This window comes from Pseudoalteromonas sp. SWXJZ94C (genome assembly GCF_015864385.1).
Taxonomy (GTDB): domain Bacteria; phylum Pseudomonadota; class Gammaproteobacteria; order Enterobacterales; family Alteromonadaceae; genus Pseudoalteromonas.
In genome coordinates, this window is sequence record NZ_JADYXF010000024.1 from 1 (window position 1) to 57,671 (window position 57,671).

42 protein-coding genes and 1 pseudogene (1 of these 43 running past the window's edge) are annotated in these 57,671 nt (G+C 38.4%); 10 read left to right on the forward strand and 33 right to left on the reverse strand.

Annotated features, from left to right (window positions below; translation table 11 throughout):
• From I6F65_RS11670 to I6F65_RS11700, 7 genes and pseudogenes are all read left to right on the forward strand, one after another.
• Positions 1 to 111: pseudogene (locus tag I6F65_RS11670) on the forward strand (IS5/IS1182 family transposase); the annotation flags it as partial.
• A 329-nt stretch (positions 112 to 440) separates the two neighbouring features.
• Entirely contained in the window at positions 441 to 1,766 is a 1,326-nt protein-coding gene (locus I6F65_RS11675; protein ID WP_197112996.1) for an outer membrane beta-barrel protein, read from the forward strand.
• 12 nt (positions 1,767 to 1,778) lie between these two features.
• Positions 1,779 to 2,924 carry a FecR domain-containing protein gene (locus I6F65_RS11680; RefSeq protein ID WP_197112998.1) on the forward strand — a complete coding sequence of 382 codons (1,146 nt, stop codon included), beginning with the start codon at positions 1,779 to 1,781 and terminating at the stop codon, positions 2,922 to 2,924.
• Between the two features lie 39 nt (positions 2,925 to 2,963).
• A complete protein-coding gene (locus I6F65_RS11685; protein WP_197113000.1) occupies positions 2,964 to 9,113 on the forward strand; it encodes an Ig-like domain-containing protein in 6,150 nt (2,049 codons plus the stop codon).
• A gap of 3 nt (positions 9,114 to 9,116) precedes the next feature.
• The gene (locus I6F65_RS11690; RefSeq protein WP_197113002.1) at positions 9,117 to 9,950 is read left to right on the forward strand and encodes an MBL fold metallo-hydrolase; all 834 of its coding nucleotides are present in this window, start codon (positions 9,117 to 9,119) and stop codon (positions 9,948 to 9,950) included.
• A gap of 20 nt (positions 9,951 to 9,970) precedes the next feature.
• Positions 9,971 to 12,190: a CHASE2 domain-containing protein gene (locus I6F65_RS22055; RefSeq protein WP_197113034.1), complete on the forward strand. Its 2,220-nt coding sequence runs from the start codon at positions 9,971 to 9,973 to the stop codon at positions 12,188 to 12,190.
• Positions 12,162 to 13,823, forward strand: coding sequence for an HD-GYP domain-containing protein (locus I6F65_RS11700; protein WP_024609435.1), 1,662 nt, complete (start codon positions 12,162 to 12,164; stop codon positions 13,821 to 13,823). The genes I6F65_RS22055 and I6F65_RS11700 overlap by 29 nt, the downstream gene beginning before the upstream one ends.
• A gap of 350 nt (positions 13,824 to 14,173) precedes the next feature.
• Here I6F65_RS11700 and I6F65_RS11705 read toward each other — a convergent pair whose 3' ends face one another.
• The 9 genes from I6F65_RS11705 to trmJ form a co-directional block, all read right to left on the reverse strand.
• Positions 14,174 to 15,601 (reverse strand): NAD-dependent succinate-semialdehyde dehydrogenase, encoded by a 1,428-nt coding sequence (locus I6F65_RS11705; RefSeq protein ID WP_197113003.1) that lies wholly within the window; start codon positions 15,599 to 15,601, stop codon positions 14,174 to 14,176.
• 1,892 nt (positions 15,602 to 17,493) lie between these two features.
• Entirely contained in the window at positions 17,494 to 17,832 is a 339-nt protein-coding gene (fdx, locus tag I6F65_RS11710; protein ID WP_024610528.1) for an ISC system 2Fe-2S type ferredoxin, read from the reverse strand.
• Between the two features lie 11 nt (positions 17,833 to 17,843).
• Positions 17,844 to 19,706 (reverse strand): Fe-S protein assembly chaperone HscA, encoded by a 1,863-nt coding sequence (gene hscA, locus I6F65_RS11715; RefSeq protein WP_166111898.1) that lies wholly within the window; start codon positions 19,704 to 19,706, stop codon positions 17,844 to 17,846.
• Positions 19,707 to 19,747: 41 nt separating this feature from the next.
• Positions 19,748 to 20,275 (reverse strand): co-chaperone HscB, encoded by a 528-nt coding sequence (gene hscB / locus I6F65_RS11720; RefSeq protein WP_024612843.1) that lies wholly within the window; start codon positions 20,273 to 20,275, stop codon positions 19,748 to 19,750.
• A gap of 111 nt (positions 20,276 to 20,386) precedes the next feature.
• On the reverse strand, positions 20,387 to 20,710 hold the full coding sequence (gene iscA, locus I6F65_RS11725; RefSeq protein WP_007377674.1) for an iron-sulfur cluster assembly protein IscA: 324 nt from the start codon (positions 20,708 to 20,710) through the stop codon (positions 20,387 to 20,389).
• 9 nt (positions 20,711 to 20,719) lie between these two features.
• Entirely contained in the window at positions 20,720 to 21,103 is a 384-nt protein-coding gene (iscU, locus tag I6F65_RS11730) for a Fe-S cluster assembly scaffold IscU (protein WP_007377675.1), read from the reverse strand.
• Positions 21,104 to 21,144: 41 nt separating this feature from the next.
• Complete coding sequence (locus tag I6F65_RS11735; protein ID WP_024612844.1) at positions 21,145 to 22,362, reverse strand: IscS subfamily cysteine desulfurase; 1,218 nt, start codon at positions 22,360 to 22,362, stop codon at positions 21,145 to 21,147.
• A 23-nt stretch (positions 22,363 to 22,385) separates the two neighbouring features.
• The gene (gene iscR, locus I6F65_RS11740) at positions 22,386 to 22,877 is read right to left on the reverse strand and encodes a Fe-S cluster assembly transcriptional regulator IscR (protein WP_024612845.1); all 492 of its coding nucleotides are present in this window, start codon (positions 22,875 to 22,877) and stop codon (positions 22,386 to 22,388) included.
• Between the two features lie 249 nt (positions 22,878 to 23,126).
• Entirely contained in the window at positions 23,127 to 23,852 is a 726-nt protein-coding gene (gene trmJ / locus I6F65_RS11745) for a tRNA (cytosine(32)/uridine(32)-2'-O)-methyltransferase TrmJ (RefSeq protein ID WP_197113005.1), read from the reverse strand.
• 358 nt (positions 23,853 to 24,210) lie between these two features.
• On the opposite strand from trmJ, the gene I6F65_RS22060 reads away from it, so the two are divergent.
• Positions 24,211 to 24,873, forward strand: coding sequence for an ankyrin repeat domain-containing protein (locus I6F65_RS22060; protein ID WP_197113007.1), 663 nt, complete (start codon positions 24,211 to 24,213; stop codon positions 24,871 to 24,873).
• Positions 24,874 to 25,333: 460 nt separating this feature from the next.
• Here I6F65_RS22060 and I6F65_RS11755 read toward each other — a convergent pair whose 3' ends face one another.
• The 4 genes from I6F65_RS11755 to I6F65_RS11770 form a co-directional block, all read right to left on the reverse strand.
• Complete coding sequence (locus I6F65_RS11755) at positions 25,334 to 26,089, reverse strand: class I SAM-dependent methyltransferase (protein ID WP_024612848.1); 756 nt, start codon at positions 26,087 to 26,089, stop codon at positions 25,334 to 25,336.
• A gap of 57 nt (positions 26,090 to 26,146) precedes the next feature.
• Entirely contained in the window at positions 26,147 to 27,328 is a 1,182-nt protein-coding gene (locus I6F65_RS11760; protein ID WP_197113009.1) for a PleD family two-component system response regulator, read from the reverse strand.
• Positions 27,329 to 27,462: 134 nt separating this feature from the next.
• Complete coding sequence (gene prlC, locus I6F65_RS11765; RefSeq protein ID WP_197113011.1) at positions 27,463 to 29,505, reverse strand: oligopeptidase A; 2,043 nt, start codon at positions 29,503 to 29,505, stop codon at positions 27,463 to 27,465.
• A gap of 86 nt (positions 29,506 to 29,591) precedes the next feature.
• Entirely contained in the window at positions 29,592 to 30,266 is a 675-nt protein-coding gene (locus tag I6F65_RS11770; RefSeq protein WP_024612851.1) for a DUF2461 domain-containing protein, read from the reverse strand.
• A gap of 78 nt (positions 30,267 to 30,344) precedes the next feature.
• On the opposite strand from I6F65_RS11770, the gene gorA reads away from it, so the two are divergent.
• A complete protein-coding gene (gene gorA / locus I6F65_RS11775) occupies positions 30,345 to 31,706 on the forward strand; it encodes a glutathione-disulfide reductase (protein ID WP_024612852.1) in 1,362 nt (453 codons plus the stop codon).
• Positions 31,707 to 31,852: 146 nt separating this feature from the next.
• Entirely contained in the window at positions 31,853 to 32,689 is an 837-nt protein-coding gene (locus I6F65_RS11780) for a mechanosensitive ion channel family protein (RefSeq protein WP_166109397.1), read from the forward strand.
• 330 nt (positions 32,690 to 33,019) lie between these two features.
• On the opposite strand, the gene tldD is transcribed toward I6F65_RS11780, so the two are convergent.
• The 20 genes from tldD to I6F65_RS11880 all read right to left on the reverse strand — a co-directional run.
• A complete protein-coding gene (tldD, locus tag I6F65_RS11785; protein ID WP_166109398.1) occupies positions 33,020 to 34,459 on the reverse strand; it encodes a metalloprotease TldD in 1,440 nt (479 codons plus the stop codon).
• The gene (locus I6F65_RS11790) at positions 34,456 to 35,295 is read right to left on the reverse strand and encodes a carbon-nitrogen hydrolase family protein (protein WP_166109399.1); all 840 of its coding nucleotides are present in this window, start codon (positions 35,293 to 35,295) and stop codon (positions 34,456 to 34,458) included. The genes tldD and I6F65_RS11790 overlap by 4 nt, the downstream gene beginning before the upstream one ends.
• Positions 35,292 to 39,149 carry a YhdP family protein gene (locus I6F65_RS11795; RefSeq protein WP_197113013.1) on the reverse strand — a complete coding sequence of 1,286 codons (3,858 nt, stop codon included), beginning with the start codon at positions 39,147 to 39,149 and terminating at the stop codon, positions 35,292 to 35,294. Before I6F65_RS11795 ends, I6F65_RS11790 begins: the two co-directional genes overlap by 4 nt.
• Positions 39,149 to 40,621: a ribonuclease G gene (rng, locus tag I6F65_RS11800; RefSeq protein WP_024612854.1), complete on the reverse strand. Its 1,473-nt coding sequence runs from the start codon at positions 40,619 to 40,621 to the stop codon at positions 39,149 to 39,151. Before rng ends, I6F65_RS11795 begins: the two co-directional genes overlap by 1 nt.
• 1 nt (position 40,622) lies before the next feature.
• Positions 40,623 to 41,192, reverse strand: a complete 570-nt coding sequence (locus I6F65_RS11805) for a nucleoside triphosphate pyrophosphatase (protein ID WP_197113015.1) — start codon at positions 41,190 to 41,192, stop codon at positions 40,623 to 40,625.
• Positions 41,193 to 41,672 (reverse strand): rod shape-determining protein MreD, encoded by a 480-nt coding sequence (gene mreD, locus I6F65_RS11810; RefSeq protein WP_024612856.1) that lies wholly within the window; start codon positions 41,670 to 41,672, stop codon positions 41,193 to 41,195. It abuts the gene before it with no gap.
• On the reverse strand, positions 41,665 to 42,507 hold the full coding sequence (mreC, locus tag I6F65_RS11815; RefSeq protein ID WP_173399998.1) for a rod shape-determining protein MreC: 843 nt from the start codon (positions 42,505 to 42,507) through the stop codon (positions 41,665 to 41,667). Before mreC ends, mreD begins: the two co-directional genes overlap by 8 nt.
• Positions 42,507 to 43,550 (reverse strand): rod shape-determining protein, encoded by a 1,044-nt coding sequence (locus I6F65_RS11820; protein WP_024612858.1) that lies wholly within the window; start codon positions 43,548 to 43,550, stop codon positions 42,507 to 42,509. The genes mreC and I6F65_RS11820 overlap by 1 nt, the downstream gene beginning before the upstream one ends.
• A 135-nt stretch (positions 43,551 to 43,685) precedes the next feature.
• The gene (locus tag I6F65_RS11825; protein ID WP_197113018.1) at positions 43,686 to 45,734 is read right to left on the reverse strand and encodes a formylglycine-generating enzyme family protein; all 2,049 of its coding nucleotides are present in this window, start codon (positions 45,732 to 45,734) and stop codon (positions 43,686 to 43,688) included.
• Between the two features lie 120 nt (positions 45,735 to 45,854).
• Positions 45,855 to 49,595, reverse strand: a complete 3,741-nt coding sequence (locus I6F65_RS11830; RefSeq protein WP_166109403.1) for an H-type lectin domain-containing protein — start codon at positions 49,593 to 49,595, stop codon at positions 45,855 to 45,857.
• On the reverse strand, positions 49,592 to 50,050 hold the full coding sequence (locus tag I6F65_RS11835; RefSeq protein WP_231613160.1) for an agglutinin biogenesis protein MshP: 459 nt from the start codon (positions 50,048 to 50,050) through the stop codon (positions 49,592 to 49,594). The genes I6F65_RS11830 and I6F65_RS11835 overlap by 4 nt, the downstream gene beginning before the upstream one ends.
• Before the next feature lie 22 nt (positions 50,051 to 50,072).
• Complete coding sequence (locus I6F65_RS11840; RefSeq protein WP_024612862.1) at positions 50,073 to 50,915, reverse strand: type II secretion system protein; 843 nt, start codon at positions 50,913 to 50,915, stop codon at positions 50,073 to 50,075.
• Positions 50,915 to 51,454: a prepilin-type N-terminal cleavage/methylation domain-containing protein gene (locus I6F65_RS11845; protein WP_024612863.1), complete on the reverse strand. Its 540-nt coding sequence runs from the start codon at positions 51,452 to 51,454 to the stop codon at positions 50,915 to 50,917. The genes I6F65_RS11840 and I6F65_RS11845 overlap by 1 nt, the downstream gene beginning before the upstream one ends.
• Positions 51,441 to 51,935 carry a type II secretion system protein gene (locus I6F65_RS11850; RefSeq protein WP_024612864.1) on the reverse strand — a complete coding sequence of 165 codons (495 nt, stop codon included), beginning with the start codon at positions 51,933 to 51,935 and terminating at the stop codon, positions 51,441 to 51,443. The genes I6F65_RS11845 and I6F65_RS11850 overlap by 14 nt, the downstream gene beginning before the upstream one ends.
• 8 nt (positions 51,936 to 51,943) lie before the next feature.
• Positions 51,944 to 52,471: a prepilin-type N-terminal cleavage/methylation domain-containing protein gene (locus I6F65_RS11855; protein WP_024612865.1), complete on the reverse strand. Its 528-nt coding sequence runs from the start codon at positions 52,469 to 52,471 to the stop codon at positions 51,944 to 51,946.
• A gap of 25 nt (positions 52,472 to 52,496) precedes the next feature.
• Entirely contained in the window at positions 52,497 to 53,087 is a 591-nt protein-coding gene (locus tag I6F65_RS11860) for a type II secretion system protein (RefSeq protein ID WP_197113022.1), read from the reverse strand.
• A 1-nt stretch (position 53,088) separates the two neighbouring features.
• A complete protein-coding gene (locus tag I6F65_RS11865; protein ID WP_197113036.1) occupies positions 53,089 to 54,309 on the reverse strand; it encodes a type II secretion system F family protein in 1,221 nt (406 codons plus the stop codon).
• Entirely contained in the window at positions 54,296 to 56,023 is a 1,728-nt protein-coding gene (locus I6F65_RS11870; RefSeq protein ID WP_197113024.1) for a GspE/PulE family protein, read from the reverse strand. Before I6F65_RS11870 ends, I6F65_RS11865 begins: the two co-directional genes overlap by 14 nt.
• Positions 56,020 to 57,180, reverse strand: coding sequence for a lipopolysaccharide assembly protein LapB (locus tag I6F65_RS11875; protein ID WP_166109406.1), 1,161 nt, complete (start codon positions 57,178 to 57,180; stop codon positions 56,020 to 56,022). The genes I6F65_RS11870 and I6F65_RS11875 overlap by 4 nt, the downstream gene beginning before the upstream one ends.
• Positions 57,177 to 57,671, reverse strand: the 3' portion of a protein-coding gene (locus I6F65_RS11880) for an ExeA family protein (RefSeq protein WP_166109407.1). The gene runs 408 nt beyond the window's last position; 495 of the gene's 903 nt are visible here — the last part of the coding sequence; the start codon falls outside the window, past its right edge; the stop codon is at positions 57,177 to 57,179. Before I6F65_RS11880 ends, I6F65_RS11875 begins: the two co-directional genes overlap by 4 nt.

Below are 57,671 nucleotides of genomic sequence, written 5' to 3' on the forward strand. Positions count from 1 at the left end.
ATCAAACAATATAGAGGGATAGCTACAAGGTATGAAAAGCTTGAACGGAATTATCATTCCATGCTCGCTTTAGCATTTACTATGATGTGGCTACCAATGTGGGCTGATTAATATATATACTACAAAGATCAACAGCCCCTAATCAACACCTTAAATAATTAAAATCTCCCATTTAAATACAGCTATTAAATCAATGTTTAATATACTTTTAGAACTAAAATACTTAATCAGCGCGCTCTTTTTATGTGATTAGTTTGAAATAAATATTAAATGTGTAAAATTCAACCTATCATCTAATAACAATTAGTTAACTAATGTGTTTGTATTAATCATATATAAGTACACAAAGTGCTAGAAGTACACAAAGTGCTAGGTTTCTATTTTAAGCGCCATTTTTATTGATGATGCGTTCAAACTTTTTATGGGATATAAAATTAAGCATGATTAAACAGGTATTAGGATATTTTCTGTGCGGCTACTTGGTTGTACTCAGTTTTAGCTCGGTAGCTAAAGATGATAACGAATACAATAAATTACTGATTGAACTAAAAGAATTAGTTTCTGAAAAAAAATATTCACAGGCTTATCAAAAAAGTAGTGATCAATATCAGTACTTAGGTGAACCTGCTTATGATTTTTTACTTGGTGTTTCTGCACTTAACTCAGGTCACACATCGCCTGCGGTGTTTGCCTTTGAACGTGTAGTAGAAAACAGCCCTAGATGGTATGAAGCTCGGCTATATTTAGCTAGAACCTATTTAATGGTCGACAATTTACCAGCAGCTAATACTCAAGCTTTAATTCTTATTAACTCATCTCAAACATCTGATAACGTAAAAAAATCAGCGCAATCGCTATTAAGTTCTACAACCTTTAAGCAACAACAAACTGGACGTTTTTATACCCAAAATGTTGAATTTGCTCTTGGCGTGGACGGTAACGTTAATGCAGGTACAGCAGAAGATACAATTATTATTCCTGACATAGGTGAGTTTTTATTATCTCCAGAGAGTAAAAATACACAAGATAACTATGCGCGATTAAATTATAGAGGTAAATACTCACACCCTATCAATCAAAAAAGCTTAGTAACTTTAAACATTAATGCTGGATGGTATAAATTTGCTGAGTTGAGTCAATACGACCGTATTAATGCCCAGATAAATGCTGCTTATCAATATAATCAAAACGATATAAGTTGGTACGTGCAAGCCGGTGCAGCTCCATTAATGCTTGATGGTGAACTTTATCGTACTGAATCAGCTTTAACCGCAGGCACTAACTTTAAGCTAAATAAGCAAGTTAATTTATTTGGATCTGTAACCGCTGGGATAATGAACAATAGGTTTGATGAAAAGCTAGATAACTCATTTTATGCAATAAATGCAGGCGCTAGCTATGCAACTAGCCGTTGGTTTCAAAGCTTGAGTGTTAATGCAAAAAATGAAGAAGCGGATATAACAGAAGGTGAATTTAATAGCCGCAATATTACTAGCTTGTATTACCAAGCTAACACTCAATTAGCTAAGCAATGGCAATTACTGTCAATTGCTGGATACCAATGGATTAATTATCAAGATGATCACCCTTTATTTTTACAAGAACGTGCCGATAACCTCTTTATGCTCTCAACAACTGTTCGTTATTTAGTTAATCGCGATTTAGCAATACAGCTAGCTGCCAATTACCAAGATAAAACCAGCAATATTTCTTTATTCGAATATGACCGTTTAGATATTAATTTAAGCGCATCTTACTCATTTTAATTTAAGGTACTTATGAAACATTTACTCCCTGTAATTACCACTTTACTGTGTGTGAGCTTTTATACACAAGCAAGTGAGCCTGCTGGTAAAACTATTTTAGCTCGTGGCTCTGTATTAGCTGTTGATGGAGACTCTGAACTGCAACGAAAGTTACAACGCAGAGATACTGTATTTGGTGTAGACCGAATTACCACTGGTGAAAAAAGCAAAGCCCAATTCACAATGTCAGACGGCGGTTTAATTGCTTTAAAAGAAAATTCAGAGCTAAATATTGCTAACTACGAATTTGATAGCAATGCCCAACAAGGGTCTGCATCTATTGAGTTACTCAAAGGTGGTTTACGTTCTATTTCAGGGGTCATTAAAAAAAATGGTGGCTCATATAATGTAAAAACCCCTGTTGGCTCTATTGGTATTCGTGGAACTCACTTTGAGGTTCAATTAGTTAATGGCGATGTATTTTTAGCTGTATGGGATGGCGCGATAGATTTAACTTTAAAAAATAATGACGTGGTTTCTTTAGGTCACAATGAGGCGTTTTCGTTTGCACAAATTACTGCTTCAGGTGAAGTATTAACTACAACCCGTGCAGCAAACGTTTTTGACCAAAACATAGTCGCTATTGATTCTAAAAGTGATGACGATAAAGAAGAGTCTGAGCAGAGCTCTGTTGCAGAGGTAATTGAACCTGAAATTATAGATATTATTGATATTATTGAAACGGATTCAGGCATTGCTGATGTTTATTCTGAGCAACAATTTCAAACTGTGAGTAATGCATCTTTAATTGATCAGATTGCACAGCGCCAAGGTGTTTTTAACTATCAGGCATCAAGCTTTAATATAGATTCAAGCGCGGGTGCAGTAAGCGATTTTTCTATGATGATGGCTGTCGATTTTGATAATGGTACTGTTCCTGATGGTGAAATTAGCTTTAATGATGCTAACGGCAATTGGTACGCGGCTTATAGCGGGCTAATTAACCTAAGTAAACTTGATTTAGCCGTTACCTTTGCCTCCCATGCTAATAACAAAGCTGAAGGTAATGTTGAGGCTATTTTTTTAAATGACTTAGACACAATTTCAGGCAGTTTTAACCTCAACGAAATAAATAATCCAGATGTAAATGCTACTGGTTCTTTTAAATTAGAACCATAAACACATTGGATATAAAGCTTTTATTATGGAGTATTTAAAATGACAGCAAAAAAAATATTTTTGCTTGGTTCTATGGTGTTTTTGTTAAGCGCTTGTGGTGGCTCAGAAGAAAGCTCAACGCAAGAAGCTGTCCAATCACCAGAAGCGGTTGAAATAAGCCCACTAGCTGTTACTAGCTATGTAAATTTAGCTGGCGTTATAGCAAGTAGCCAAACCACACAAGCAAAAGTGTTAGGTGCTGTTACATCAAGTAGAGGTATTGTTAGTCCAACAATTGCTAATGCACAGGCTAACATTGTTTTTTCACAGGTAAACGAAACAGTGCAAGGTAACGTTTCTTTTTTACTTGAAGCCTCTGATTCTGATGGTATTGCTGAAGTTAATTTAGTACTCCCTAGCGTAAACAAAAGCATATCGCTTTGCTCTTCTGAATGTGGTTTTGACTATGAACAGTCTATTATAGGTCTTAGCCCTGCACTTTATGATGTAACTTCTGGTGAGTTACGCTTAGAAATATGGATAACTGATACTTTAAATAACCAAGTACTTGCTGATGCGATCACTTTTAGTTGGCAGCCATATCAAATTGAAGGTGTAACAGCCCAGCGTAACGGCGGAAATATTAGCCTTTCATGGCAGCCAAATTCAGAACTTAATCGTTATAACGTTTACCTTGCGACTCAAGCTGGTGTTTCACCTAATAACATTAATGATTTAGAAAATGGGCAGCAGTTTTTAAGCATTTTAGATACCACATTAAACGTTACGCAGTCGCTAATAGATAAAAGTTACCAAGTACTGGTTACTGGTATTGATGGCAGTGGTGAGAGTGGTTTTTCTAGCACTATAAATATAGCGCCAGTTGGTGGAGAGCTTGCTTTTTCGCCAGAAGCTACTGCTGATCAATTTCAAACAAATGAAGATCAACCCCTTCAAGGCAACGTATTAATAAATGACACAAACCAATACACTGGTGAGTTGCGCGTAAATACAGATACATTAATATTGCCACAACATGGCACCCTTAATATAAACGAAGAAGGCGATTTTACTTATACCCCAGCAGCTAACTTTAATGGTGAAGATGCTTTTAGTTATGAAGCTATTAATGAACTTGGTTTAGTAGATACCGCCGTTGTAGAAATTACGATACAAGCAGTAAATGATACCCCTGTTGCACTTGATAATATTTATAGTATTGCAAATGATGGAAGCTTAGTTGTTTCATCGCCTGGTTTATTGATCAACGATAGCGATATTGATCTAGATAGCTTAATTGTAGATACAACCCCTGTTAGCGAGCCTGAGCGAGGAGAATTAACACTTTTTGAAGACGGTAGCTTTGAATATCAAGGCGAGCAAAACATGCAAGGGGAAGATAGCTTTCAATACCGAATTATTGATGCTCAGGGTGCACAAGCAGTTGCCCGCGTAACGATTGTAAGTTCAAACACTAACATAGCGCCTATTGCCACAAACGACAGCTACAGTTTACGCGAAGATAATACATTACTTGTTACAGCCGCTAATGGCGTATTGAGCAACGACACAGACCCTAATGATGATAGTTTTTCTGTTGATGAAGATTTTATTGTTGCTCCTATCCACGGTCAATTATTATTGGCGATTGATGGCAGCTTTAGTTATATACCCGATGCTAACTTTAATGGTGTGGATCAATTTCAATATAGAGCAATCGATTCTCAAGGCGCGACTGCAATTGCAACGGTGACTTTAATAATAAACAGTGAGCCTGATAACCCTGTTGCACAAGATGATGCGTATCAATTTAGCAGAAATAAATTATTTGAAGCGACAGTGCAAAATGGTCTGCTAATTAACGATTTTAATATTGAGCCTGGCGATCTTTTTGTTAATACCACCGCTATTACTACCACTCAAAATGGCGAACTGACATTAAATATTGATGGCTCTTTTACTTATCAACCGAATTTAGATTTTGTTGGTGTAGATAGCTTTACTTATTCAGTCTCGAACGATCAAGGTTTAAGCGCAACCGCTCAAGTAATATTAAGTGAAAGCGGAGTAAATACCTTCCCAAGTGCAAATGACGATCTATTTACTTTAGAAGAAGATAGCCCTACTACATTACTTAATGTATTAGCTAATGATACTGATGCAGATGGCGATACAATTACTATTTCCAATGTAGAAAACACTGTTGGTGAAGTGACTATTGTAAACGAGCAAATTGAGTTTACTCCACCAGCTAACTTTTCAGGTGAAATAGTACTAACTTACACAATTATTGACGGGTTTGCAGTTGGTACACCTGGTGCAAGTGATACCACGGCAACAGTTACCATTACTGTTACACCAATTAATGATGCCCCGATTGCAAATACTGATTCAGTAACAACGAGTGCAGATTCACCAATTGAAATTGATGTACTTGCCAATGATAGCGATATTGAAGGAAGTAACTTAACTATTGTTTCTGCTTCTGTTGCCAGAGGCAGCGTTGTTGTTACAAATAATAAACTCACTTATACACCTGTTTTAAACTCTTCAGGAGTTGAGGTGATTAGCTATACAATTACTGATGGTGTGAGTAATTCATCAAGTACAGTTTCTGTTACTATAATTACAACATCGAATAATAACCCGCCTGTGGTAAATAGCGATTCAGCAACGAGAAACGAAGATGCAGCCCCATTTCTAATTGATGTATTAGCCAATGATACTGACCCTGATGGCGACAGCCTTGTAATAAGTGCAGCGTCTGTTGATACTGGTTTAGTATCGGTGGTCAGTAATAGAATTCAGTATACAGCCAATGCTAACTTTAATGGTGTAGCCACCGTTACGTATACTGCAAGTGATGGCAACGGTGGTGCAAACTCTACAATATTGTCTATTACAATAACACCGGTAAACGACAGCCCTATAGCTAATGCAGATTCAGCAACAATGGATGAAAATGCATCACCTTTTCTAATCGATGTACTCGCTAATGACTCAGACCCTGATGGTGATAACCTCACTATAACCGCAGTGTCTGTTAATGTAGGAGCGGTGTTGGTAATAAGTAATAAAATTCAGTATACAAACGATGCTAATTTTAATGGCGTAGCTACCGTCACATATACTGCGAGTGATGGTAACGGCGGTACAAGCTCTACAACTTTATCTATTACCATTACGCCAGTAAACGATAGCCCTATAGCTAATGCAGATTCAGCCACAATGGATGAAGATGCAGCACCTTTACTAATCGATGTACTCGCTAATGACTCCGACCCTGATGGCGATACGCTAACTATTACAGCGGCTACTGCCGATAGTGGCTCCGTATCAATAGTAAGTAACAGACTACAATATACACCACTAGCAAATGCCAATGGTGTAGTTAGCATAAGTTACACCGTAGACGATGGTAATGGTGGCACTAATACTGGCAGTTTATTAATTACTGTTACACCTGTAAACGATGCTCCAGTTGCATCTGATCAGAGCTTTAATATTAGTGAAAATGCAACTGATGGTGACAACATTGGCACTATTAGCGCTTCAGATATTGAAAGCCACAATTTAAGCTACAGCCTTGTTAGCGGCAACACTGCTTTATTTGATATAAATAGCACCTCGGGATTGTTAACGGTAAAAGGTGTACATCCATTTGATTTTGATACCACTTCACAATATACATTGAGTATTGGTGTAATCGACGATGGTACACCAAGTGAAACAACGACAATCAGTATAACCATTAATATAAATGATGATGCTGATCCGCTTATTCCTGTTGAAGACGGAACTTTTGGTCGCCCTATTACTGGCGATTTAGAACTTTCTGGTGTTTTTTCGAGCGGTGAGTTCAATGATAGCATTGTGCTAAATAATAATATTTACTTTGTTGGTCTTAGCAACAACGACGATAAAGATATTGTTATTGCCTCGTATACAACAAGTGGTGCCCTAAATACTGCATTTAACAACGATGGAGTAAAAGTATTAGATTTAGCAAAAGATGAAGAAGCCACTGCGATTATCTCTGATGGTACAAGCCTCTTTATTGCTTACTCTAGCTTTGATGGCACTAATACTGAAGCCTGCCTTTTAAAAATGAGTACCACTGGTGTATTAAGTAGTGACTCTGGTGATAATGATTCAGGTATTCGTTGCACGACTCTGGCAGGCACTTTAACTATAAATGACCTTGAGTTTAATGATGATAAAATTCAAGCCGTGGGTAAAGCCTTTAACGGTAATGATGATGATAGCTTATGGATAAAGTACGATAGATCTTCATTAGAGTTTGAAGCAGGTAGCCCTAAAATAGTCGATGTTAGCGGTGCAAACAGAGATGATGAAGCGTTTGCTATTAAACACTTTGATAGCTCTGATCTAATGGTTGTTGGTAGCGTAACGAATCTTAATGGCGATAAAGACATACTTATTCGCTATTTAATCTCTGATGGTGAAAACAGCGGTAGTTTTAACAATGGTTCAGCATTTACATTTGACCTATCAAATAACAATAAAGATGATGAACTGTTTGCAATTGGCGGTGCTAAAGACATTAATTTCACTGCACTTGCGGGCGGTTACGTAACTCGTAACAGTGGTGAAAAAGAAGCTGTTGTTTTAGCAATTGATAAAACCGGTTTACTTGTAACGAGTTTTGGCAATGCCGGCACTGCAATTTATGATATTGATGGTAATGGCGGCAGTGGAAATGGTGGAGCGGATATAACCGGCATAAAATATGAACCTATCAAAAATGAAATTATTTTGTCAGGCACAACTGGGATTTCAGCTACTGAAAAGTTATTTTCTGCGCGAATTCTAACTGCTGATGGTTCACTTGATAGTGCTTATGGGGCATCAGGAATTAATATTGTTTCGGGTATTAGTGGTAAACAATTTGCCAAAGCAGCAACTATAGATTCAAACGACACCGTATGGATAGCTGGTGTTAATGACGACTCAAACACAAAACCTTTTGTTACTGCGATAGACGACCAAGCTGCATTATTTACCAATTTTGCTGATGTTGGCTACCTTACTTTTAATACTATAAGTGCGGAATCTGACGATCAATCAATGCAGGTTTTACAACTTAGTAATGGCGTGCATGCAGGTAAGTATATTCTTGCATCAACAGCTCAATCGAATTCAATTATTAAGTTAGTATTAACGCGCTTTACAAGTGCAGGCTCTATAGACGCAAGCTTTAGTAAAACAGGTCACAAAGAAATCGCTATTGACTTAAGTGCATCTGATATAGCTTTAGCTGAGCTAAATACCGGAAGCTTAGTAATTACAGGCTCTAAAAACAAAACCGACGGTGAAGAAGGCTTTGTAGCTAAAGTTAATCAAAATGGTGATTTAGATACTTCATTTGCAACAGATGGTATTTATTCAACATCAATCACTGGCGCCGAAAAACTCAATCTAACTGGCTTAGCAATTGATGATGGCAATATTGTTGCTATTGGCTCTACAGTGATGTCAGGTACCCCTAGAGCATTTATTATGAAGCTTGAGTCGGACGGCTCACTTGAGGATGACTTTGGTGACGATGGAGTAATACTAGGCTCACCTTTTGAATACTATGAAAGCATATATATTAATAATGACGATATTTTTGTTGGTGGTAAATCTGTATCGGGTGCAACATCTGAGCTAATAGCTTTAAAGCTTAACTCTGACGGTAACCAATTATTTAGATATACCGGCGAAACCACGACAGACACTGACAATAAAATGGTGTCGATATTAGCTGATAACTCAAGCAAGCTCTATTTAGTTACTAACTTTGTTGATACTCCAAATAAGGCAAGTGTTATTAGATTACTGGCATCTGGTGCAATAGATAATAGCTTTGCAGTAAATGGAGTCGGTCAGTATGTTCTAGCCTCTACTGGCGATACAGAGGTAAGAAGTGCAACTCTTGATAGCAGCAATAATATTATATTAGCTGGTATGAGTAATAATAAAGGAATGTTGGCTCGTATTTTAGCTAACGGCGCTATAGACACTACATTTGGAGAAAATGGTTCTGGGTTTTATGAAGCAAGCCAATGTGTAAGCACGCACGCATTTACCTCAATAATTTTACAAAGTGATACCCAAATAGTGGTTAGTAGCATTTGCAGTAATGGGGTTTCTAATAATGTAAGTATTTCTAAGTTTAATTTTTATGCCGGTGGAGTTAAGCCTTAATTTATGAAAGTTGAATTTTTTGGAGTGCGAGGCTCTATGGCTTCGCCGGGAAGCAATACACACATTTTTGGAGGAAATACCTCATGTGTGTATATTGAACAAAATAATGGTAAGGATCTTATTTTAGACTCTGGTACCGGTATTGTAGAGCTCGGTACGCGTTTGCTCGAAAAAGAACACCCTATAACTATTTTGCTTACACATAATCATTGGGATCATATTCAAGGTTTTCCTTTTTTTAAACCTATTTATCAACCCAACCGCGATATAACTATTGCAGTGGGCAACATTGACGATAAAAAAACTGAAGATGCTATATTAAAGCAAATGAGCGGCTCATATTTTCCTGTTTGCTATCAGGATCTACCCGCAAATATAACCCTTAACACCGCTTTATCATCGCAAAAGCAATTTACTATTAATGATTTTTCGGTTTCGACCGCGCTATTAAATCACCCCGGAGGCGGCACAGCATACTGTGTTAAAGCTGACGAAATAAAAGTTGCTTACGTTACAGATAACGAACTCAGCCCACCAGAAAAGGCAAAAACTACTATAAGCGAATGGGTTGATTTTATTAAAGGAGCTGATTTACTTATTCATGATGCTCAGTTTATAGATGCCGACTTACCGCTTAAACATGGCTGGGGACACAGCACCATAGATCAGGTTGCTGAGCTTGCTATAAAAGCGGATGTAAAAAATGTGGTTATTATTAGCCATGATCCTTCAAGAACTGATGAACAGTTATTAGCTATAGAAAAACATTTACACACATACTACGGGCAACAAGTAAAAATAGAGTGCGGCCGAGAAGGACGAGTTTTTGATTTTTAGTCTATCAAGGAGCTGTAGTCATTAGCTCTTTAAAACCAATTATTTCAAAACATTTTTTTATTGGCGCTGCCATTACACTATTAATTGCATCGATCGAGCTCTTCTCGACAGGATCACTAGCAAAACTAATTAACCGTGTTGAAGGAATAATATACGACTCTCGCCTGTCACTAACGCTCTCGGATACACCAAGGCGTGTTGATGAGTCTGTCGTAATAATTGATATTGATGAAAAAAGCATGCAAGAACAAGGTCGATTCCCGTGGAGTCGATCTAAAATAGCTGAACTAGTTATAAAACTAAGCGATGCAGGCGTTGTTGTAATTGGCTTTGATATATTTTTTTCTGAACCAGAAGTAAATCCAGTTACAAAAATCATCTCTGAAATCCCTGATTTATCAAAAAAATATAATATCCCTCTTGCCGTAATTAAACAGCAAGTAGATGCTGATACAAAGCTAGCAAACGCACTATCTCAAAATGATACCGCTCTTGGGTTTTTATTAATTAACGATAAACTTAGTCACCATAGCTCGCCTGCTAAAAGCAGTGTTTTGTGGAAAAACACTGATCATGCAAATTCACAAATAAATCAATTTTCTAGCGCTATTGTAAATATCCCTAAGCTGCAAAGTGCTGCAACAGGTACCGGTTTTATTAATGCACACAGCGACGAAGATGGCTTTATCCGAAAAGCAGCGCTTGTTAACCGAGTTGGTGAACAACTCTACCCTTCTTTAGCACTTGAGGTAGCTCGGCTTTATACACTTGCCAAAAACATAGAAACCCGCTCCACTATATTGGATGATATAACTTTATTTGAAGGTATAAAATTTCAAAACAAATGGATTCAAACTGATGAATATGGGCAAATACTAATTCCTTATAAAGGTCGTGCACATAGCTTTCCCTATTACTCTGCCACAGATGTACTTACTCAAAAAGTGGGTTTGGAAGAACTAGAAGGAACAGTTGCTTTTATTGGCACCTCAGCTATTGGCTTAGCTGATTTAAGGGCAACACCTGTTGGTTTACAATATCCAGGTGTTGAAATACATGCCAATATATTTGAAGGATTAATGCATCCAGAAATACTGCCCTCAAAACCTAACTGGACTTTAGCTGCTAGCTTACTCATTATTATACTAATAGGCAGCGTATTATCGTTTTTTAGTTATGGAAAAAGTGCACGTTTTATCATTGTTTTATCACTTGTTATTACATGCGCGGCAGTATTATTAAATATTTATTTATGGTCAATACAAAAGGTTAGCTTGCCTTTATTGATGCCACTTGTGCTTATAACAATATTAGCCAGTTATTATATTGTTGTTGGGTCAATTGCTGAAATGAAACACAGCCGAAAAATTAAGTCTATGTTTGACCAATATGTCCCTCCTGAACGTATAAACCAGCTTATACAGCAAGGTAATGATTTATCTCAAAAAAGTGAACGACGAAACATGACGGTATTATTTGCCGATATTCGTAGTTTTACTTCGTTATCAGAAAACATGTCGCCGCACTTGTTAAGCGAATATTTAAACGAATACCTCACTGCTATCACTAAAATAATATTCAGCCATGACGGTACTATTGATAAATACGTAGGCGATATGGTGATGGCATTTTGGAACGCACCATTAAAAGATGATAACCATGCTCAGCATGGTGTTGAAGCAGCAATAAACATGATTAAAGGGCTAACCCACATTAACGTATTATTTGTTGAAAAAAACCTGCCGGCAATAAAAATTGGGATTGGTTTAAGTACGGGCGACATGAATGTAGGTGATATGGGCTCGATTTATCGTAAAGCCTATACAGTACTTGGTGATACTGTTAATTTAGGTGCAAGAGTAGAAAGCTTGACCAAGTATTACGACGTGTCTATTCTAGTTACTGAGGAAACAATGCTAGCATGTTCGGATATTACATTTCGTTTGATAGATAAAGTACAAGTTGTAGGAAAGACAACTACAGCACTGTTATTTGAGCCGATTGATTTTACAAAAAAACTAAATACTGATCAGTTAGCTGAAATAAAAAAATCATTAGTAGCAATAACATGCTTCCATAATAAAGATTGGAAACAAGCCCTTTTATTATTTAAAGAACTAGAAAGAACATCGTTATTTAATTCTCACGTATACACTATTTTTATTAAGCGAATCCAAGAAAGTGATTTGCAAACACTCGCACAGGATTGGAATGGCGCCTTTATACATACAAAAAAGTAGTAAAAATATGCCTCAGCACATTAAAGATAAAACATATCTTCATCACTTTATCGATATCAGTATTAGGCTAACAACTGAGAAAGATTCAAGTAAGTTACTTGATGAAATATTGCAAGTTGTTATGGCTATATCCAACTCCGATGCTGGGTCTATCTACTCTATAACAGATGATAAAAAGCTAAAGTTTGAAACAGTAATTAATAAATCGTTAGATCTCTACTTAGGTGGTCACTTAGGAAACCCTGTCGACTTTCCTAGTATTGATCTTTTTATTAATGGAGAAGAAAATGAAGCTGCGATAGTTGCCCTCGCTGTTAATTCAGGCAAAGTAATTAATATTCCTGATGTTTATGATGCACTGCCTTTTGATATGAGCGCAGCGCGTGAAATAGACGCACGCACTGGCTATCGAACTAAATCAATGTTAACAATTCCATTAAAAGATCATAACGACGATATTATTGGGGTTATTCAGCTTATTAATGTGAAAGATGAGAACGATCAGATAATTCCTTTCAGTGAAGATCTTGTCACTCTAATCCGATCTTTTGCCTCTTTAGGTGCTATTTCATTAACTAATTCCACATTAATTAAAGATATGGAAGTGCTTTTTTCAACTTTTGCGGAAGCTATCGCAATGGCAATCGATGAAAAATCACCTCATACAGGAGGTCACTGCAAACGAGTGCCAGCACTAACGTTAATGCTTGCTGATGCGGTCCATGAAATAGATAAAGGTCCACTTGCCGAATTTACAATGAGCCCTGCTGATCGCCATGAGCTAAACGTTGCGGGATGGCTACATGACTGTGGGAAAATTGCTACGCCAGATCACATCATGGAAAAGTCGACCAAGTTAGAAACTATTTTTGACCGTATAGCGTTTATTGACGCTAAGTTTGAAATTATTAGCCGTGATTTAGAATTATCTTATCAGCAGCAAATTATCTCTGCACTGAAACAGAATAAGCCAATTGAAGTTTTACAATTTGAACGATTACTTGATACTGAACTTAAGCAATTAGCATTAGATCGTGCATTATTGCAAAGAGTGAATATTGGAGGGGAATTTTTAGGTGAAGAAGAACAAGCCCATATAATAAGAATATCAAAACAGTATTCACTAAAAATAAATGGCGAACAAACACCATTACTTACTGCCGATGAAGTTGAAAACCTAATGATACGACGTGGCACACTTACACAAGGTGAGCGTGACGTAATGAAGCGTCATATGGATATAACTAAAAATATATTAGATATTCTGCCGTTCCCTAAACACTTAAGTAATGTAGCTGAGTATGCGTTGGGTCATCATGAAAAGCTAGACGGTACAGGCTACCCTCGCGGATTAACGAAAGATCAAATGTCGGTGCCTGCTAGGCTGATGGCTATTACTGATATTTTTGAAGCACTTTCGGCTGTAGATAGGCCTTATAAAAAAGCAAAACCGGTAAGTGAATGCTTAAATATTTTAGGCACTATGGTTAGTAATAACCACCTTGATCCTGATATTTTTGCTGTTTTTATTGAGTCTGAAGTATACAAGCAATATATCAATGAATTTGCTAACCCAGAGCAATTGGATAAGGTAGATTTTGACAAGCTTCCAGGCTATACCCCCATAAATTAGTATACTGAACTTATAAGTTTAAAATTACTCTTCTGTATTTAAGCTAATAAATAGAAAGTTTATGAATGTTGGGTATTGAGGCTTTAATTAGAACAAAAAAATGCCACCTTACGGTGGCATTTACACACGGGGTTATTTCTACTTATAGAAATCCTTTTACTTTTTATTAGTTTTTTAATGTTGTTTTATTAACAAAAAATATGCATCCAAAGGTAGCATTTAGCGCTATTGGTAGCAACAGTAAAAGGGAAAGTTCATATATCTGCCATATTAATGTAATAAAAAAGTGTGGATAAATGGATAAATCAATGACAAGCACGAAGTAATTTCGTGCTTGAGTGAGCTTTTAATTATATTTTAATGCAGACGTATTTCTCTTCTAAATACTCATCAAGCCCTTGATGCCCGCCTTCGCGCCCTAAACCTGATTGCTTAACACCACCAAACGGCGCCACAGGATTTGATATAACGCCTTCATTTACGCCAATCATACCAAATTCAAGCCCTTCACTAATACGGTAAATCTGCTTTATATCTTGGCTATAAAAATAGGCTGCTAAACCATAAGGTACATCGTTAGCAAGTGCGAGAACTTCACGCTCTTCATCAAAAGGAATAACCGTTAACACTGGACCAAATACTTCTTCATGATAAATGTCCATTTCGGTCGTCACGTTATTTACAATTAGAGGGTTTTGAAAGCTCCCACCTAAATCGCTGTTATCACCGATAAGTGTCGCGCCTTTATCAAGTGCATCTTGCACTAGTTGTTGCACTTTATCTTTAGCTTTAGGGTAAATAAGCGGACCTATATCAACATCATCTTCTAATCCATTCGCTACTTTTAACGCCGCTACTTTAGGTGTGATTTTTGAGAGTACCTCATCGAGAATATTACGCTGTATAAAAATACGATTTGCCGCTACACATGCCTGACCACTATTTCTAAACTTAGCCGCCATCAACCCTTTAATTGCTTCATCTAAGTTTGCGTTGTCAAAGATAATAAAAGGAGCATTACCACCAAGTTCCATTGAGGTACGTTTAATAGTATCTGCACATTGTGATAGTAACTGCTTACCTACTCCAGTAGAGCCGGTAAATGTAAATTTACGAACAACCTCTGAATCGGTCAGCATTTTGCCTACTGTTTTGGCATCCTGTGATACTAATACGTTAAATGCACCTTTAACAAAACCGGCTTGATCGGCTAGATAAGCAAGTGCGATAGCACAAAGTGGTGTGTGCTCAGAAGGTTTTAGTATAAAGCTACAGCCCGCAGCGTAAGCTGGTGCTACTTTTCGAGTAACCATAGCAACAGGGAAGTTCCACGGTGTTATGCCTGCTACAACACCTACTGGCTGCTTAAAACTAGTTAAACGATGGGAGTTATCTGTTGGGGGAATAACATCACCGTAACTACGCTTTGCTTCTTCTGCAAACCATTTTATAAAACCGGCACCGTAATCTATTTCGCCCAATGACTCTTTAAGTGGCTTGCCTTGCTCTTTAGTCATAAGTTCAGCAAGTGTTTGCTTATGCTTTATAACAAGCTCGTACCAGCGCATTAGTGTTTCACTTCGCTCGGTTGCGTTGGTTTTTTTTAGTTTAACAAAAGCACCTTGGGCAGCATTAATTGCATTATTTACGCCCTGCTCGTCGATATCACTTACATCAACTATGCTTTTTTCGGTAGCGGGATCGTTAACGCTAAAGTGCGTATTCGTTTTATAAAATTCACCGTTAATAAATGAGTCTGAGAAAGTTAAATTATTCAAAATAGATCTCCTAAAGGCTGCGTATAAAATTACAGGTACGTGTTAATTTAGTAACAAGCGAGGTGTAAAACCTCACCTACATCAACACATACACCAAACTTGTAGGTGCGAATTTATTTCGCGCTCATATAACTTGGCTTTAATGCCGCTTTAATAAAAACAAAGCGAGGTGTAAAACCTCACCTACACCAATACATACACAAAACCTGTAGGTGCAATTTATATGGCGCTCATGTAATTTGGTTTTGATGTCGCTTTAATGCCGCTTTAAAACAAACAAAGCGAGGTGTAAAACCTCACCTACATCAGCACATACACCAAACCTGTAGGTGCGAATTTACTTCGCGCTCATGTAACTGCTTTAATTCAGCTTTAATGCGGCTTTAAAACAAACATAGCGAGGTGTAAAACCTCACCTACATCAATACATACACCAAACCTGTAGGTGCGAATTTATTTCGCGCTCATGTAACTGCTTTAATTCAGCTTTAAAAACAAACATAGCGAGGTATAAAACCTCACCTACATCAACACGTACACCAAACTTGTAGGTGCGAATTTATTTCGCGCTCATGTAATTTGGCTTTAATGCGGCTTTAATAAAAACAAAGCGAGGTGTAAAACCTCACCTACATCAGCACATACACCAAACTTGTAGGTGCGAATTTACTTCGCGCTTATGTAACTTGGCTTTAATGCGGCTTTAATAAAAACAAAGCGAGGTATAAAACCTCACCTACATCAATACATACACCAAACCTGTAGGTGCGAATTTATTTCGCGCTCATGTAACTGCTTTAATTCAGCTTTAAAAACAAACATAGCGAGGTATAAAACCTCACCTACATCAGCACATACACCAAACCTGTAGGTGCGATTTTATATGGCGCTTATGTAACTGCTTTAATTCAGTTTTAATGCAGGTTTAATTTAGTAACAAGCGAGGTGTAAAACCTCACCTACATCAACACATACACCAAACTTGTAGGTGCGATTTTATATGGCGCTCATGTAACTGCTTTAATTCAGCTCTAATGCTGCTTTAATAAAAACATAGCGAGGTGTAAAACCTCACCTACATCAGCACATACACCAAACTTGTAGGTACGAATTTATTTCGCGCTCATATAACTTGGCTTTAATGCCGCTTTAAAACAAACATAGCGAGGTGTAAACCTCACCTACATCAACGCATACAACAAACTTGTAGGTGCGAATTTATTTCGCGCTCATGTAACTGCTTTAATGCGGCTTTAATAAAAACAAAGCGAGGTGTAAACCTCACCTACATCAACGCATACAACAAACTTGTAGGTGCGAATTTATTTCGCGCTCATGTAACTGCTTTAATGCGGCTTTAATAAAAACAAAGCGAGGTGTAAACCTCACCTACATCAACGCATACAACAAACTTGTAGGTGCGAATTTATTTCGCGCTCATGTAACTGCTTTAATGCGGCTTTAATAAAAACAAAGCGAGGTATAAAACCTCACCTACATCAACACATACACCAAACTTGTAGGTACGAATTTACTTCGCGCTCATGTAACTTGGCTTTAATGCCACTTTAATAAAAACAAAGCGAGATATAAAACCTTACCTACATCAGCACATACACCAAACTTGTAGGTGCGAATTTATTTCGCGCTCAGGTAACTTGGCTTTAATGCCGCTTTAAAAAAACATAGCGAGGTATAAAACCTCACCTACATCAACACATACACCAAACTTGTAGGTGCGAATTTATTTCGCGCTCATGTAACTGCCTTAATTCAGCTCTAATGTAGCTTTAATAAAAACAAAGCGAGGTATAAAACCTCACCTACATCATCAATACAAACAAAAAAGCCGCTGTATCAAACAGCGGCTTTTAAAAATAAATCGTTAAAAACTAGTGCTCTTCATTAACGATATTGAGATTGTACTTAGGTATTTCAACCACTAAGTCTTCATCTCTTATGATTGCTTGGCAACCAAGACGCGATTCTGGCTCTAAGCCCCATGCTTTATCTAGCATGTCGTCTTCTAGCTCATCACTTTCTTGTAGTGAATCAAATCCTTCACGAATTACTAAGTGGCATGTAGTACACGCACATGATTTTTCACACGCATGCGCAATACTAATACCGTTTTTAAGTGCAGCATCAAGCACTGTTTGACCACTTGGCGCTTCAATTGCGGCGCCGTCAGGACACAATTCAGGATGTGGAAGAAAAACAATTTGTGGCATTCTAATCTCTCTTAAATGTTGTCTACTGACTGCCCTGTAAGGGCTTTTTTAATTGATGCATCCATTCTGCGCGATGCAAAATCGCTGCTCGCATTATCGACTTTTTCGATAGCTGCTTTTATTTCGTTTGGCTCTTGAGCATTTTCGCGTACTTTTACAAGCTCTGCAATTTCTGCTCTTAAATTAGCTAACTGCATTTCATCAAGTAATGCTCCATCGGTTGCAAGTGACGCGTTCAGCGCCTCTATAACTCGAAGTGCTTCTACTTGTTGCTCTTTAAGCATACGTGCTTGCATATCGCCTTTGGCATTGCTCATCGACTCTTTTAGCATATTTGCAACTTGGTCGTCAGATAAACCAAACGAAGGTTTAACCTGAATTTCAGCTTGCACACCTGTTGATTTTTCCATTGCAGATACACTTAATAAACCATCTGCATCTACTTTAAAGGTCACACGAATATGCGCAGCACCTGCCGCCATTGGTGGAATACCTTTTAAGCTAAATTTAGCAAGCGATCGACAATCATCAACAAGCTCACGTTCGCCTTGCAGTACATGCAACGACATTGCCGTTTGACCATCTTTAAATGTAGTAAATTCTTGCGCGCGTGCCACTGGAATAGTGGTATTGCGAGGAATGATTTTTTCAACCAAACCGCCCATAGTTTCAAGGCCAAGCGACAATGGTAAAACATCAAGTAACAACATGTCAGAATCAGGCTTATTGCCAATTAACACATCAGCTTGAAGCGCTGCACCAAGTGCTACAACACGATCGGGATCGATTGAAGTAAGTGGCTCTTTATCAAAAAAGCTTTTTACTTGGCTGCGTACAAGTGGCATACGGGTTGAGCCGCCTACCATAATAACTTGCAGTACTTCGTCGTTTTCTATGCCAGCATCTTTTACAGCACGACGACAAGAACGAAGTGTTTTTTTAACCAGTGGTATAGCTAACTCTTCAAACTTTTCGCGCGTTACTTCAACCGTGTACTTTTGATCGTCAAACTCAAGACCCACATTTACTTTTGCATATTGGCTAAGTGCTTCTTTACATGCTTTAGCTTTATTTATAAATAAACGTAAAACTGAAGGAGATAAACCGGTAACACCTGTTTCTTGCTTAAGGTAATCAACTAATAAAGAATCAAAATCGTCGCCGCCTAAGCTTGAGTCTCCACCTGTTGCAAGCACTTCAAACACACCTTGGTGTAAGCGCAGTACTGATATATCAAACGTACCACCACCTAGGTCATAAACAGCAATTATACCTTCCTGACCTGAATCTAAGCCGTAAGCTACAGCCGCTGCTGTTGGCTCGTTTAATAAACGCAGTACATTAATACCAGCTAATTCAGCAGCATCTTTGGTGCTTTGGCGCTGTGCGTCATCAAAGTATGCAGGTACTGTGATTACAGCACCTAAAATTTCTTGGTTACCAAAGCTTTTTTCAGCTCGCGCTTTTAATGCACCTAAAATATGGCTAGATGCTTTAATTGGGCTAATTTTTCCAGCTGCAGTTTCAATAGCTAATGCGCCATTGTATTGGCAAAAATCATACGGTAATTGACCATAGCTCTGCTCTATTTCGGCTTGAGTTTTACCCAAAAAGCGTTTAACCGAAATTAGTGTATTAGCAGGATCTTGCGTTGCAGCTTGTACAGCTTCTGCACCAATAGTAATACCACCTGCTTGATAACGAACAACCGACGGTAACATAGACTCGCCAAACTCATCTGTTAGCGTTCGTGCTTCGCCACTTTGCACAGTAGCTACCAATGAATTAGTTGTACCAAGGTCAATACCTATCGCTAATTTATGTTCGTGTGGTGCCGCGCTCTGCCCCGGCTCAGCAATTTGCAATAATGCCATAATGCTCTTTAAACTCGTGTTGCTCGCTTTGCAGCAAGTAATTAATCGTCAAATAAACTGTCTTCAATGCGTTCAAGTTCGTCACGTAATTTGTAAACAAATTTTAGTTTACGAATATTATCGGCAGCGAGTTGGTACTGCTGCTCATCGTTGCTTGCTAATTGCTCTGCAAGTTGTGCACTGTATTGTTCATTGAGTTGTTTGATTTGTTTTTCAAAATTAGCAATCGCTGTATCAGGGTCATTCGCTGATTCAAGCTCTTCTAACTCTTCGCGAAGTTCCATCTGTTGCATTAAGAACATAGGATCTTGCAAGGTTTGCTGCTCAGCACGAATATCAACACCTAACTCACTTAGCATATATTCAGCACGCTTTACTGGGTGCTTTAATATTTGTAGTGCGTCATTAATTTCAGCAGCACTTTGTACAGCCATTAACTTATCGCGACTGCTCGCGTTTGCATGTCTGTCTGGATGCACAGTACGTTGTAGCTCTAAATAGTGTTTGTTGATCGTTACTAAATCAATATTGTAGTCAACTGGTATTGCAAATAACTCAAAATAGCGCATAACTTCAACCAATAAAATTCAGAAATTAATTTCAAAAATAACAAAGCCCTACAATTACTGGCAGGGCTTATTTATACCCAAGTAACTTAGGTATGAGAAACACATTTAAGCTTAAACGGTAAAGCTTTCGCCACAACCACATTCGTCAGCTTGATTAGGGTTTCTAAATTTAAACCCTTCATTCAAGCCTTCTTTGGTGTAGTCGAGCTCTGTGCCGTCGATGTAAACTAAGCTTTTAGCGTCAACAATTAATGTAACGCCTTTAGCTGCAAAAGTTTCATCGTCTTCGTTTAAATCGTCAACAAACTCAAGTACATAAGCAAGACCTGAACAGCCCGTCGTTTTAATGCCAACGCGCAGGCCTAAACCTTTACCGCGGTTTGCTAAAAATGATTGTACGCGGTTTGCTGCCGCATCTGTCAATGTCACTGCCATGAGAGTCTCTTACTTCGCTTGTTTACTTTTATAGTCTGCAATTGCTGCTTGAATTGCGTCTTCTGCTAAAATTGAACAGTGAATTTTCACTGGTGGTAATTCTAGCTCTGCACTGATATCAGTGTTTTTAATTGTCGCAGCTTCGTCTAGCGTCTTACCTTTAACCCACTCTGTTACAAGTGAAGATGAAGCAATTGCACTGCCACAACCGTAGGTTTTGAATTTTGCATCTTCAATAACGCCTTCGGCAGATACTTTAATTTGCAATTTCATTACGTCACCACATGCTGGTGCGCCTACCATACCCGTTGCCACTGACGGATCGTTCTTATCTAGAGTACCTACGTTACGTGGGTTTTCTACGTGGTCGATTACTTTATCACTATAAGCCATTATTCTATCCTCATTACCTGCTAGGGTATGTGCTCACACTATTAGTGGTGAGCCCATTCAACTGAATCTAAATCAATACCTTCTTGATGCATCTCCCAAAGTGGAGACATTTCACGTAGGCGACCGATAGAGTTTTTCATTAATTCGACGGTATAATCAATCTCTTCTTCGGTAGTAAAGCGACCAATACTAAAACGAATTGAGCTATGCGCTAATTCGTCGTTACGGCCAAGTGCACGTAATACATAAGAAGGCTCTAAGCTTGCAGATGTACAGGCTGAACCTGACGATACTGCAATGTCTTTTACTGCCATAAGTAACGACTCACCTTCAACAAAGTTAAAGCTGATGTTTACAATACCTGGTACTGATTGGTCTTGCGTGCCGTTAAAGTATACTTCGTCCATATCAGCCATAATACCGTCGATTAAACGATTACGTAATGCGCTGATGTGTGCGTGATCTTTTTCGAAATCTTGCTTAGCAATTTTAAACGCGGTACCCATACCTACTAATTGGTGAGTAGCTAAAGTACCAGAGCGCATACCACGTTCATGACCGCCACCGTGCATTTGCGCTTCAAGGCGAGCACGTGGTTTACGACGAACGTAAAGTGCACCAACACCTTTAGGACCATACACTTTATGTGCTGAGAACGACATAAAATCAACTTTAAGCTGTTGCATGTCGATTAATACTTTACCTGCGCTTTGTGCTGCATCTACGTGGAACATAATTTTACGTTCGCGACACATTTCGCCAATAGTTGCGATGTCTTGAATTACACCTAGCTCGTTATTAACGTGCATGATGCTTACAAGTACTGTGTCGTCACGCATTGTGTCAGCAAGTTTTTGTAAATCAAGTAAGCCGTTTTCTTCAACGTCCATGTAAGTTACTTCAAAACCTTGGCGCTCAAGCTCACGACATGTGTCGATTACTGCTTTATGCTCAGTTTTAGCGGTAATAACGTGCTTACCTTTCTTTTTGTAAAACTGTGCTGCACCTTTAATAGCAAGGTTATTTGATTCAGTTGCACCCGAGGTGAAAACAATTTCACGTGGGTCTGCATTAATTAAATCAGCAATATCTGTACGCGCCTGATCAACAGCTTCTTCTGCTTGCCAACCGAAACGGTGTGAACGTGACGCAGGATTACCAAACTTACCGTCCATTGTTAGGCATTGCATCATTTCTTTAGCAACACGTTCATCAACAGGCGTAGTCGCTGCGTAATCTAAATAAATCGGTAACTTCATTTCTCTCTCCGCTGCAGGTCAACCTAAAGTTGACAGCTTACTTGAATGTTTTCCAACTGCTTAATTGCATTATTAATACTATTATCTTGGCGTGATGCAATTTCTTTCACATCAGATTTTTCCACCAATTCAGCAAGGGTAATATTATTTAAAAATTCTTCTATTCGAGCACTTAAATCTGACCACAAATTATGTGTTAAACAGCGCATGCCACTTTGGCAACCAGTGTCGGCGCCTTGGCAACGTGTTGCATCTACCGACTCGTCCACTGCGCTAATTATATCACCGACAGAAATAACGTTTGTTTCTCGTCCGAGTAAATAACCACCACCAGGACCGCGAACAGAACTTACTAGTCCATTTTTACGTAGGCGGGCAAATAATTGTTCAAGGTAAGACAAAGAAATTTCTTGTCGCTGTGAAATATCAGCAAGGGCTACAGGACCTACGCCTGTGTGCAGTGCAACATCAAGCATAGCTGTAACGGCATATCTGCCTTTTGATGTTAACTTCATAATGCCCCCTGCACTTGAGAGTGCAAATTTTAATTACCAGAGTAAATTAGTCAAGTATTATCACTTGATAAAAATTTGATTTAGAAACTCTTAATTTAAAAATTAGAATTAACAAATTTTTAATACTTGACCTCTTTGGTCAAGTATTACAGCTATTGTAATTACCTGAGTATTTTAGTCAAGTATTAGCTAGTTATTTAACCACTGGTTTTTATAACTAATAGCTATACCTAAGTTGCTATAGTTTAATTACTTAGGTACAGACTTATTAATTGAAGTGAGGATGCCGCGTAAAATATTCATTTCAGCATCTTCAGGGCGAGCACGGTTAAACAAACGACGTAATTTAGTCATCACAATACCGGGGTGCTGTTTAACTATAAAACCCGTTTTAAATAACGTGTCTTCAAGATGATCGTAAAATAACTCAGTTTGTTTTGAACTTGGGTAAACAGTATCGTCTTCTTCAGTCGCTTTGGGCTGTTGATTCAAAAATGCCATACGTGTTTCATAACACAACGTTTGTACTGCCATTGCTAAGTTTAGCGAACTGTACTCTGGATTTGCAGGAATACACACATGGTAATTACAAAGTTGTAACTCATCATTGCTTAAACCACTATTTTCACGACCAAACACAAGTGCTACAGGACCATTTACCGCTTCAGCCACTAGTTTTTCACCACATTCACGTGGCTCAACCATAGGCCAAGAAAGCGTACGCGAACGAGCACTAGTGCCTATTGTTAATGCACAATCTGCAATCGCATCTGCAACGGTATCTACAATTACAACATTACCTAAAACATCACTTGCGCCGGCAGCTAATGCGCTAGCTTGGCTGTCAATTTCACATGCAGGATCTACTAAATAAAGTTTTGATAAACCCATTGTTTTCATGGCGCGTGCCGCCGAACCAATATTACCAGAGTGCGAGGTGTTAACTAAAACAACGCGAATATCATCTAAGATCATTGCTGTGCTACTTATCTATAAGCCAAAAAATTGCGCGAATTCTAACATGAAAACTCTCTAAGATCCTAGATTCTAAAACTTAGATCCTTAAATCAAACACTAATAAAGCGAGATATACCGCTTCTTGGGGAGGAGTAATACTTGGATTCAAAAATGAAGGGGTATGCTATTTAATTATTGTATGATGTTTACATTTTTGATTCTTACTTTCGTTTTTGCTAGTTTGTTTTTAATTTATATAAAAGGAATTATAAAATTGAGATTATTAGATATATCCCTCTCTTGTATTGGTTTGCTTATCTCTTTATTCAATACACCATTTATTCATTATGCTTTATTAGAAATAAGGTATTAATCAGTGAATCTATCAAAAGTCGTTTTTGTCACTACCATTGCGCTATTTAGTTTTGCCTGTTCGGATAATAGAACCGAAGATACTCAGCCTGAATCAAATGCACTCACTTTAGAGCCATTTACAACTATGTCTAAAAAGCCGAAAGAAACTAAACGTTATGTGGTCAACAATAAAATGATAGCCGCAATCAAAACGCATGACTTCGGTGTTTTTCGTCGTGCCTATGAAAAAACAGATAATAAGAACTTTTTTATTATTGATGAAGACGGTACAGATATCTATTATTTATTTATGTTTATGGGAGTTGATGATTCTCGGTATTTTGATTTGATTCTTGAGCATTCGAATCCAAATATAGTTGATAAGCTTAACGGTATAACTCCACTTTTTAGAGCGTCCTTTCATTGCCAATTGGATAAAGCTAAAAAACTTATTGAAAAAGGCGCGAACGTTAATTATGTTTCACAAACAGAAACTTACTATACCCATAATGCAAAGGGGGTTACACCTTTGCATATAACTGCAAGTAATTCATGCTACCAATTAACTAAGTTGTTTTTGGCGCATGGAGCAAATAAACAAGTGAGAACTGAAGAGGGTCTTACCCCTTATGGCATTGCAATAAACAGCTCAAATCCTGCAATGGCTAAACTGCTTAGTTTTTAAGCTTAGCTGTAGTGCAGAGATAAAATAGAGTAAGAAAGCTTAAACGGTTAGAGTTCAGTATTAATGCTGGTTTAGATATTTCAGATACAGCTATGGGAACTAGCGATTACCTTAAAAGCTATAGAGAAGAAATGCTGCTCAATGTAGAGGCGATATAACCTGTGAGGTTTATATACGAGGTCAATATCAAAAATTCAGTGTTGACTGAATGTTAGCTAATTTAGGTAATACCTCAACGGGCAAGCTTTTTTAATGAATACATTTCAAAGATATGCTCCAAAAGAAATTTGTGATTACTTAGAGTTTTGCGCAAAAATTGCAGATAGGAAAAGAAAAGCCAAGTAACTGTGTAGTATTGTTTTAGTGGCTTTGTAGTAAATAGGAGAATATAGCTGGACAGATTTGTGCTCTCACAGACAATTCTGTTGTCGCTGCAAGCAGACTATGTTTATAGCGATATTTAAACCATTGCTGCTTTTACATAAACATCAAATCTGTTTTTCTTTGTTTTTATTTGCATACTCGGCGTTTTATCATTTAAAAACGGGGCGTAATCGGGACGCTTTACAACGACACGCTTGCTAGCAAGTGGATAGGCAAATTCCAGTAAGTCGTCAGCGTCGTTATCGGCGCCCACTAACTCTTGAAATACGCGCATTTCTTTTTTAACTAAGGCTGATTTTTCGCGGTGCGGAAACATAGGGTCTAAATACACAACATCAGGCATGCTCTCGCATTGCGCTAATAATGTGTGGCTTGAGCCAAATACTAAGCTCATGTTTTCTTTCATCCATAAGCCAATTTCGGTATCGCTATAAGCACGCTGCAAGCCATCATATAATAGTGCAGCTACAACCGGATGGCGCTCGTGCAGTATAACTTTGCACCCAAGTGATGCAAGTACAAAACCGTCACGCCCAAGGCCAGCAGTTGCATCTAGCACGACCGGAGTTGCACCTTTGTTTAACCCTACAGCTTTAGCAATTGCTTGCCCTTTACCACCGCCAAACTTGCGTCTGTGAGCAGCAGCACCAGTTACAAAATCTACGCTAATTGCGCCTAATTTTGGCTCGTCGGTTTTATATAAACTAAGTCCTTTATCGTCGTAATGTAAGCTAAAGCCATTACTATGTTGCGCCCATTGGGCTAAACCAAAGCGTGTTTCTAGCTCATTTAAATAAGGGCGTAACTCTTTAAAAGCACACTGAATAACCACAATAAACTCCGACGATAAAATACCTTCGCAGTATATCAACCAGTACTCTTTAAAGCACTAAAATAGCTCTATATCGTTAGTATGAATAACATTAGACTCCACAGTAATTTCCGCTTTACTGCGTAAATTAGCTAAAAGCTCGTTGCGACTTTCGGTAATATGCTTTAATTGATATTTAATAAATGCTAAATCACTATTAGCCGAGGTAAATAGCTGCATAGTTTGATCAAGTTGCGACATATACAAATCTAAATCTGCGGTGTTAGTTATTTCACTTTGCAATTTAATAGCACAATCGAGCTCATGTAGTTGCTCTATAAACTGCTTAGTGGTGTTATTTTGTATTACATTTTGGCTATTTAATTGCTTTGTAATATCTTGAAGTGCAGTGCTCACTTGAGAAGCTTGTTCGTAACCACTTTCGTCTCTTTCCATACTAACGACTTTTTCGTTGGTAACGTTTAAAATATGTGGGAATAAATCTTTATAGTGTCCGTACAATAAGTGGTTATCAACTGGCATATTTTTTATTAGCAGTGATATTTTAGGGTAATTTATAATTGTGCTATTACCAATATCAACAAATCGCTCGGCATGTCTATGTTGCTCTAATAGCTCTTGCTCTAAAGGGCATACACCGCTTTGCTGGCTATAAAAAATACCTTTGTTTTTGTACCAAAAAACCACAGCAATATCTAAATCAAAAGGCTTAAAAAAAGCTAAAAAATGTTCACTCAATGTTTGAAAATTATTTGAATGATAGCTCTGCCCGACATAGCGCATTATTCGCCCCATATCACCCGATTCAGTCATTGCCATTTCGGCTGTTTTATTTGCTTTCTCTATATCGAATTTTAGTCTTACGCATTGCTGACGGTACTCATATAGCACTTTTATTCGTGCCATTAGCTCCTCAGCATTAAAAGGTTTAGTTATATAATCACTGGCGCCTACACTATAACCTTTTACGCGATCAGCAAGCTCAACTTTAGAAGATAAAAACATAACAGGAATATCTTTAGTTGACTCATTTTCTTTAATTATTTGGCACACTTCATATCCTGATTTACCTGGCATTTCTATATCGAGCAAAATAATATCTGGATTGTATTTGTTGGTAAGCCTTAGTCCTTCATCACCATCTTTAGCATGTATAACTTTACAAAACCCCGCTAGAGATTCTTCAATAATATGATGGACGTATTTGTCATCATCTATCGCTAATACCAACTTTGCCATGCCTTAGTCCATTTTAATAGGTGTATTAAGAGCATAGTACGGCAGGTTAAAATTACTAGATAATAATTAAAAAACAATAAAAAAGCGCCATAGAGGCGCTTTAATAAACGTAAGTCAAATTTTAATAGAGTGACTTAAGCGGTAGCAATACCACTGTGACGAAGTAATGCATCAACACTTGGCTCACGACCTCGGAAGTTTTTAAATAACTCCATTGGCTCTTCACTACCACCTTTTTCTAAAATATTTTGCATAAATGATTGCCCCGTTTGCGGGTTAAAAATACCTTCTTCTTCAAACTTAGAAAATGCATCTGCTGATAATACTTCAGCCCATTTATAAGAGTAGTACCCTGCGCTATAACCACCTGCAAATATATGGCTAAAGCCATGTTGAAAACGGTTAAACTCAGGCGGTTTAACAACAGAAGTACGGTTACGCACATCGTTTAGAACTGCTTGAATTTGACACGGCTGACCTGCTACATAATCATTATGAATTTTAAAGTCGAATAACGAAAACTCAATTTGACGCAGCATTTGCATACCTGAATTGTAGTTTTTAGCCGCGAGTAACTTATCTAGTAACTCTTTTGGTAATGGCTCACCCGTTTCATAATGACCAGAAATAAAGCTCAGTGCTTCTTCGTCGTAACACCAGTTCTCTAAAAACTGACTTGGCAGCTCTACCGCATCCCACGCAACACCATTAATACCAGCAACAGGTGCAGCATCAACTTGTGTAAGCATATGATGAATACCATGACCAAACTCATGGAACAACGTTGTTACTTCGTCATGAGTAAACAGTGCAGGTTTATCACCAACCGCTTTATTAAAGTTACACACTAAATAAGCAACTGGAGTTTGTAATTCGCCATTAGCACGTACTTTACGACCCATACAGTCATCCATCCATGCGCCACCACGTTTGTGATCTCGTGCGTATAAATCAAGATAAAAACGACCGCGTAATGTATTGCTGCTATCAACTATTTCAAAAAAGCGTACATCTTTATGATAACTATCAAAATCAGTTACTTCTTTAACGCTAATACCAAATAAGCGATTAACTGTTTCAAATAATCCGCTAAGCACTTTATTTGCTGGGAAGTAAGGACGCAGTACTTCATCTGAAATAGCGTACTTTTCTTGCTTTAACTTTTCACTGTAATACCCAAAATCCCATGCTTCTAACTCTGTAATACCGTGTTGTTGCTGAGCGTAAGCTTTAAGCTCGGCAACTTCTTGCTCTGCTTGCGGCTTTGACTTGGCAGCGAGGTCTTCTAAAAATGAGAATACTTGCTCAGGTGTTTCAGCCATTTTTGTAGCAAGTGACTTTTCAGCGTAGCTGTTAAAGCCTAGTAATTGTGAAATTTCATGACGAAGCGCAAGTTCTTCACTCATTATTGCTGAGTTATCAAACTCTCCTGCATTAGGACCTTGATCCGAGGCACGAGTAGAAAACGCGGTGTAAGTTTCTTTACGAAGCTCTCGGTTATCTGCAAACGTCATAATTGGTAAATATGATGGAATGTCGAGTGTGATAACCCAACCTTCTAGATCTCTATTTTTTGCAGTATCTGCTGCAAGCGCTAAAGCAGATTCTGGTAAGCCAGCAAGTTCACTTTCATCTGTAATATGCTTATGCCAAGCAAGCGTGGCATCCATTACGTTATTGCCAAATTTAGAAGCAAGCTCTGATAAGCGAACGCTAATTTCACCGTAGCGTTTTTGTTGCTCTGGCGCTAAGGCAATACCCGACAATTTAAAATCACGCAGTGCATTAGTAATACTTTTTTGTTGAGCAGTGGTTAACGTTTTAAATTCATCACTATTATAAAGTGCGTTATATGCTTCAAATAAACCTTGGTGTTGCCCTACAAATGTTGAGTACTCAGAAATAAGCGGCAAGCACTGCTCGTAAGCTTCACGCAGTTCGTCGTTGTTCATTACCGAATTTAAATGTGAGACAGGAGAAAATAGTCGCGATAATTTATCGTCAGCTTCTTCAAGTGGTAATACTAGGTCATTCCACGTGTACGATTTTTTGGCTAGTACATCGTCAATCGCTTTACGACAAAGCTCAATACCGTGCTTAAGTGCTGGCACTACATATTCTGGCTTTATTTTTGAAAATGGTGGTAAGCCTTCAAGGCCGATTAATGGGTTGCTCATAAATAGTCTCTTTGCGTGAATGCATTACATTTTAAATTGGGTCTAAAAGTAAAAAAACAACTCTACCGTTTTTAAGTTACATGATTTTAATATGGCTGCCCTAGTGCAAAACATAAATATCCCATAAGTGGGTCAGCAACTTTATAACGCTCTAGCACCGTATCAATTAAGTTATTACTGCATACTTGTTTTTGAGTAAATGGGCTTATCGCTATAAAGTCTTTTCTTTTTAGCTCATTTATTAAAGGATGTTCTTTTTCAAAACCACGTGGCGGGCGCTTTAATGACTCACCCGACATTTCATAAACAGACTTAAATTGATCGTTAAAAATTGCTTTTTTATAGCTATTTGGATTTTCATCAATGCAATGGCGAATATTATTAAGTACTTTTGATTCTGGACGCCAAATACCTGCCCCAACAAAACACTCGTCATTAGCTAAGTGAAAGTAAAAACCCGGAGCGTGTACGTCTTTCCCCATAAAATGACGAAATTGAATGCCTACATTTATTTTGTACGGTGTCTTATCTTTACTAAAACGCGCGTCTTTATGGATTCTCATTAAACTGCCACCCACTTTTTTATCTGATGCTATAAAGTGGCTAGAAATACCCATTAAAGGAGCCTGCATTTGCCTAATGAAATCTAAAGCAGGCTCTCTTACGTATTCCTCATACTGTGATTTATGGTCATTAAACCAGTCTCTATTATTCTTTTGATCAAGCTGAGCAAGAAATTCGAATGTTTTTTTACTAAACATAGGTCACCTAAACACTCTTTATTTTTAAAACTTAATGTTATGCTAATACGCATAAAACTCAACGCCTAAGGACATAAAATGACACAACACTTTGATTATATTGCAATCGGTGGTGGTAGTGGTGGTATTGCCTCTGCAAATAGAGCTGCGATGCGTGGCGCTAAAGTAGCACTTATTGAAGCAAAACACATGGGTGGCACTTGCGTAAACGTAGGTTGCGTACCTAAAAAAGTAATGTGGCACGGTGCTCAAGTTGCTGAAGCTATTAATTTATATGCACCAGATTACGGTTTTGATATTGAAGTAAAAGGCTTTGACTGGGGTAAATTAGTAGAAAGTCGTGAAGCCTATATCGCTCGCATTCATAAAGGTTACGACAGCGGTCTTGCTAGTAATGGCGTTACAGTAATTAAAGGCTTTGCTAAATTCGTAGATAGTAAAACAGTTGAAGTAAATGGCGAGCATTATACTGCCGATCATATGTTGATAGCTGTTGGCGGTCGTCCGAGCATTCCAAATATTGAGGGTGCTGAGCACGGTATTGACTCAAATGGTTTTTTTGAGCTAAAAGAACAACCTAAACGTGTTGCTGTTATTGGCGCAGGCTACATAGCAGTTGAGCTTGCTGGTGTATTACAAGGTTTAGGCACTGAAACACATTTATTCGTGCGTAAACACGCACCACTTCGCAGCTTTGACCCATATATTATAGATACACTTGTTGAGGTTATGGCTACAGAAGGACCAACCTTACACACGCATTCTGTACCACATAAACTTGTTAAAGAAGACGATGGCTCAGTAACGCTACATTTAGATAATGGCAAAAGCCATAACGTAGATCAGGTTATTTGGGCAATTGGTCGTGAGCCAACAACAGATTCTATCAACGTAGCAGCAGCAGGCGTTGAAGTTAACAGCAGCGGCTTTGTAAAAGTTGATGAGTATCAAAACACTACAGCTAAAAATGTTTATGCTGTGGGCGATATTATCGAAGGTGGTATTGAGCTTACTCCTGTGGCGGTTAAAGCCGGTCGTACTTTGTCTGAGCGCTTATTTAATAAAGACTTACCAGATGACTTAAAGATGGATTACAGCTTGGTTCCTACTGTTGTATTTAGTCATCCACCTATTGGTACAATTGGTTTAACTGAGCAAGAAGCAATCTCTCAGTACGGTGAAGAAAACGTAAAAATTTATCAATCTGGTTTTACAGCAATGTATACCGCTGTAACTAAGCATCGCCAGCCTTGTAAAATGAAACTTGTATGTGCAGGTCCTGACGAAAAAGTAGTGGGTCTACACGGTATTGGTTTTGCAGTCGACGAAATGATTCAGGGCTTTGCTGTGGCAATGAAAATGGGCGCAACAAAAGCAGACTTTGATGCGACTGTAGCCCTTCATCCAACGGGCTCGGAAGAGTTTGTTACGATGCGATAGGTTTACAATTTAGTAGTTTAAAAAAACCCCTAGATATTAGATTATCTAGGGGTTTTTTATTAATATTAATGTTAAATTAGCGACTATATTCGTGCACTACTCAATACAGAACTACACTCTAATAAAGTTATAGCCATTAGGAAATTATGAATAAAGATATACTGTTACACCCATTTCTTCTTTCACTGGTAATGCTTACTATTGCATTCGTCTTAAAGGTGCTAGTTGATAAATTAGCGAAGAATCGTGCAGAAAAAAAAGAAAAAGATATCCGCTACATTGCACACAATATAAAGCACTTCATTAATTTTACGATGGTTTTGTTGCTCCTGTTTATATGGTCAACTGAGATTCAAAACTTTGCATTATCTATCGCTGCTTTTGCAGTGGCTATTGTGCTTGCTACCCGAGAATTTATTCAGTGTATTATTGGCTTTTTTTACTTGGTAACAACACGACCATTTAGAGTAGGAGATTGGATTCAGGTAGGTGATTATTTTGGTGAAGTTGCTGAAACCGATTGGATTAAAACCACCATGCATGAAATTGATATACACACATATCAATTTTCAAGAAAAACAATCTACATTCCAAATAACAAACTGATCACCAGTTCAATAAAAAATCTAAACTTTGTTAAGCGCTTTGTTACTCATCACTTTATTATTGTACGCAGAGAAAGTTTTAATCCATACCCGATTCATGACACGCTGACTGAAAGAGCGAAACTTTACTGTGAAGAATTTCAAGAAGTAGCTAGTCGATACAACTCAATGATTGAACGTAAATTAGATGCAAAAATTTCAGGTCCTGAGCCTGTAATACATTTTGGCACAACCGATTTAGGTGAGTTTAAGGCGAGTTTTACCTTATTTTGCCCTACAGAAAAAGCCCTTGAAATAGAGCACAAGCTAACAGAGTGCTTTTTTGCGTTATGGTATAAAGAAGCTGAAAAAAATAAAGAGGATGCAAGTGACGTGTAAACCTCACCTACGATAAATATCCACCTTGTAGGTGCGAATTTACTTCGCACTAATGTAACTTAGCTTTAATGCAAACAAAGCGAGGTATAAAACCTCACCTACAGTAAATATCAAACCTATAAACGCGAACTTACTTCGCGCGTATAGAGTCCCGCTTTTAAAAATAAAAGGCGAGGTGTAAAACCTCACCTACAATAAACATCAAGCACATAGGTGCGAATTTACTTCGCACCTAAAGTCCAGCTTAAAAGTAAAAAGCGAGGTGTAAAACCTCACCTATAATAAACATCAAGCACGTAGGTGTTAATTCACTTCGCGCTTGAGTAATATTTAAGCCGTACCGCCTACCGTTAGTTTATCAATTTTTAAACTTGGCTGACCTACGCCTACCGGTACACTTTGACCATCTTTACCACAAACACCCACGCCTTTATCAAGCGCTAAATCATTACCTACCATTGATATTTGTTGCATTACTTCAGGACCATTACCAATTAGCGTAGCGCCCTTAATTGGCTGAGTAATTTTACCGTTTTCGATTAAATACGCTTCTGATGCACTAAATACAAATTTGCCAGACGTAATATCAACTTGTCCGCCGCCAAAGTTTGGAGCAAACACACCCTTTTTAACGCTGCTGATAATATCGGCTTGGCTATGCTCTCCGCCCAACATATAAGTGTTAGTCATGCGTGGCATAGGCAAATGTGCGTAAGACTCACGACGTGCGTTACCAGTAGGGCTTACTCCCATTAAACGTGCGTTTAGCTTATCTTGCATGTAACCTTTTAGAATACCGTTTTCGATAAGTACATTGTAAGCTGCTGGGGTACCTTCATCATCTACGTTGAGTGAACCACGACGATCAGCCATTGTGCCATCATCAACAACGGTACACAGCTCAGACGCTACTTTTTGACCAACTTTACCGCTAAATGCAGACGCGCCTTTACGATTAAAGTCACCTTCTAAACCGTGCCCTACTGCTTCATGTAAAAGCACGCCAGGCCAACCATTTCCAAGCACAACTTCCATTGTACCTGCTGGTGCATCAATCGCTTCTAGGTTTACTTTAGCTTGACGAACAGCTTCCTCAGCAAATTCCATCCAGCGCGGCTTACCGTCAACAAGCTCTTTAAAATAGCCATAATCTAAACGAGCACCACCACCTGCACCGCCACGTTCACGGCGGCCATTTTTTTCAAGTAATACCGAACAGTTTAAGCGAATAAGTGGTCGAATATCAGTAGCAAAAGTACCGTCGCTGGCTGCTATTAATACTTCTTCGTATACGGCCGACATTGAACTAATTACTTGTTCTGCGTCTGGTGCTAACTCTCGAATATAATTTTCAAGTTCGCGTAATAAGTTAACTTTGTCTGTATCGCTCATGCTCGAAATTGGTTGATGCGGTGCAAACTGCTCTTTAGCTTTAACATCGCTAAATACTTTAATCGCTCTATCTTCGCCAGCATCGGCAATGCTACGTGCAGCTGTTGCTGCTTTATTTAGCGCTTCAAGGTTGATTGCATCAGAGTAAGAAAAACCTGTTTTTTCACCACTTACAGCACGTACGCCAACGCCGCGCTCAACATTATAAGAACCTTCTTTAACTAAGCCGTCTTCAAGCACCCACGATTCATGATGGCTTGATTGAAAGTATAAATCGGCATAGTCCACTTTATGTTGGTGAATGTAGGCAAGCGTTTTTTCGAGTTCGTCTCGATTTAGCTGGCTGTCGTGTAATAAATGCTGTTCAACCGAATTCATAATAAATGCTCTCTAAATCGTTGATGAGATTGCACAGGCATATCTCGTCTAATTTTGTGTAACTGGTTTAAATCTGCGTTGCAGCTTATAAAACCGGTGCCTATTGGCAATTCAGCAAGGGTGTTACCCCAAGGTGAAATAATAATACTGTGACCGTAAGTTTGTCGGCCATTTTCATGTGTACCGTGCTGGGCTGCCGCTACTATATAGCATTGCGTTTCAATTGCGCGAGCAGTTAATAATGGCTGCCAATGCGCTTGCCCTGTTACGACGGTAAATGCGCTGGGCACTAATATAATTTCAGCTCCTTGGCGCACTAACTCATTAAATAAGCCACTAAAGCGCAGATCATAACATACTGTTAAGCCAATTTTACCAAAGGGAGTGTCTACAACAATTACTTCCTTACCTGCTTGGGTAAAGTCTGACTCGCGGTAGCTTCCTGTTGTATCGTCTACATTTACGTCAAATAGATGTATTTTGTTGTAAGAGGCAACAAGCTCGCCTTGGTTATTATATAGATGCGACGCAGCGTAATATTTATTGTTATTATGAAGCTCAGGGATTGTTCCTGCGCTTAACCAAATATTATGGTGTTTGCACAGTTCACTTAATTGCTGTTTGTATTGCTCAATGCGTTTGGCAACTAAAAGCGTATCGCTGCCACTTTTACTAAAGACTAAAAAAGCTTCGGGTAAACACACTAACATTGGGCGTGTTGTTGGTAAGGTTTGAAGTGCAAGCTTAAGTTCTTCAATATTTTCATCTGCGTTTAACTTAGAACACATTTGCAGAGCAATTATTGTTGGTGCAACTACACTACTAGCCTTACTCATTGTGTTACCGTAACGCCCGCATTTTTAAACTTTGACTCTGCTGATGCTTGTGGCTGATTTTGCGCGGCTTGGGGCAGCGTAACTTCTCGACTTTTTCTATCAAGCTCTTGAACGATAGGATCGTTCATTTTTCCTGTTACTTTAAAGTTGATCTCTGAGATCACCCGAGCTGAATGAATAACCTTATCCAGAGCTAATGCGGCAAGCCCTGTTACAGGATTTACCATCCACGCAACAATAACTGGAATACTTGACGTTACCTGCGGCGCCACAGCAAGATCATAATCTATATCAAGTGTGTTTAAATTTGCATAACCTTTAATAGTTAAATCGGCTGGTACGCCATCCATTTTAGTATCTTTAGTGTAAGCAATACCATTTTCTAGCTGCATTGAGCCTTGCATGCTGTTGTAAAAAAATCCTTTTGAGAACACATCTCTAAAATCGAGTTTTAGCTTACGTACTAGCGAATCTAGACTCAGTAAAGAAAATACCCGCGCACCGCCATCACTTACTTCAGTCAAGTGCCCTTCGCCTAAATCCCAATCAACAGTGCCACTTAAGCTTGGTACATCAAAGTCATAAGGTGCAGCTTTCCACGTCAGATTATAATTAATGTTGGCTTTAGAATCTTTAATCGCGGTGGTTAAATCAAACTCATTAAACAATGCTCCAATATCTTCACTTTTAAGATTACCGCTTAGTTCTGTTACACCATTTTGCCAATCGCCTTTGGTGCGTAAAACATGATCGCCTTTATCAATAACTAATTGCGAAATAATAAAACGTTTACTGTCACTCAATACTGAGGCGCTCACTTTACCTAATTGATAATTTGCTACCTTACAGTCTGCACATTCAAATTCTATTGCTGGTACTTTAGTTAACCAACTTAGATCTTTAGCAGGAAGGATATCTGTTACTTCTAATTTTTGTGCTGGTGGCTCAATAAAGTTAAGTCTTAAGTAATCGCTGCTGATACGAATTGGTTGGGTCGGCTGCGATGAAGGAATAAACACACTTGCTCGCAACTCTTTAGCATTAAGCTTTAAATATAAGTCATTTTGTACCGGCGTTAAGCGCATTTCAAAGTCGTTAAATACAACATTACTCGCATTCAGCGTATCAATGCTTGCTACTACTTCGCTAAGTGGCGGCATAATGCCTTTTGACTTTTTATTAGGGTTTGCTTTAGCTGTATTAATAATTTGATTAATTAGATCAAACCAAGGCACCAGTTCTGTTTTTTCAAGGTTAATGCTAACGCTTAAATCTTTTGGGTTAAGCCCTAAATCCTGCTTTCCAAGCACAAAGTGCACATTACTAAATTGCTGCTTACCATTTTCTAAAATCGCATTAAAGTAGAACTGCTGGTTAGCATTTGCAGTAACTAAGTTAGAAATTTCATCACCTTGTATTAAGGCATCAAGGGGCCATACTTGCTCACTACTTTTACTATAAGGTGCCGGTAAATTACTTACTAAACCAATTAAAGGCGAAGCGACCTTAGCTCGATAATTAAAGCCTTGCTCGGTAAAATTAAGCACTAAACCAATATCAACATTAGTTTGCCCGCTTAAATAGTTATTTAAAATACCTTGAGCATTATCGATAAGAGTTTCGGCATCTAGTTGTGCATTTATATCAATATTTGCTTGGTAGTCTTTATTATTACTTTTACTATTGTAATCAATATTAAGCGGCATACCCAACCAAGTTGCAGTGGTATTTTTAAGGGTTATATTATCGTTTTCGAAATGCAGTTCACCAGTAAAGTTGTCTAGTTGAATACCAGGACTGGCTATATAAACAGGGAGTTCTGTTAAGCCTAATACGCCACTTACACTTGCTCCGCCTTTAAATTTAGAGCCAACTAATAATTCTATATTGGCATTTGCTTCCCCTTTTATTTGCACAACATTAAAAATGTTAGCTAGAGGTTTAGCAAGGGGGGTAGCTGTAAAAAAATCATGCAGCTTTTCCATCGGTATTTTTTTATCTATTTGTACAATTAATTCATCTGCACTCATTAAGTCAGCAATGCTTACCTTTATACCACTACCAATGTCTAAATTTACGAGCTTGCCTTTTTGGCTATATATATCCATTCGTTCATTTGAAAAGTGTAATTGCAAGTCTGCATCAGTGACTGTCGGCCAGTCTGGATCAAATTGATATGCTGCATTATCGATTTGCGCAACAAAATCAAATTGCCCTGAGTTATCAGTAAATGGAAATCCCGAAAGTGGACCTGAAAACAACACTTGTGCTTTAGAAACTTCACCACCTTTAATTGCACCATTTAAATAAGTCACCAGCTTTGGGGTCATTATTTTTAAAGGTAAATAACGCCCTAAAATACTTACATCGGGAATGAACGTCTCTGCGTATAAATCAAGGCGTGGGCTATCACCTAAGCTAAGCTGCATTTCTCCAGCAAACGTTATATCGTTATTATCAAACCAGATATCATCGCTGCTAACATGCCAGCCATCGTCTTGTTTTGCTAAATCTAAATCTATATTAAGTTGGTTATAATCTATATCGTGACTAAAGCTTTCGCCGGTAACAAATGTGCCGTTTTCACCAAATAACGAGATACGACCACGGCCTTGATTCATTAAGCCATCTACGCGCAGTGCTTGCGCTGCTGGTATTGAATTTAGTTCTTGCCAGCCAATATTATTAGCGTCAAACCATAACTGCCATTGCTCGGGGTTAGTGAAGCTTAAGTAAGCTTGTTTAATTTGCCCGCTAGGAGCTCGAGCTAAAAAGGGGTCTAAACCATCAAAATTACTTAAGGCGGCTAAATTACTAAGAAGTTCTAAATCAACCTGTTGCAACCATATCTTACTTTGAGCGCCTATTTTTGCCTCAAACTCTAAACTTGGCCATGCCTTATCGTTGCTATTAAACGTTAAGCCGGTACTTTTTAAGTGCCAACCTTTTTGTTCTGGGTATAAGTGAAAACCACCTTCGCTTAAACTAACGCTTTGTTCTTGAGTATCATGTTGCCAGCGAACAAAACTTGGTAACCACTGCATTTTTATATCACTTACTAAGCCTTTTTCTAGCTTTAACCACGCCTGTAAGTTTATATCGCTACGTAATTGTTGTTTTTCAGTACTGATGTATTGAGCTAACCAGTTAGATACATCAACTTTATTAGCTTGCACATACATATCGCCAGCGACTTGCTCTATAGTTTTACCTGTAAGCGCTATACGGGCGTCAAAATTACCAACTGAAATACCTGGCAGTGCCAATTCACCACTGCCTAAATGCTGTTCTTCTTCATTTTGCCAAATAATATTTTTAAGCAGTAATTTTCGCTCTGTACCATCTTCTAATATAAAGTTAATACTGGAATTTTCTATTGCAAAATGACCCGTTTCACCTAAAAAAAGCCCTTCGATTAGCTCTTTTTGTTCAAACGAAACCTCACCTTTATCATCACCATTAAACAAATTATCAACATTCACACTGGTATGAAAACCATTAATAACAAAGTAATTAGATTTTAACTGCAGCGTTTTTAAGCTTTCCCATAAGTTTAGTTCTAAGCTTGTTTTAGCTATGGTGAGCGAAATAGGAGCTGTTTCGTTATCTTTAAAGGATAAATCTTCAAGTACTAAAGAAGGACCATTACCTTGCCAATTAGCCGAAATTGCGCCAATTGAAAGACTTACTGCAAACTTATCATGTAGGTAAGTTTCTATATCGCCTTTGTAATCGTTTACATATGGAAGGGTGTATTTCAAAATTGAAACAATAACGGCCAGTAATACCAAAACTATGGCGCAGGTTTGCCATAACTTTCTAAAACAAAAAAAACAGGCCGCTTTTACCGTCATTACATCATTACCACATCAAACTGTTCTTGGCTGTATAAACTCTCTGTTTGAATATTGACTTGTTTACCGATGAATAGTTCAAGCTCAGCAAGATTATGATACTCATCATTAAGTAAGGCTTCACTTACCGCAGGCGCTGCATACACCATAAACTTGTCGGCAGCATAAGCACGATTAACACGTACTATTTCACGTAGTATTTCGTAACAAACCGTCTCAACCGTTTTTTGCGAGCCACGACCAGAACATGCTGGGCACACATCACATAAAATATGCTCTAAGCTTTCGCGCGTACGTTTACGCGTCATTTCAACTAAACCAAGCGCTGAAAGCCCATTTATATTAGTTTTAGTACGATCCTTTGCTAAAGCAGATTCAAGTGAGTGTAATACACGACGCTTATGATCTTCACTTATCATATCGATAAAGTCGATAATAATAATACCGCCTAAATTACGTAACCTCAGTTGACGAGCAATTGCAGAAGTAGCTTCTACATTGGTATTAAAAATTGTTTCTTCTAAGTTTCGATGCCCAACAAAAGCACCTGTATTTACATCAACAGTGGTCATCGCTTCGGTCTGGTCAATAATTATATAACCACCCGACTTTAACGTGACTTTACGATGTAATGCTTTTTGAATTTCATTTTCAACATCAAATAGATCAAATATAGGTCGCTCGCCAGGATAGTATTCTAAAACCTGAGAAAGCTGTGGAACAAATTCTTCTGTAAATAACTTTAGCTCTTCATGAGTAAGCTTTGAGTCAACACGAATACGCTCCATGTCTTCTCCTACGTAATCACGTAGGGTTCTAAAGGCAAGTGTTAGGTCTTCATGTAATATACTCGCTTTACTTGTTTTTTTACGGCGAGATGTTATTTTTTCCCATAACTTTCTTAAAAATCCAGCATCGTGTCGTAATTCAGCTTCACTTGCGCCCTCAGCTGCGGTACGCACGATAAAGCTGCCGTTTTCATCGCCATACTCAGCGACTATTTTTTTAAGACGAGAACGTTCTTCTTCAGTTTCAATGCGCTGACTAACCCCTACATGGGTCGCATCTGGCATAAAAACTAAATAGCGAGAAGGTATTGTAATGTCGGTGGTAAGTCTTGCACCTTTAGTACCAAGTGGATCTTTAACCACTTGCACCATAATGTATTGACCTTGGCGAACAAGTTCACGAATATCTTGTACTTTTTTTATTGGAACGTCGTCTACGCCTTCAACAATTGATGCACTATTTACAATATCTGATGCATGCAAAAATGCCGCTTTTTCAAGACCTATATCTACAAAAGCAGCTTGCATACCCGGCAGAACTCGGCTTATTTTTCCTAGATAGATATTACCCACAATACCTAGGTTACCAATTCGCTCTAGCTGAATTTCTTGTAGTACACCGTTTTCTATTAGGGCAACACGGCTTTCACTTGGCGTGACATTTATTAGTAATTCTGTACTCATGTTACCTTCTTAAGAATGTTTTTAATAATTGTTCGGTCTCATACAAAGGTAAGCCTACAACGGAAAAATAGCTACCCGAAATATGAGTAACAAAACGTCCGCCTAAGCCTTGAATGCCATAACCACCGGCTTTATCTTGTGGTTCTCCACTTTGCCAATAGGCTTTTATTTCTTCATCTGTGAGAGTTTTAAAAGTAACATCTGTACTTACAACGCAACTCAATACTTTTTCTTGTGTCGCAAAAGCAACTGCCGTTAATACTTGGTGCGTATTACCCGACAAACGCTTTAAGGTATGCGTAAAATCGGCTTCGTCACGAGGTTTACAAAGTGATTGGTTATCTATAACCACTACAGTATCACTACCAAGCACAGGACGGTCTGTATAACCGAGCTCAACGCCAGAGCATGCTTTTAAACGCGCTAAGCGTTCTACATACTCATACGGGGGCTCATTTGGATATTGGCTTTCATCAGCATCAACACTAAATTGTGAAAACTCGATACCTAACTGAGTTAGTAGCTCTTTGCGGCGAGGAGAGGCAGAAGCCAAATATACTGAGGTTGTCATTTACCTGATCCTAAAATGTCTGCGATATTTACGAAGTAATAAAAACAACCAAACCCAACTTAACGTACCGGTTAAAACAGGCCATAAATATTGTGGATTAAAGTAAACACCAAGCAAAAAGTGATTTAACCAAAATTGCATTAAATGATATAACGTTAAAAATAAGCCAATTAATAAGCTTTGTTGCCAAAGCGAAAAGTTGCGAATTTTTTGAAAATTACTTGCCGTTACAAAAATACAAATTGAGTAAGTAAGTGAGTTAACTCCAAGCGGTGAACCCGATGCTAGGTCGATTAATAAACCCACCACCCACGCTGTACCAATATTTATACGATGCGGCACTGCAAGTGACCAATACATTAATACCAGCAATACCCAATCCGGTCTAAATGGTTCGAACGAAAATGGTAACGGCATTAATGCCATTACCAGTGCAAGAAATATGCTTAGTGCAATTAACAATGAATAACGACTAATCATTGTTTAAGCGCTCCTGTTGATTTCGCCATAAAATAACTAATAAGCGAATACGGTCTAACTGCGCAATAGGCTCTGCGTAAACTTGTGCAAAAGGACGCCCTTCATCACGATTAATCTCAGTAACAACAGCTACCGGGTAACCCTCAGGAAAAGTGCCCCCGAGCCCTGATGTTACTAATATATCGCCAATACGAACATCTAAGCTATGAGGTACATGCGAGAGCTTAACTACATTAATTTTACCAATCCCTTCAACCACTGTTCGCACATCATTTCGTAAAATACGCACTGGTGTTGCATGTGTTGTATCGGTCATTAATAAAACACGAGATGTTGTTGAGCCAACTTTAGTGAGCTGCCCTACAACCCCCATTTCGTCAATAACAGCCTGCCCTTCGCTAAGTCCATCTGTTGTGCCACGATTAATAACAACCTGATGGCTATACGGATTAGAATGAACGGAGAGTACCTGTGCAATAATTTTACGATTAGGTTGTTTTGCAGATGAGCCGAGCAAAGCACGAAGTTTTTGATTTTCTCTGGCTAGAAATTGATACTGCTGAAGTTGCTCGCTTTGTAGCATTTGCTTCTTTTTAAGCGCCTCATTTTCAGTAAGGAGTTGATCACGTGTATGTAAACTTTTAGCGCTTAAGCTGAATAACTCGTAGGGTAAATTAGCAACGTAAATTAATGGGCTTACGAGGGTGTTTAGGCTGGTACGAACAACCGTACCACCTTGTGTGTACCTGTCTGCGGCTATGAGTGCGATACTCAAAAACACTGCGACAAAAAGTCGCAGCTGCAAGGATACAGTTCTTCCAAACATTAATTTCATTAGTCGTAACTAAAAACGTCACCACCGTGAACATCAATCATCTCAAGTGCTTTACCGCCACCACGTGCAACACATGTAAGCGGATCGTCGGCAACAACAACAGGAATACCCGTTTCTTCCATTAATAAACGATCTAAATCTTTTAATAATGCACCGCCGCCAGTAAGTACCATACCGTGAGCAGAAATGTCAGATGCAAGCTCTGGTGGTGACTGCTCAAGTGCAACCATAACCGCACTTACAATACCCATTAGTGGTTCTTGTAATGCTTCTAAAATCTCATGTGAGTTAAGCATAAATGAACGCGGAACACCTTCTGCAAGGTTACGACCACGTACTTCAATTTCGATTGGTTCATCTGTTTTAAATGCAGAACCGATTTGATGTTTAATATTTTCAGCGGTTGCTTCACCAATTAAACTACCAAAGTTACGACGTACATAATTGATAATAGCTTCATCAAACTTATCGCCACCAATACGTACCGAAGAAGAGTAAACAACACCGTTAAGTGAAATAATAGCAACTTCAGTTGTACCACCACCAATATCAACAACCATTGAGCCAGTTGCTTCTGATACTGGTAAGCCTGCACCAATTGCTGCTGCCATTGGTTCTTCAATTAGGTAAACTTCACGCGCACCGGCACCCATTGCAGATTCACGTATTGCACGTTTTTCTACTTGAGTTGCACCACATGGTACACAAATTAGTACTCGTGGGCTTGGGCGCATAAAGTTGTTGTTATGCACTTGCTTAATAAAGTGTTGTAACATTTTTTCGGTTACAAAAAAGTCAGCGATAACACCGTCTTTCATTGGACGAATTGCTTTTATATTGCCAGGCGTACGACCCAACATAAGTTTTGCTTCTGTACCTACAGATGCAACACTTTTAGGTCCACCAGCACGCTCTTGGCGTATAGCAACTACTGAAGGTTCATTTAATACAATGCCTTCGTCTTTTACATAAATTAGGGTATTGGCTGTACCCAAGTCGATCGATAGATCGTTAGAAAAAATACCACGGAGTTTTTTAAACATGAGGCTGGATGACCTTAGAAATACGTTCTTATGTTAGCTGCTTCACTTCAACATGCTTAGTTAGTTGAGCAATGTGAAGTACAGCTGCCTTTGTTAATTTTGAAAAAGGAAGCTATTAAGCTTCCTTACTAAATATTATCGTTCGCGTACTAAGCGAAAACCAATGTAGTTAGATCTAAAATCAGGCGCTAAAATTAAACGCGTTGACGCACGAGCAAGACTTGGGGCAAAATTCCAGGCTCCACCTCTTACTGCAACATCAGACTCACCTGATTTTTTATCGGTCCATTCCCACACATTGCCTACGGTATCGTATAATCCAAATGCATTAGGAGAAAAAGAACCAACAGGCGCTGCACGTTTGTTTGACCATTCGCTACCACACCAACCACAGTTAGCTAAATTTTTACCAATTTCGTTACCCCAAGGGTACTCAGTTTCAGTTCCTGCGCGTGCTGCGTATTCCCACTCAACTTCACTTGGTAAACGAAATTGCTGCCCTGTTTGACCAGATAACCACTCAGCATATGCTTTAGCATCATTATAGGTTAAACATACAGCCGGAAAATCATTACTTTGTTCAAAACCAGGATTACGCCAATTTAAATCGTTTTCCCATACAGGCTCACCATTTAAATAATACGCACACCCTTTACTTTGCTCTGCTTGCGTTTTATAACCAGTGTTTGATACGAATTTTTCGTATGCACCCACTGTCACTTCTTTGCTTTGCATAGCAAATGAATTTGCTATCGCCTTTTCAATAACAGGACGTTCATTAGCCAGACCATTGCCATTAATGTCACCCATTTTGAACTTACCAGCAGGAATAACAACAACAGGTGTTTCAACATTTGTGCTTGAAACAATAACGTTTTGGCTCACCTGGCGAGTTTCAACTTTTGGTTGCTCACGAGTGTACGTCGGTGCAGCAATCGACTCAGACTTTTTTACTAAGTTTGCGTGAATGGTTTGTGCCTTAGTCAAATCTATACGAGCTTGATAAGGTTTATAACCTAACTTACGAATTTCAATGTTATGAACACCGCTTGGTAAGCGAGTTATTAAACGTGTTGAGCCAAAGCTTACACCATCAATAAACACTTCATCATCATATACATTCGAACGTAATGTAAGCTCAACAGACTCGTATTTATCCTTGTTCAATATTACTGGATAATCTCTTTCCGCTGATGCTTTTTTTACTGAGTAATCACGTATAGGCTGCTTATTTAAACGAGATACAGATACCGTGTCGGTATTATCCGCGTTATTACTGAATGTTAACTGACTATCAGAATAAGTATTATTGTACGAAGGCTGATATGTAGTTGCCAGTGGAGTTCCATATTCAGAACAATAGCGATTATCAACACTTAATAAGCTACATAAGCGGCTGCTATTAACTTCACCACGCATTGTTACGCTTAGATTAACGTTGTAATTACCTTGTCCACTAAAAGCACTATTTACTACGTGGCTACTTAAAATTTGTACTTGCGCGCCGGCCATATTACGCTTTGGCTCTACTAAACGCTCTTCAGTTAAGTTTGCAAAAATTTGGTCTACAAAGCGTTTGGTCGCTTTTTGTAAACCCATTTGCTGACCGCGTTGCTCACATGCTGCAAGTGTTTCTGTACGCTTACAATTTATTGTGTGATTAACTTCAAGTGCACCTTCTCGGGTAAACTCGTTACGCAAACGCTCAACGCGAGCCGTTGTTAATTGCTCTTTTAAGGTTTCTAAAGTATTTAAAAGTGTATGTTTGGCAACACGAATCTGTTCAATATCTTTACGGTGGGATGCAATTGCCGCCAACTGCATAGAAATATCATCTTTATTTTGCTTGTGATCGGCCACCGCTTTTTGATAACGCGATTGAGCCGTACTAATATCAAGCGTAGGATCGTCGATTAATCGGCGATACATTTCATTCATCGCATCAAGGGCTTGGTTTTTTTCTTTATCTAGCTCAGTAGAACGAGAACGAAGTAATTCCAGTTGGTTTTGTAACTGACTTTCTTCTTTTAAGTGTTTATCAAGTATTCTTGTCGAGTTATCGTATTCTGTTTGTTTAATACTAATCTCTGAATCAATTCCAGTCACAGTAGCAGTGTCTTGTGCAAATGCACTACTAGCTATCAAACTAGCTGAAATTAAAAGAGATAAAGAAGCAATTCGCATATATTCCAGTCCCAAAAAGCGGCAATTATTTGGTCGTTATTATTTTTATAATCAAACCCGTATGCTATGTACTTGAAGCACAAAACACAAGCTTTGTTCAATTATTATCTTAGTTTACAACTATTCACGTGTTTCACGCCAGTAAATAACCCGATCATTTCCTCTAAAGCGACCGAATTGTAAAATAGTGCGAGGATCAAGCTGAGATTCATCTCCTTGCCAATCCCACTTTAACCAGTCTAGTGTATTATATTCCAGCGTAAATTCTCCTGACCCATTTGCTTGAGCATAAATGCCATTATCAGCGGGGTAACCCCCAGCTTCGAGCTCTCCCGATGAACCATTTCCATATTCATATGCTAATACAGGTGATGCGGGGGATATTTGACTTAACTTTGTATGATCGAACACGCTACAGTTATCTTCATTATTAATTACAAACCCGTTGCCATCCCAATATTGAGCTTGCATAGGTATAAGTAAAGAATCGAGATCCGACCCTGCGTTATTACTAAGTACTAATCGTCCAAATCTAAAGTCAATTGGTACGCTATTTAAACGCACACTATTACAATTAGCTGCGCAGGTATTTTGTGTATTAGGTTTGTCATTAGCATCAATTAATGTAGCACCTTCAATATCAGTAAGCGTAGCCATTAAGTTAACCATAGAAAAAGGTCCATCTGGTTGATCAACTCCAAGCCTTTTTAGCGTGGTATCAACTTGGTTTAATTGCCATTGCCCGTCATTTTGATCACTCCAACTATTTGATCCAAGATTAACTAAGCGACTGCTAAAGTCGGTAGCCGGCGCATAATTACTGACTTCATTATTTTCTGCATTAACTTGTACTGTCGATTTATCAAACCCGTTTTTATAATTACCCATTAACTCATTTTTATGATTTTGCGCTTGTACCGTAAAAGCTAATTCAAAAGGCTGCTCTAGGTAGGTTAAATTACTACCATATTGCGTACATTGGGCATTCGCCTGAATAGCTATTACTTGAAATTGTGAAGGAGCAAAACGACCAACGTTATATATTTCTCCTCTTACATCGCCTGCACCAAAATAATCAGCATCTACAAGCCCCGCAGTTAAATCAATAATACCGACTTGGTCATAACTATATTGTGAAATTGATTCACTTAAGTTACCGGTGTCACTAAATGCACTGGTGCTAATTACTTCTAACGTACCGGCTGTGCCTGGCGTCGGTGCATTAAGTACTGCTTCAACGAATGGTTGCTCTGAAATAAAATGCTTAGCTATCGTATTATTGGTAATACTACTGTAATCGTCAGGATAACCGTCATTGTCGTTATCTTGCCCGGCTTCCCATTGCACTGCATTCATTTTTAAATCAAATGACTCACCCGTTAATCTAAACAGACTTCCACTTGCATCAGCTGCAAAACCATCACTGGGCAAATCCATCGCAAGCCCAAATGGTTTCACAACATATTCATTAGAACTACCTTCTAAATTAACCGATAAGTTAGTAACGGGGTCTAAAATTAAATTAGTTTTTGCATTAAGACTAAGCTTGGCTGCATCCGGATAATTAATAACAATCTGTGCTTTAGAGTCATCATCAAACCTCAGTGGAAATGATTGATAGGCTTGCTCAACATTATATGTATTGTTGTTGTTCTCAAGCTGTATAGGGTCAGAACAGCTCGCCCCTGCACTGCACGTATAAGCAAGTTCTAAAGAAACATCGGCACCGACAGGAAACGCAGCATCACACGCACCGGTTGTGGTGTTAGTTTTTACAGCCTGAATCGAAAGCGCTTTGGCATTAAAGCCTGTATCTGAGGGTTTACCTGATAACTGAGTTGGGATTGTTGTACTATTATTGGTATCGTTTGTAAAAATAAATCCAGCATCAGAAAACGTTACCTTACACCCACTCAAACCCACGTTATTACCACCAATGTAACAGCGTATAGGCGCAGAAGGATCGGCAGTATTAAAGCCAAATGTAGCAGTACCGGTTGTACGCTTAGCAAAGTCGATTGGAGCCGAGCCTGTAAAACTGATGTTCTCCCCAGTTACCCAACTTTGCTGACCACTATTATCAGGAGATAAATCTAAACTTGATGGCTCATCAAACAATATGCTACATGCATCGTTTGCACAGGCTGTTAAGGTCATTTCTTTTGCTTGGCAAGTGAGTCCTTTATTATCACTCATTGTAATTCGATAATGATCTAATAAAACGGGAGTGTAAATACCACACAAGCCAGGAATACTATCAGGTACAGGTAAAGCATCAAACGTTGAACTTCCTTCGGTAATAATTTGAGTACCTGATGTAATAGAGCCTTGGTATGTTACATTTTGTGCAATTCTCACTTCACCAGTGGCAACAATATAAGCAGAAATATTAGCATCAGCTGCAATAGCAACAGCGCCATCAACATAAATAGCTAAATAGGCATCTGCTTCAAGAACTATATTAGTTTGACCTATATTTAAAAATGATGTTGATAGTAATGATGTAGTGTCTTTTAAAAAAATACGTGTAGGCGCTGTAACTCTGTATTCGGTCTCAAGCATGCTCAGTTGTAACTCATCATAAAAATAGTCACCAGCTAATGACGTTGGTACAGGTCCTGTAGAGCTCCCATCATTAGGTACCGTAGGGACTTGCGCCGCTTGGCTTGGTTCTAATGAATTATTACCGCTTGCTGCACACTCCTGTCCATTACATAAAGGAGGGTTAGTCAATGCTGTTGAAATTAAACTCGTTGTTGTAACAAATTGTGCATTGTTATCTGTTACTTCAACACCCTGAACCAATTGAATTTCACCATTATCATAGGTAGAAAGCGCTCCAGGAAATAATGTATCACAACTTAAAATATCGCCATTAGAAACAAATGTACTGGTCATAGCCAGTATAGATGCTTCTTCATTTGGGTGAGTTCGTTCGTTATCTCCGTCGCGATCCTCGTCAACCACCAGCCCCAAACGATCAGTTCTTAAATTACAACTACGTAGCCAGCCACCATCAGTCCCTACACGTGAATTTTTACTTGCCACAACTAAAGGAGCCACTAAAAAGTTGTTAGTAAAACTAAAGTAATTACAGCCATCAGTCCAACCATCTACGGCAAAGCCAGTAAAGAAGCTTTCCCAAGTTACCTCGACCCCATTATCGTCAGTAAATGCCCTATCAAAACCAGGCTCAACAGCTAAATAAGCAACGGTTTCACTGTTAACTAAACCAAATTCAGTTTCAGATGCCTCTAGCGCTATATTTACGCCATTAGCAGATAAAGACCCCGTTTCTACGGCTATAGTTAAAAATGGTATCAAAGCATTGTTTGGTGGGTTGCTATCAACACTATTAAGTGTTTGCAATGAATGAAAGAAATTAGGTCGCTGTGTAAAAGGTTGAGCAAAAAGCAGTGATTTATATCCTGTAGGAGTAAATGGTGAAAAACCTGACTTAGCTCCATACTGAAGCTCTAATTGCAAATCAGTACTACCCACTTCCATTATCGTCCCATCAGGAAATTCATGCACTCCATACTCAACAGCTAAATAATGAGCCCCCATATTAATATGACCACCATCTTCTCCTGATGGCTCCAAAGGAAGCGCCTCAAACCCTGTTGTAGTTATATTTCTTACCCTTACAATTGCAGGGTTGCCACCTTGGTTGGTTGAAAGCATAAAAACGGCTGGCGGTGTTATATATTGTTGCTGAAAATTTATTTTTGTCCAAACTGGTGATGTATACGTATTTTGCAATTCAATATAACGACCTTCAATTTTAGGTATAACAGCAAAGACTTTATTGCAAAACAACAAAGTTATGAAAAAAATAAGCAATAATATATTTTTTATCATGGTAGGGTTTTTGCCTCAACACTGAGTGTTCTTTGTGTTTGCCAATAGTCTTTTCGACAAGAGTCACCAATAGCGCAATCATTTGCTGCGCATATAGCAGAGCTCTGTAAATAGTATATATTAACAGTGCCGGAGCGCGAGCTAGTATCGGGCAAGCCTATATACTCACTACAGCTGACCGATACAGTGCAAAACTCTAAATAGCTTGTTTCAAAGGTTAAGTTTGAAGTCACCGCTGCACAATTTTGGGCTGCACTATTAAGTGGGAATAGATCTACTAAACCACTTTCGATACCACTTTGCGCAGCCATAAAAGCGCGTGCACCGTAATATTCAATCGTATTCTGTTGAGAAGCACCTGAAAGCACTTTAACTAAAGCTAACCCAAGCGCCAATAAGGCAACAATGATCACCAAAGAGACAATTATTAAATTACCTTTTTGCCTGTGTGGCATATTTTTAATCGGAGTCTTTTTTTTAAGGTACATTGGGGACATGTACCTCATGGTTAAAATTCATTACTTCCGTGTCATTAAATACCATTTGTGCATGGATATTTAAAACTGAGTTTCGTTGTAAAGCCAATTTATCTAACGTAAAAAATAAAGTATTTGCTAGATCATTTGCTATATAAATACCCAATAAATCTCGCTTCACACCACTCGTTATTTGTAAGCCAACTGCATTAAGCTGGTTTACATTAAAGTCATAATTTGTATATCGATATAAGCTGTTGCCTTCAATGCAAAAGCTAACAGGCTCATCTAGTAAATAAAGTCGTTTACTAGGTGATTCTTCAGCAAATGCTTTGCTAAATTGCCATTGGTCGATTGCACTACTTGTCGAATTAGTAAATGCTGATACTTGTAAACGCTTGTCGTTATTCTCGTTGTATATATCTGCGCTATTTAACGGATACACAGTAGCCCAATCGCCAACTTGAGGTTCCGTTAAATTATTTAGTTCGAAATCGACAGCGGTAACATTAAATGGTGACGTTGTAGGCAAGTAATTCGTGTAATGGGTCGCAGATAAAAATGGCGTAAACTCAAGGCATTGTTGAGTACTGCATGCTCCACCGGTACTGTTATCGCAAGTTAGTCTCAATGAGTTTGGCGTTGCATGACGCAATTCTTTACTTAAACGCGTTATTAAAAATCTAGCTTGTGCTACTGCTTCTTGACGCTCTACACCTTGTGAATAAATACTTACACCAGCGCCTATAAACGAAAATGCGCTCACCGCTAAAATACCCATAATTACCATTACAAGTAGCAGTTCAATTAATGTAAACCCTTTCTGGTGCTTGGCTTTATTCATTAATAGTTTCCTTTATAAGCACTAAAGCCGTAAACCTCACCCTGAGATGATGTCACTTCGATAGTAATTCGCTTAAAGGTGGTGCCATCGTTGTTTGTTGCGGCATTAAAATCACTGTCGTATTGCACCGTAATAACCAAACTAAAATCACTGTATTCTGATAGCGCCTCACCTAAACTATTAGTAATAGGTTGACCTGAAAGTTCAATATAGTCATCAACATCATTATAGCTTGTGCGTGTTTCTGCGTTATCGGAGCCGAAGTCGTTTGTTGCTGTACAAGCTTGCGCACCCAGTGATATTTCACCGCAGCGCTTAAAAGGAGCACTACGATCATTATGCTCATCAAATGACTTACTTTGAATTTCATTCATTAATGATTGCCCTAACTCAGATGCTCTTAAAGCTATAATTGGTTCTACACTTTTTTGAGCTTGAGGAGCAATGAGCGCGGTGATTATGCTCAATGCAATTGCAAACATAACAATACCAATAATTAATTCTATTAAGGTAAAACCGTTATGTTTAAGGACACGCATAAATAAGCCCTTCACCGCTAATACATACACCAGCCAACCCGACGTCTATTCGACATTGCGTTGTACAGTTTTGATCTGATTTACCTAAAGGGTCAAAACTAATTTGTGTAAATTCATTTGCATTACTATCTAATGCAGTAAATGTTATATCACTTCGTTGTGTATCAATTTGTATAACTAAGTGATCGCTATTATTAATATCAGCACCTCCTACACAATTATTATCTGGGGTGGGTCCTGCAATTAAAGTGGGAGTAATATAAAGTTTATGACAACTCGTAGTAGTCGTATTTTGCATTGCACGTAACTGCATTGTTCTCAACGCATTTAATGTGCGATCTCGATACGAATACGCATCTTCAGTTGAGCTCCCCAGAAACTTGGGACCTGCCGTTACCGACAGTATTCCCAATATCACTAGAGTAATAATTAACTCAATGAGTGTGAAGCCACGCAATCGCCGCTTACTACTACTTATCATCTATGTAATTAACAGCCTTCTGTAACTAAAGTGACAATCGGCGGTGTAATAATAGTTCTTACCGGCGCGGTTCCTGCTGCTGATGTTGCTTCTGTATATTCAATTCGGCAATCGTCAGTTTGTACATAACTATTTGGAAACAGAATAACCTTAGTGCCTACAACGGCTAAGTTAAAGTCAGCCGAATCATCAGCGGCAAAACTCACATCTAAAAAAGCTTCAAAGGCAGGTTGTGTTGCTGCAGGATAACCATAAACGGTAGGAACATTAGCACCAGTGTCCACAATAACAGATGCGGCTATTTTTTTATGGTCACTCGCAATAATAGATTTACCGTTAACTATGTTCATCCCGCTACGAATAGACCCCTGTAGCCCCTCTAATGTTGAAGCATTTGCATCACCTTGTAGATTTAAGAATCGCGGCGCTGCTGTTACAGCTAAAATTCCTAAAATAACAATTACAATAATCAATTCAACAAGCGTAAAACCTGCTTGATTATTTAAAGGTAGATTTTTTAACGATTGCGTTTTCATAAGTAAGCCTCTTTTTAATAATTACTTAATTTTTAAATATGTGTACTTTTCCAGTTATTGGAAAGTACGAAAAACCTATATTCCCTGATGCAATAGCACCATTTTTAGGTATGTTTTCAGAATCAAGAACATATGTTAAATAATAGATGCATTGTGTACTTTTTGCGTTGTATCTAACTAAAAAAATAACATTTTTTATTCTTGATATTTCATCACTTAATGTACTACTAGGTGCGTCTTGTAAAATAGCATTTAATACCTGACGACATTTAGCAGCATCCATAGCCTGAGCACGTGTATCAATTTTTGTTGTTTCATCACTCGTTGGTGTACCTATTGACCCATCAACTCCGACGATTACCCCTCCATAATTAACAAATGTTGTATGTAATGCACCGTTTGGTCTTCTTTCTAACTCCCATTGACCGCGTACCATACTTATAGCAGAGGAAAATCCGCCTGCAACAGCATCAACATTAGAATTATGTGCTTGATTTTTAATACCTATATATTGAGGTATAGCAAAACTCAGAATTACTGCCAGTAAAATAACAACAATAATTAACTCAAATAACGAAAAACCTTTTGAATGATTAGCTGTAATGAGTGTAGTCACTTTAATTACCTTTGATAGCTGACATCATATTCCACATTGGCATAAATATACCTAATGCTAAAATGAGCACCATAATGGCTACAAACACCGTCAAAATAGGTTCAATTTTTGCTGTTAAACTACGTAAATCATAATCGACTTCGCGCTCGTAATAATCAGCAGCCTCTTGCAAAAGCTCATCTACACGTCCAGTTTCTTCACCTACAGCAACCATTTGTAAAACAAGTTGAGAAAACAATTCACTCGACCGAGAAACCCGAAGCAAGCTATCACCTTTTTCAATATCATGTCGCATAGTGATAATCGCTTTTTCCATATAACTGTTATCCACCGCATGTGCAGTAAGTGATAACCCTGTTGTCATTGGTACACCTGAGCGCAGTACCATTGCCAAGCTTTGGCTATAACGTGCAAGCAAAGTACGCTTTAAAATGTCACCAATGAAAGGAATTTTTAGCTTATATTGATCCCACTTAAAACGCCCTGCAGTTGTGTTTAAATAACGCTTCCACATTACAACGCAGCCAACACAAATTATAATTAGTAACCACCAGTAATTAACGAAAAAATTACTAGTCCCTATTAATATTCTAGTCATTAAGGGGAGTTCTGCACCAAATTTTGTAAACATGCTGGCAAATGTTGGGATCACAAAAATATTTAAAATTATCATCGCGGAAACTAGCGCTAAAATTACAAAAGTGGGATAGCGCATCGCAGCCTTTATCCGCTTACGTGTTTCTTGTTCTTTTTCAAAATAAATAGCTAGCTGGTAAAATGCATCTTCTAATCGACCAGACCCTTCACCTACCATCACCATAGAAATAGTTAAGCGACTAAATACTTTATTATGAATCGACATTGCACTAGATAAATCACGCCCCTGCTCTAGCTGCTTTGTGACTTCTATTAATACATTCTTGAATTCTTTGTTTTGGGTTGTATCAGCTAAACCTACCATTGCTCTAATAATAGGAATACCCGCTTTTAACAATGAATACATTTGCCTAGAAAACATGATCATGTCTTCTAAACCTATTTTTTCAACAAATAAATTATCGAAAATTTTAATGTTATTTTTAGTTTCAACTAATGTAATTGAAATGGGTATAAATTGACGTCTTATTAGACTATCGGCAACACCCGCCTGGCTACTTGCTTCAAGTTGCCCTTTTACAAGCATGCCTTTCATATCTTTGGCTTTGTAGCTATACAGCTGCATCATCGCCCCCGACTATCTCGGGGATATACTCTGCTACTTTAAACACCTCATCTAACGAGGTAATTCCTTGCTTAGCATAATCTAAAGCCATCATTGAAAGAGGTGTGAAGTTAGCGCTATTTTTTGCCGCTTTTGCAAATTTCTGAGTATCATTAACGCGTAATGCATCCATCATTGCATCATCCATTTCAAGCAACTCAAAAATACCAACTCGCCCTTTATAACCACTATGATTACACCCTGTGCAACCTCGCCCTTTAAAAAATTGCGAATGTGAAATATCTTCACCAAGGTATTTAAGCCAACTCGTTTCTTGTTTGTCTGGGTGATATGGTATTTTGCAATCATTGCAAACGCGCCTTACAAGGCGCTGAGCTATAATGGCACGTAGTGAGCTTGCGACTAAATATGCAGGCGCCCCCATATCAATTAGGCGCATAGCGCTAGTAATAGCGTCATTGGTGTGTAATGTAGATAAAACTAAATGACCAGTTAAAGCAGCCCTAAGACCTATATCAACTGTTTCTTGGTCACGCATTTCACCAACCATTATAATATCGGGATCTTGCCTTAGAGCAGTACGTAAAATACTCGCAAAACTTAAACCTATTTTATTATTTATTTGAACCTGGTTTATACGTCCAATTCGATATTCAACAGGATCTTCTACGGTAATAATTTTACTTTCTTGCTGGTTAAGTTCACTTAATGCACCGTAAAGCGTAGTGGTTTTACCCGAACCGGTTGGTCCTGTTACAAGTACCATACCGTGAGGCCGCTTAATAATACTGCGCACACGCTTTAAAATATGTACAGGCATGCCCGTCTCGTCTAGCGACAATATACCTGACGATTGATCAAGCAAACGCATAACAACAGATTCACCATGCTGTACTGGCATCGTTGAAAGTCGTACATCAATGCTATGGCTGCGCACTTTAATGTTAAAACGCCCATCTTGCGGAAGTCGCTTTTCAGATATATCTAAGCCCGACATCAACTTCAAACGTAAAACGAGTGCCGATGCTATTTTCACTTGGTTTAAGATGTGCTCTTGCAGTACACCATCTACACGTTGGCGAATACGAAGCAAGCCTTCATCTGGCTCAATATGAATGTCAGATGCACGTACTTGTACCGCATCTTCAAAAATAGATTGCAGTAACTTAACAACAGTTGCATCTGATGTTTCGTCACCGAGGGAATTAAGATCGAACTCTTCTATATCTTCATATTCTTCATGTAATTGCTCAGCAAAACTCGTTATTTCTTGAGTTCGGCGATATACGTTATCAAAAGCAGCCATTATCTGGCTTTCTTGTACTACTGCTAACTCAATTCGCTTTGGAGCCAGCATAGGTGCTAGCTGATCTAACCCTCTTAAATCAGCCGGATCGCTCATACCGAGTAAAACAGAATCACCGTTATCTTCAATTACCAACGCTCTATATCTTCTGGCATATACTTCTGACAAAAGCTTAGATACATCAGGTGATATTTTACGTTGAGAAATATCTAAAAATGGAACTTGCAACTGCTGTGCTAAAAAACGTAATAGCTGAGGCTCACTAATAAACTCAAGTGTAATAAGTGTAGACCCTAGCTTTCGACCTGTTGCAGCCTGAACATTTAGCGCTTCATTCAACTGCGCCTCAGTAATCATATGCTCATGAACAAGTAAATCACCTAAACGCATTTTTAAACTAGGTCTCATACTGCCTCCTTCAATGCAACTAAGCGCTGTAATGCATGTTGAGTCATTGCCGTGTTTAACCCACCCAAATCTAAAGCTATTTTGTATAAATGCTTAGCATCAGGGTATTCACCCAAAGCGTCTTTAGAGGTTGCTAAAGCAAGCCACCATTTTGCTTGACTGGGCTGTAATTGGGTAAGATGCCTAAAGCTATTTAGTGCTTTGGTATGCTGATTAGCACTTTGAGCTGCAGTGCCTTGTAATACCCAAAAATCAAGGTTAGCGTTCACTTCAAAGTCTTCACTTAATAGCAGTAGCACCTCTTTATATTGCTGCTGCATAATCAAAATTTTGCTAAGCATAATACGCCACTCTAAAACATCTGGGTTTTGGCTAATGCCAGCTTGTAAAACCTGTTGTGCGGAGTTTATATCTTGCTGCTGAAAATAAGCTGAGGCGAGTAAATTTCTAGCATCTATATTTTTCGATGACTGAAGTAAAATATTATTAAGGTCACTAATTGCCTCATCATACAAACCAAACTGAATTGCCTGCTTAGCTGCTGTTAATTGTTCTGCAATTAATTCTTCTTGAGATTTAGAAGGCGTTGAGCTTTTAGTCATTTTATTCGTAGATTTAGCTTTCACAGGCTTGGGTTTTGGTAAATCAATAACAACCGTTTCAGCCACTGATAAAACTTCATCCACATTTTCTACGCTTCTTAATTCATCTTGTTTAGCTATTACAGCCGCCTCTGTCGTTAATTTATTAACAACAAGTTCAATGGGTTCTTTTGTACTAGAAGGCTCTATGTCATTCTCATTAACATTTTCTATGGGAAGCTCTTTGGCTTGCAAACCAGAATCGTTAAGATCATTAAAAACATCAACTACAAGCGCTCTGTTTTCATCTTTTTGAATTTCTAACTCAGTCTCTGGTAGGCTAGACGTTAATGTTACGGTTAATTCTTGTTGTGGCTTTTTACTTTTTTCTGCTGTTGGCAAGTATAGATATGCTATAAAAATCACACTCAAAACAATGAGTATTATTAAAACTTTAAAGAGTAGATTTTGTATGTCGTAAATAGGTTTAATATTAACCCCGACTGCATCTTGATCTGCTATTTGTTTAGCTTCGCGTTGCTCAATATTTTTAAGCATATTATTTATAACGCTCATAGCCACTGCCTCCATACCCATATAGCGGCAATCGCTAAAACAGTGAATGCAATCGCACTATAGCTCCAATAATGACCAGTACGGTATTTAGCACAATCTTCGGTGTCTTTTATAGCAAGTTGAACATGACGAGTAGTAATTTCATTTACCCCTTCGCCGTAAGCCTGTAATAAAGCTTTATGGCATAAAATATTTACTAATCTTGGGATCCCTCTACTAGCTCGAGCTATTTTTAAACCCATTGCGTTGTTAAATAATGGAGGTTGATTAAAGCCCGCAACTTGTAATCGATGATTTATATAGTAAATCACTTCAGCAGCAGTCATAGCTCTTAACGAGTAAGAAAAACTAATTCGTTGGCGTAATTGCCTTACCTTATTATTAGCAAGTTTTTCATCTAATTCTGGTTGCCCAAATAATACAACTTGGATTAACTTTTCACTTTCTGTTTCTAAATTTGTAAACAACCTAAGAGCTTCCAATGTCTCCCA

Excerpts from the sequence above, each read along its gene's own strand:
- I6F65_RS11675 (WP_197112996.1), top strand. The coding sequence starts at position 441 with ATGATTAAACAGGTATTAGGATATTTTCTGTGCGGCTACTTGGTTGTA.
- I6F65_RS11680 (WP_197112998.1), top strand. The coding sequence starts at position 1,779 with ATGAAACATTTACTCCCTGTAATTACCACTTTACTGTGTGTGAGCTTT.
- I6F65_RS11685 (WP_197113000.1), top strand. The coding sequence starts at position 2,964 with ATGACAGCAAAAAAAATATTTTTGCTTGGTTCTATGGTGTTTTTGTTA.
- I6F65_RS11690 (WP_197113002.1), top strand. The coding sequence starts at position 9,117 with ATGAAAGTTGAATTTTTTGGAGTGCGAGGCTCTATGGCTTCGCCGGGA.
- I6F65_RS11700 (WP_024609435.1), top strand. The coding sequence starts at position 12,162 with ATGGCGCCTTTATACATACAAAAAAGTAGTAAAAATATGCCTCAGCAC.
- fdx (WP_024610528.1), bottom strand. The coding sequence starts at position 17,832 with ATGCCACAAATTGTTTTTCTTCCACATCCTGAATTGTGTCCTGACGGC.
- hscA (WP_166111898.1), bottom strand. The coding sequence starts at position 19,706 with ATGGCATTATTGCAAATTGCTGAGCCGGGGCAGAGCGCGGCACCACAC.
- hscB (WP_024612843.1), bottom strand. The coding sequence starts at position 20,275 with ATGCGCTATTTTGAGTTATTTGCAATACCAGTTGACTACAATATTGAT.
- iscA (WP_007377674.1), bottom strand. The coding sequence starts at position 20,710 with ATGGCAGTGACATTGACAGATGCGGCAGCAAACCGCGTACAATCATTT.
- iscU (WP_007377675.1), bottom strand. The coding sequence starts at position 21,103 with ATGGCTTATAGTGATAAAGTAATCGACCACGTAGAAAACCCACGTAAC.
- I6F65_RS11735 (WP_024612844.1), bottom strand. The coding sequence starts at position 22,362 with ATGAAGTTACCGATTTATTTAGATTACGCAGCGACTACGCCTGTTGAT.
- iscR (WP_024612845.1), bottom strand. The coding sequence starts at position 22,877 with ATGAAGTTAACATCAAAAGGCAGATATGCCGTTACAGCTATGCTTGAT.
- trmJ (WP_197113005.1), bottom strand. The coding sequence starts at position 23,852 with ATGATCTTAGATGATATTCGCGTTGTTTTAGTTAACACCTCGCACTCT.
- I6F65_RS11760 (WP_197113009.1), bottom strand. The coding sequence starts at position 27,328 with ATGGCAAAGTTGGTATTAGCGATAGATGATGACAAATACGTCCATCAT.
- prlC (WP_197113011.1), bottom strand. The coding sequence starts at position 29,505 with ATGAGCAACCCATTAATCGGCCTTGAAGGCTTACCACCATTTTCAAAA.
- I6F65_RS11770 (WP_024612851.1), bottom strand. The coding sequence starts at position 30,266 with ATGTTTAGTAAAAAAACATTCGAATTTCTTGCTCAGCTTGATCAAAAG.
- gorA (WP_024612852.1), top strand. The coding sequence starts at position 30,345 with ATGACACAACACTTTGATTATATTGCAATCGGTGGTGGTAGTGGTGGT.
- I6F65_RS11780 (WP_166109397.1), top strand. The coding sequence starts at position 31,853 with ATGAATAAAGATATACTGTTACACCCATTTCTTCTTTCACTGGTAATG.
- tldD (WP_166109398.1), bottom strand. The coding sequence starts at position 34,459 with ATGAATTCGGTTGAACAGCATTTATTACACGACAGCCAGCTAAATCGA.
- I6F65_RS11790 (WP_166109399.1), bottom strand. The coding sequence starts at position 35,295 with ATGAGTAAGGCTAGTAGTGTAGTTGCACCAACAATAATTGCTCTGCAA.
- I6F65_RS11795 (WP_197113013.1), bottom strand. The coding sequence starts at position 39,149 with ATGACGGTAAAAGCGGCCTGTTTTTTTTGTTTTAGAAAGTTATGGCAA.
- rng (WP_024612854.1), bottom strand. The coding sequence starts at position 40,621 with ATGAGTACAGAATTACTAATAAATGTCACGCCAAGTGAAAGCCGTGTT.
- I6F65_RS11805 (WP_197113015.1), bottom strand. The coding sequence starts at position 41,192 with ATGACAACCTCAGTATATTTGGCTTCTGCCTCTCCTCGCCGCAAAGAG.
- mreD (WP_024612856.1), bottom strand. The coding sequence starts at position 41,672 with ATGATTAGTCGTTATTCATTGTTAATTGCACTAAGCATATTTCTTGCA.
- mreC (WP_173399998.1), bottom strand. The coding sequence starts at position 42,507 with ATGAAATTAATGTTTGGAAGAACTGTATCCTTGCAGCTGCGACTTTTT.
- I6F65_RS11820 (WP_024612858.1), bottom strand. The coding sequence starts at position 43,550 with ATGTTTAAAAAACTCCGTGGTATTTTTTCTAACGATCTATCGATCGAC.
- I6F65_RS11825 (WP_197113018.1), bottom strand. The coding sequence starts at position 45,734 with ATGCGAATTGCTTCTTTATCTCTTTTAATTTCAGCTAGTTTGATAGCT.
- I6F65_RS11830 (WP_166109403.1), bottom strand. The coding sequence starts at position 49,595 with ATGATAAAAAATATATTATTGCTTATTTTTTTCATAACTTTGTTGTTT.
- I6F65_RS11835 (WP_231613160.1), bottom strand. The coding sequence starts at position 50,050 with ATGCCACACAGGCAAAAAGGTAATTTAATAATTGTCTCTTTGGTGATC.
- I6F65_RS11840 (WP_024612862.1), bottom strand. The coding sequence starts at position 50,915 with ATGAATAAAGCCAAGCACCAGAAAGGGTTTACATTAATTGAACTGCTA.
- I6F65_RS11845 (WP_024612863.1), bottom strand. The coding sequence starts at position 51,454 with ATGCGTGTCCTTAAACATAACGGTTTTACCTTAATAGAATTAATTATT.
- I6F65_RS11850 (WP_024612864.1), bottom strand. The coding sequence starts at position 51,935 with ATGATAAGTAGTAGTAAGCGGCGATTGCGTGGCTTCACACTCATTGAG.
- I6F65_RS11855 (WP_024612865.1), bottom strand. The coding sequence starts at position 52,471 with ATGAAAACGCAATCGTTAAAAAATCTACCTTTAAATAATCAAGCAGGT.
- I6F65_RS11865 (WP_197113036.1), bottom strand. The coding sequence starts at position 54,309 with ATGCAGCTGTATAGCTACAAAGCCAAAGATATGAAAGGCATGCTTGTA.
- I6F65_RS11870 (WP_197113024.1), bottom strand. The coding sequence starts at position 56,023 with ATGAGACCTAGTTTAAAAATGCGTTTAGGTGATTTACTTGTTCATGAG.
- I6F65_RS11875 (WP_166109406.1), bottom strand. The coding sequence starts at position 57,180 with ATGAGCGTTATAAATAATATGCTTAAAAATATTGAGCAACGCGAAGCT.